This is a genomic window from Streptomyces griseocarneus, assembly GCF_014655595.1.
GTDB lineage: Bacteria > Actinomycetota > Actinomycetes > Streptomycetales > Streptomycetaceae > Streptomyces > Streptomyces griseocarneus.
Window position 1 is genome coordinate 111111 of sequence record NZ_BNBL01000009.1, and the last position, 57278, is coordinate 168388.

The window sequence follows — 57278 nt, forward strand, 5'->3', positions numbered from 1 at the left end:
GAGGAACTCCTTGGCGCCGGGCTGGTTGAAGACGTAGCCCGAGACCTCCTCGTTCAGGCCGGTGAAGGGACGCAGCTCCGGCACCCAGTGCGGGTTGGGCAGGAAGCGGCAGTCCACGACGAGGTCGGCGTCGACGGGCAGGCCGTACTTGTAGCCGAAGGACATGACGGTCGCCCGCAGCTCGGGCTCCTCCTCGCCGGCGAACTGGGCGTCCATCTTGGCGCGCAGCTCGTGGACGTTGAGGCTGGAGGTGTCGATGACCAGGTCCGCGTCGCCCCGCAGCTCGCGCAGCAGGTCGCGCTCGGCGGCGATGCCGTCGACGATGCGCCCCGAGCCCTGGAGCGGGTGCGGGCGGCGCACCGACTCGAAGCGGCGCACCAGGGCGTCGTCGGAGGCCTCGAGGAAGATCACCCGCCGCTTGACCTTCTTGGCCTCCAGGTCGGCCAGGGACTCGCGCAGGTTGTCGAAGAAGCGCCGGCCGCGCACGTCCACGACCACCGCGATGCGGGCGACGTTGCCCTGGGAGCGGGCGCCGAGGTCCACCATGGTGGGGATCAGCGCGGGCGGCAGGTTGTCCACGACGAACCAGCCGAGGTCCTCCAGACACTTGGCGGCGGTGCTGCGCCCCGCCCCCGACATGCCCGAGATGATCACCAGCTCGGGGATTCCCGCCGCCTCAGCGGCCGCATCCGCCGTCGTGCCCGTACTCACCTGTGCTCCGTCCCGATCGGTCACGTTCATGTGCGTTCCCCCGTTCTGCCGACGGCGCCACGGGCGCCGTCCCGTCTTCCATACTGCGGCTTCCGCGGGCCCGGGTCCTGTCCGGCCAGGTCCATCATTCCTCCGCGTCGTCCATGATCTCGCCCGTGGCCATGTTGACAGCCGGCGCGGCCGGAGCCGCCCCGGCCAGCGCCGCGGCGATCGTCTCGGCCGTCTTGCGGCCGATGCCGGGCGTCTCGCAGATCTGCTCGACCGTGGCGGCCCGCAGCCGCTTGAGCGAGCCGAAGTGCTTGAGCAGCGCCTGCTTGCGGGTCTCGCCCAGGCCCGGGACCGCGTCCAGCGGCCCGGCGCGCAGGGCCTTGGTCCGCTTGCCGCGCTGGTAGGAGATGGCGAAGCGGTGCGCCTCGTCGCGGACGCGCTGCAGGAGGTAGAGGCCCTCGCTGGTGCGCGGCAGGACGACGGGGTCGTCCTCGTCGGGCAGCCAGACCTCCTCCAGCCGCTTGGCGAGGCCGCAGACGGCCACGTCGGTGACCCCGAGCTCGTCCAGGGCCCGCTTGGCGGCGGCGACCTGCGGCTTGCCGCCGTCAACGACCACGAGCTGCGGGGGGTAGGCGAAGCGCTTGGGCCTGCCGTCGTCCTCCGGGAGCGGCTCCTCGATCTCGCCGCCGGGGGCCTCCTCGGCCCACTCCCCCGTCTTCATCTTCTCCCGCAGGTAGCGGCGGAAGCGCCGGCCCACCACCTCGTGCATGGAGCGGACGTCGTCCTGGCCCTCGAAGCCCTTGATCTGGAAGCGGCGGTACTCGCTCTTGCGGGCCAGGCCGTCCTCGAAGACGACCATGGACGCCACGACGTCCTGCCCCTGCAGGTGGGAGATGTCGAAGCACTCGACGCGCAGCGGCGCGGAGTCCAGGCCGAGCGCCTCGGCGATCTCCTCCAGGGCGCGGGAGCGGGTGGTCAGGTCGGAGGCCCGCTTGGTCTTGTGCAGGACGAGGGCCTGCTGGGCGTTGCGCTGGACCGTCGCCATGAGGTCCTTCTTGTCGCCGCGCTGCGGGATCCGCAGGTCGACGCGGGCGCCGCGGCGCTCGCCCAGCCACTGCGCGACGGGCTCCACGGGCTCCGGCAGGGCCGGGACCAGGACCTCCTTGGGGACCGCGTCGCCGCTCTCCTCGCCGTAGAGCTGCTGCAGGGCGTGCTCGACGAGGCCGGCGGTGTCGACCGCCTCGACCTTGTCGGTGACCCAGCCGCGCTGGCCGCGCACCCGGCCGCCGCGGACGTGGAAGATCTGCACGGCGGCTTCGAGTTCGTCCTCGGCGACCGCGATCAGATCGGCGTCGGTGGCGTCGGCCAGCACGACGGCGTTCTTCTCCATGGCGCGCCGGAGCGCCTCTATGTCGTCGCGCAGCCGGGCGGCCTTCTCGTATTCCATCTCCTCGGCGGCATCGTGCATCCCCTGTTCCAAACGGCGGATGTACGCGCCGGTACGGCCGGCCATGAAGTCGCAGAACTCTTCGGCCAGTTCGCGGTGCTCCTCGGCGCTGACGCGGCCGACGCAGGGCGCGGAGCACTTGCCGATGTAGCCCAGCAGGCAGGGCCGGCCGATCTGGGCGGAGCGCTTGAACACCCCGGCCGAGCAGGTCCGCACGGGAAAGACGCGCAGCATCAGGTCGACGGTCTCGCGGATGGCCCAGGCGTGGGCGTACGGGCCGAAGTAGCGCACGCCCTTCTTCTTGGGGCCGCGCATGACCTGGACGCGGGGGAATTCCTCGTTCAGCGTGACGGCGAGCGAGGGGTAGCTCTTGTCGTCGCGGTACTTCACGTTGAAGCGCGGGTCGTACTCCTTGATCCAGGAGTACTCCAGCTGCAGGGCCTCGACCTCGGTGGAGACCACGGTCCACTCCACGGAGGCGGCCGTGGTGACCATGGTGCGGGTGCGCGGGTGCAGGCCGGCGAGATCCTGGAAGTACGAGGAGAGCCGCTGGCGCAGGCTCTTCGCCTTCCCGACGTAGATCACGCGGCCGTGCTCGTCCCGGAATCTGTAGACCCCCGGCGAGTCGGGGATCTGTCCCGGCTTGGGTCGGTAGCTGCTGGGGTCGGCCATGTCACACACCCTACTTGCGGGCAGTGACATCACCATCGTCCAGCCGGGCGTCGAGCCGGGCGGGACGCCGTCGCCGGGAGGGCTCCGGGGCACGGCCGCCGCCCCGGCGGGTGACCTGCCGGGGCCGCGGCGGCGGGCGCTCTCCGGGGCCGGGGCCCCGGCCCCGGAGAGCGCCGCCGGACGTCAGCGCCGCCGGAGCCTGCGCGCGGCCACGACCGCGAGGCCCAGGCCCAGGGCTGCGGCCCCTCCGGCCGTCGCCGCGGCGGCCGTGACCGGCGGGCCGCCGTCGCCCTCCGAAGCGGCGCTCGCCGGCCGGTCCGCGCCGGGTCCGGCCGCACCGGATCCCGCCGCGGCCGTGTTCTCGCCGAAGCCGCCGGCCATGCCCTTCTTCGCGTAGGCCGAGCCCGGCAGCTTGTCGCCGTAGGCCTTCCGCACCCGGTCGCGGTAGGCGTCGACGGTGGTGCCCTTGTCGCCGATCGCGCGGACCGCGTCCTCGTCGAGCGGCAGCACCCTCTCGCCGCGCTGCACGTACCAGGCGTTGATCTGGGGCTCGCGGAAGACGGTGCCGCCGCTGAGCCGGTGCGCGCCCTCGGCGGCGTAGCGCGTCTCGTCGTCGCCGGTGGCGATGTTGACGACCTTCCAGGCGTCGCCGGTGCGCACGGTCCACACCGAGGCCTTCTGGCCGTCGGCCGAGACCGCCGCGCTGGCGAGGAAGTCGAGCTCCGCGATCGCGGCGCCCTCGCCGCCCGCCACGAAGTGCGGCGAGAGGGTGTAGACGGGCACCGTGGCGCCCTGGATCCGCGGGTGCGCCTCGCTCCTGGCGACGGCGCCGTCGCGGGCGAAGAAGCGGGAGAGCGTCTCGAGCGTCGAGGGGGCGGCGGCCGCCTCGTGCGCGGCGGCGACGCCCGCGGCCGGCGGGGGCGTGGGGGCCGCCGGGACCGGGGCGGAGTGCGCGAGGGGCGCGAGGCCGAGGAGGGCGACGGTGAGGGCGCCCGCGGCGGCCGCGCGGGAGGCGTTGCGGCGGGAATGCAGGGGCATGTGGCCGGTCATCGCCCTCACGCTCCGATCCGGTAGAGCGAGTGGGTCCAGGAGAACTGGTTGTTGTTGACGTACCAGCTGTGCGACGCCCAGTTGTAGCGGTTGCTCGAGGGCCACGGATCGCCCCAGTAGACCGTGCTGTTCGCGTCGTCGTACCCGTAGAGGACGTGCATGTGGCCGCCACCGGAGGACCACTGGATGCGGGTCTCGACCGGGCGGCCCGCGTTGATTTCACTCTGCACGGTGGGGTAGCGCAGCCAGCCGCTCACATACGAACCGGCGTTGATGCCGGCCCAGTCGAGGGCGTTCTGCACATTGCCGAGCGTGGCCTGGTTGTTGGGGCACGTGGTGCCCTGCTGGCGGTTGAAGGCGGCATTGCAGAACTGGTTCTGGCTGTAATTCCGGCCGAACCAGGTCGCGATGGTGTTTCCGGACGCGGCCCAGCACCAATTGTTCTTCTGCTGGGCCTGCATGGTGATGTCGAGCTTCTTGGCCGCACGCAGGGACGCCTGTTCGCCGGTGGCCGCGCTCGCCGTGGTGGGGACGGCGAGCAGGACGGAGGCGACAAGTGCCGCGAGGGACAGCCGTCTGCCGCGTATGCGGGACTTTCCAGTATGTGCCGATGCCGGAGCACGGGTCATTTTCGCGTTCCTCGCCGTTGGGGGGTTGTGGTGGAGGAGCGCGTCCGGACGCGTGTGAGGAGCATCGGGTGTTGTCGGGGACTGGTCAACCAGCTTCAATACGGCGTGAGAGCACGCTGTGAACGGATCGAATCGGATGTGAACAAGCGGTGCCCGTCCATGAGGAATGCGGCACGCCTGGTCACCGGGGCCCCGACCACCGTTCGTGAATATTCACATTCACGCAAGGAGCGAGCGGATGGCACGCAGCAGCACCGGCGCTGCCGAGGCCGAACTGGCCCAGGCCCTGCGCACGGGCCCCTTTCACCTGGCCCTGCGCACGGCCCTTTCGGCCCGCGGGCTGGCCCTGCACCGGGTCCAGCACCGGCTGGCGCAACGCGGGGTCAAGGTCGGGGTGACGAGCCTGAGTTACTGGCAGCAGGGCGTCCGGCGGCCCCGGCGGGCGGAGTCGCTGCGGGCGGTGCGGATGCTGGAGGAGGTGCTGGACCTGCCCGCCCAGGCCCTGACCCGGTTACTTTCGGACCCGCCGGCCGGTACGCGCCCGGAGCGCCCGGCCGCGCGCTCGTACCGCACCCTGGTCGAGGAGGCGGGTGCCGTGGAACGGCTGCTGGCCGAGCTGGAGTCACCCGTCGACGGCGGACTGCACACGGTCTGCCAGCTCGAGCGGGTCTTCATCGGCCCGCACCGGGAGATGCGCGAGCGCTCCTCCCACCACGTGGTGCGGGCGCACCGCGACGGGGTGGACCGCTACGTGGCCATCCACCACGGCGACGCCGGCTGCGATCCGGGGCGGGTGGCCGTGCGGGCGGGCGAGAACTGCCGGGTGGGGCGCGTGCGGTGGCACGCGGCGTCCGGGGTGCTGGTGGCCGAGCTGCTCTTCGACACCCGGCTGCGCGCCGGCGAGACGCACGTCTTCGGCTACGGCTTCAACGACGGCACGGGCGGCGTCAGCGGCGAGTACGTCCGGGGCTTCAGCTTCGCGGGCGGGCAGTACGTGCTGCAGGTGCGCTTCGACGACGACGCCCTGCCCGTCCGCTGCCGCCGCTTCGCCCAGAGCGCGGCGGGCGCGCCCCGGTACGGGCAGCAGGAGCTGACCCTGTCGGGGCGGCACCGGGGTGTGCATCTGGTGGAGCAGGGGGTACGGCCGGGAATCCTGGGGATCGCGTGGGACTGGTGCTGAGCGTGCGGCCGCCCCTGTGCCCGCGCGGGTCAGGCGTCGGGGCCGGCGATCAGCTTGCCGCCGTCGGCCTTGACGGGCACGGACGGCAGCGGGGCGCCGGCCGGGCCCTGGAGGACCTTGCCGGTGGCGGCCTCGAACACGCTGCCGTGGCAGGGGCACCGCACCTTGCCGTCCTCGACCTTGTCGACCACGCAGCCGGCGTGGGTGCACACGGCGCTGAACGCCTTGTACTCCCCCTTGGCGGGCTGGGCGACCACCAGCTTCTCCTCGCGGTAGAGGCGGGCGCCGCCGACCGGGACCTCGCCCTCCGCCCCGAGGTCCACCGGCGCCGTGGGCGCGGCCGGGCCCCTGGCCCCCGCGCCGCCGGTGCAGGCGGCCGCGCCGAGCCCGGCGGCCCCGGCCAGGGCGGCACCGCGCAGCACGGTGCGGCGGGACGCCGACGGAACAGCAGGGGAGGACATGGCGGACTCCAACGGTGATACGGGCGCCCGGCCGGCCCCGGCCGACGGGACGGGGCGCCGGGACGCGGTGGCACGACGTAGCGACAATACCGGGAGCAATTGCTCCGCCGACCCGAGAGGACTCCCCCTGTGATCGTCGTCGCCGGTGAAGCACTGATCGACCTCGTGCCGGGCGGGCCCGGAGGCGACGACGGCCTGCCGGCGCTGCTGCCCCGGCGCGGCGGGGGCCCGTACAACACCGCCGTGGCGCTGGGGCGGCTGGGCACGCCGGCCGCCTTCTGCTCCCGCGTGTCCACGGACGGCTTCGGCGAGGCCCTCCTGGACGGGCTGCGGGCCGCGGGCGTGGACCTCTCGCTCGTCCAGCGCGGCCCGGAGCCGACGACGCTCGCCGTGGCGGCCGTGGGAGCGGACGGCTCGGCGGGCTACGGCTTCTACGCGGGCGGCACGGCCGACCGCCTCTTCGAGCTGCCGGGCCCGCTGCCGGCCGACACCGCGGCCCTGTGCCTGGGGACGTGTTCGCTGGCCCTGGAGCCCGGGGCGAGCGCCTACGAGGCGCTGCTGCGGCGGGAGGCCCGGCGCGGGGTCTTCACCCTGCTCGACCCCAACGTCCGGCCCGGCGTCATCCCGGACGCCGCCGCCTACCGCGAGCGCTTCCGCTCCTGGCTGCCGGACGTCCGCCTGCTGAAGCTGTCCGCCGAGGACGCCGCCTGGCTGGGCGGCTCCCCCGCCGACTGGGCGGCCCAGGGTCCGGAGGCGGTCGTGGTCACCCGGGGCGGCGAGGGGATGTCCGTCCACACCCGCGACGGCCGCACGCATGCCGTCCCGGCCGAGCGCATCGAGGTGACCGACACGATCGGCGCGGGCGACACCGTGAACGCGGCGCTGCTGCACCGCCTGGCGGCGGCCGGCGCGCTCTCGCCCGCCGGGCTCGCCTCCCTGGACGCGCCCGCCTGGACCGCCATCCTGTCCTTCGCGGCCCGCGCGGCGGCCCTGACCTGCGCCCGGGCCGGCGCGGAACCGCCGTACGCGGCGGAGCTGACCGGATAGCCGGGAGCCGGGGAAGGGGCGGGGCTGTCGAAGCCCCGCCCCCGCCGTGACGGCGAGCACCCCGCGCGGCTACGCCTTGCGCGCCCGGGCGGTCTTCTTCGCCGCGCCGGCGGTCTTGGCGGCCGTCTTCTTGGCCGCGCCGGTCCTGGCCGAGACGGTCTTCTTGGCGGCCGTCTTCGCCGCCACCGTCTTCTTCGCGGGCGCCTTCTTCGCCGTCTTCCGGGCCGGCGGCGCGTCGCTGACGCGGTCCGCCAGGATGTCCCGCAGGAACTTTCCGGTGTGGCTGGCCGGGACCGACGCGACCTCCTCCGGCGTGCCCTCGGCGACCACCAGGCCACCGCCCGCGCCGCCCTCGGGGCCCATGTCGACGACCCAGTCGGCGGTCTTGATCACATCGAGGTTGTGCTCGATGACGATCACGGTGTTGCCCTTGTCGACCAGGCCCGACAGCACGGTGATCAGCTTGCTGATGTCCTCGAAGTGCAGACCGGTCGTCGGCTCGTCGAGGACGTAGACCGTGCGCCCGGTGGAGCGCTTCTGCAGCTCGCTCGCGAGCTTCACCCGCTGCGCCTCGCCGCCGGAGAGCGTCGGCGCGGACTGCCCGAGCCGGACGTAGCCCAGGCCCACCTCGTGCAGCGTGCGCAGGTGGCGCGCGATCGTCGGCACGGCCTCGAAGAACTCGAGCGCCTCCTCGATCGGCATGTCCAGCACCTCGGCGATGGACTTGCCCTTGTAGTGGACCTCCAGGGTCTCCCGGTTGTAGCGCGCGCCGTGGCAGACCTCGCACGGCACGTACACGTCCGGCAGGAAGTTCATCTCGATCTTGATGGTGCCGTCGCCGGAGCAGTTCTCGCAGCGGCCGCCCTTGACGTTGAAGGAGAATCGGCCGGGCAGGTAACCCCGGACCTTCGCCTCCATCGTCTCGGCGAAGAGCTTGCGGACGTGGTCGAAGACGCCGGTGTACGTGGCCGGGTTGGAGCGCGGCGTACGGCCGATGGGCGACTGGTCGACGTGCACGACCTTGTCGACCAGCTCGTCGCCGTCCACGCGCGTGTGCCGGCCGGGCACTGCCCGCGCGGCGTTGAGCTCACGCGCCAGGTGGGTGTAGAGGATGTCGTTGACCAGCGTCGACTTGCCCGAGCCCGAGACGCCCGTGACGGCCGTGAGCACCCCGAGCGGGAAGGACACGTCGATGTCGCGCAGGTTGTTCTCCCGGGCGCCGCGCACGGTCAGCCGGCGCGCGGGGTCCACGGGACGGCGCACGTCCGGCGTGGCGATGGACCTCTTGCCGGACAGGTACTGCCCGGTCATCGAGGCCTCGCTGCTCAGCAGCTCCTTGAGGGGACCGCTGTGGACGACCTTGCCGCCGTGCTCACCGGCGCCGGGGCCGATGTCGACGACCCAGTCGGCGACCTTGATGGTGTCCTCGTCGTGCTCGACGACGATGAGGGTGTTGCCCATGTCGCGCAGGCGGACGAGGGTCTCGATGAGGCGGTGGTTGTCGCGCTGGTGCAGGCCGATGGAGGGCTCGTCGAGGACGTAGAGCACACCCACCAGGCCGGAGCCGATCTGCGTGGCCAGGCGGATGCGCTGGGCCTCGCCGCCGGAGAGCGTGCCGGCCGCGCGGTTGAGCGAGAGGTAGTCCAGGCCGACGTCGACCAGGAACCTCAGCCGTTCGTTGACCTCCTTGAGCACCCGCTCGGCGATCTTCTTCTCACGGCCGGTGAGCTTCATGTCGCGCAGGAAGTCGGCGCAGTCGCTGATCGACATCGCGGAGACCTCCGCGATCGAGCGGCCCTGCACGGTGACCGCGAGGACGATCGGCTTCAGGCGCGTGCCCTCACAGGTCGGGCAGTTCACCTCGCGCATGTAGCCCTCGAAGCGCTCGCGGCTGGAGTCGCTCTCGGCCTCGGAGTGGCGCCGCTTGACGAACGGCACCGCTCCCTCGAAGGCGGTGGTGTACGCGCGCTCGCGGCCGTAGCGGTTGCGGTAGCGCACCTCGATCTGCGTCTTGTGGCCGTTGAGCAGGGCCTTCTTGGCCCGCTGGGGCAGCCCCGCCCAGGGGATGTCCGTACGGAAGCCCAGGGCGTCGGCGAGCGCCCCGACCAGGCGGCTGAAGTAGTCCTTGGTGTGGCCGTGCGACCAGGGGCTGATCGCGCCCTCGTCGAGGGACTTGTCCTCGTCCGGGACGATCAGCTCGGGGTCGACCTCCATGCGCGTGCCGATGCCGGTGCAGTCGGGGCAGGCGCCGAAGGGGGAGTTGAAGGAGAACGAGCGCGGCTCGAGCTCCTCGAAGGACAGGTCGTCGTACGGGCAGTAGAGGTGCTCGGAGAACATCCGCTCACGCTCGGGGTCGTCCTCGGCGAGGTCGACGAAGTCGAGGATCACCATGCCGCCGGACAGGCCCAGCGCCGTCTCGACGGAGTCGGTCAGCCGGCGCTTGGCGCTCTCCTTGACGGTGAGGCGGTCGACGACCACCTCGATGGTGTGCTTCTCCTGCTTCTTCAGCTTCGGCGGGTCGGTGAGCTGGATCGTCTCGCCGTCGACCCGGGCCCGGCTGTAGCCCTTGGTCTGGAGGTCGGCGAAGAGATCGACGAACTCACCCTTGCGCTCGCGCACCAGCGGGGAGAGCACCTGGAAGCGGCTGCCCTCGGGAAGCTCCAGCACCCTGTCCACGATGGCCTGCGGCGACTGGCGGGAGATGGGCCGCGCGCACTCGGGGCAGTGCGGCTTGCCGATCCGGGCGAAGAGCAGGCGGAGGTAGTCGTAGACCTCGGTGATGGTGCCGACCGTGGAGCGCGGGTTGCGCGAGGTCGACTTCTGGTCGATGGAGACGGCCGGGGACAGGCCCTCGATGAAGTCCACATCGGGCTTGTCCATCTGGCCGAGGAACTGCCGTGCGTAGGAGGAGAGCGACTCAACGTAGCGGCGCTGCCCCTCGGCGAAGATCGTGTCGAACGCGAGCGACGACTTGCCCGACCCCGAGAGCCCGGTGAAGACGATGAGGGAGTCACGCGGGAGGTCGAGCGAGACGTTCTTGAGATTGTGCTCGCGAGCGCCACGGACGATGAGACGGTCAGCCACGCGGGTCGGCACCTTTCGTGAGGATCGGCTCTGGAGAGCGGTGCGGGGGTGGGCCGCGGCCCCTCGATCCAGAGTACGGGGGGCGTCTGACAACCACGGGCCACCCGGATGTCGTAAGCGATGCCACCCACGAGCCTATAGCACGCATATTCGATTTACGGCGGAGAGGCGACTCCTTCACTCGAAGGAGTGGCGGAGCTATCGTCGGCCGCATGAGTGATCATGTGCACGACCTGAACGCCGTACGTGAGGCGACCGACCGGCTGCTCTCCGCACTCGCCGGCCTGGACAACGCCGCTCTGGCCGGGCCGTCACGGCTCCCCGGCTGGACCCGCGGCCACCTCCTGGCCCACCTCGCCCGCAACGCCGACGCCCTGGTGAACGTGCTGGAGGGGCGCCCCATGTACACCAGCGGCGAGGCCCGCGACGCCGACATCGAGCGGGACGCCCCGCGCCCCCTCGACGTCCAGATCGCCGACCTGCGCGAGAGCACCGAGGGCTTCGTCCGGGCGGCCACCGCGCCCGCCGACTGGAGCCGCACCGTCTTCATGCGCAACGGCGTCACCGAGAAGGCCTCCCGCATCCCCTTCCGCCGGCTCATGGAGGTCGAGCTGCACCACGTCGACCTCGGCATCGGCTACGAGCTGGAGGACCTGCCGGACGCGTTCACCGCCGGCGAGATCGAGTTCCTCACCGACCGCTTCTCGGGCAACCCCGCCGTGCCGGCGATCCGGGTGGCCGCCACCGACGGCCGGCAGTGGCGCACCGGCCGCGCGGACGGCGAGGTGCTGACCGTCACCGGGCCGGCGGCCGGGCTGCTGGGCTGGCTGGCCGGGCGACGCGACGGCACGGGGCTCGAAACGGGTGGCGCTCCGCTGCCCGTTCTGCCCGCGCTATAGGGTGAACGCCATGACGTACAGCGGAGTGGTAGAGGTCGGCGGACCTGCGGACGTACACGAGTTGGCCGATCTGATGATCTCCAAGGTCGCGGTCGGACCGATGAACAACAACGCCTATCTGCTGCGCTGCCGCGCAACCGACGAGCAGTTGCTGATCGACGCCGCCGCGGAGCCGCACACCCTGCTCTCGCTGATCGGCGACAGCGGCATCGCCTCGGTGGTCACGACCCATCAGCACGCCGACCACTGGGGCGCGCTGCGCGAGGTGGTCGACGCCACCGGCGCCCGCACCTACGCCGGCCGGCACGACGCCGAGGGCATTCCGGTGCCCACCGACGTGCTCGTCGAGGACGGCGACGTCGTCCGCGTCGGCCGCGTGGAGCTGACGGCCCGCCACCTCGTGGGCCACACCCCGGGCAGCATCGCCCTGGTGTACGACGACCCGCACGGCCACGCGCACGTCTTCACCGGCGACTGCCTCTTCCCCGGCGGCGTGGGCAACACCCACGACGACCCCAAGGCCTTCGCCAGCCTCCTCGACGACGTCGAGACCAAGATCTTCGGTGAACTCACCGACGAGACCTGGGTCTACCCCGGCCACGGCAACGACACCACGCTCGGCGCCGAGCGCCCCCACCTCGCGGAGTGGCGCGAGCGCGGCTGGTGACACCGGGCACGGGCCCGCGGTAGCGCGCCGTCCGCACGACAGGCGGACGGCGCGATTCCGTCGCGCCCCGCCAACGCTTCCTTCACGCTCCCGCTTCCGGCCGAACGCACCCGTTTCCCGGGGTCCCGGGCGGAAGTTGGGCCGTACATGAATCGTGACCGTTCCCCGGCCATGTTCCGCCTGGCGGCCGCCTCCATGGCCGGCACCGCCATCGAGTTCTACGACTTCTTCGCCTACGGCACCGCGGCCGCGCTCGTCCTGGGCCGGCTGTTCTTCCCCGGCGCCTCCCCCCTCGTCGGCACCCTCGCCGCCTTCGGCACCTTCGGCGTCGGATTCATCGCCCGCCCGTTGGGCTCGATGCTCTTCGGCCACATCGGCGACCGCCTGGGCCGCCGCCCGGTGCTCATCTCCTCACTGCTGCTGACCGGCCTCGCCACCGTCGCGGTCGGCTTCGTGCCCACCTACGGCGACATCGGCATCGCCGCGCCCGTGCTGCTCCTCCTCCTGCGCTTCCTGCAGGGGCTGGGCCTCGGCGGCGAATGGGGCGGCGCCGTGCTGCTGACCGCCGAACACGCCCCCGCCCACCGCCGCGCGCTGTGGGCGAGCTTCCCCCAGGTCGGCCCCGCCCTCGGCTTCCTGCTCGCCAACGGCATCACCCTGACCCTTTCGGCCACCCTGACGGACGCGCAGTTCCTGTCCTGGGGCTGGCGCGTACCGTTCTGGGCCGCCGGCGTCCTGGCCGCACTGGGCCTGCTGCTGCGCGGCCGGCTCACCGAGACCCCCGACTTCCGCAAGCTGGCCGACGGCGACACCCTCGCCACGCTCCCCCTGGCCGAGGTCGTCCGCGACCACTGGCGGCTGCTCCTGCTCACCGCCGGGGCGCTGTCGTTCGGCTACGCCGTCTTCTACGCGGTCACCACCTGGTCCCTGACCTACGGCACCGAACGGCTAGGCATCGACCGGACGGTCATGCTCGGCTGCGCCATGGCGGCGGTCACCGCCCAGGGCGCGACCACCCCGCTGGTCGCCCTCCTCTCCGACCGCTACGGACGCCGCCCGCTGTGCCTGGCCGGCTGCGCCGCCGTCACGCTGTGGATGTTTCCGCTGGTCGGCCTCCTGCAGTCCGGCCGCCCCGCCCTGATGCTGCTGGGCTTCGTCGTCGCCATGCTGGCTTTCGGCACTGCCTTCGGCTGCGTCGGCGCCTACCTCCCCGAGCTGTTCGAGGCCAGGGTGCGCTGCACGGGCGCGGCCGTCGGCTACAACCTGGCGGGCATCCTGGGCGGCGCCGTGACCCCACTGGTCGCCACGGCCGCGGCCCGGGGCAGCGGGACGCCCTGGGGCGTCGCGGCCTATCTGTCCGGCGTCGCCCTGCTCAGCATGGCCTGCTTCCTGCTGCTGCCCGAGACCCGCCCCGCGCCCGCCGTGCCCCCCGCCGCCGCCACCGGGACCGCCCCTGCCTGAGCGGGCACCGGCCGGGCACCGGCCCGGCACCGGCCCGGCACCTCCCCCGGAGGGAGGGGTCAGGCGCGGGCGCTCTCGCGGTCCTTGCCCTCCCCGGCCGCCGGCGCCGCCACGGCGGCCTCGGCGGCCTCCTCCCGCGCCTGCCGGGCCGAGGCCCGCAGGCTGGTGACGGTCGTGACGGCCAGCACCGCGCAGATGACGCCGAGCGAGACCGGGATGCTGATCTCGGGGACGGCGACGCCGTTCTCGTGCAGGGCGTGCAGGACGAGCTTGACGCCGATGAAGCCGAGGATGACCGACAGGCCGTAGGAGAGGTGGACCAGCTTCTTCAGCAAGCCGCCTATCAGGAAGTACAGCTGGCGCAGGCCCATGAGGGCGAAGGCGTTGGCGGTGAAGACGATGTACGGGTCCTGGGTGAGGCCGAAGATCGCGGGTATGGAGTCCAGCGCGAACAGCACGTCGGTGGTGCCGATCGCCAGCATGACGATCAGCATCGGCGTCATCAGCCGCTTGCCGTTCTCGGTGATGAACAGCTTCGTGCCGTGGTAGCGGTCGGTGGACGGGATGCGCCGCTCGACCAGCTTCAGGAAGCGGTTCTCCTCGAACTCCTCCTCGTCCTCGTCCGCCCGCGCCTCCTGGATGAGCTTCCACGCGGTCCAGATCAGGAAGGCGCCGAAGATGTAGAAGACCCACGCGAAGTTGGCGATGATCGCGGCGCCGGCGCCGATGAACACGGCGCGCAGGACCAGGGCGATCAGGACGCCCACCATGAGCACCCGCTGCTGGTAGACCCGCGGGACGGCGAACTTCGCCATGATCAGGACGAAGACGAAGAGGTTGTCGACGCTCAGCGACTTCTCCGTGATGAAGCCGGCGAAGAACTCACCGGCCGGAGCGCTGCCGCCGAAGACCCAGAGCCCCAGCCCGAAGAGCCCGGCCAGGGCCACCCAGACCGCCGTCCACACGCCCGCCTCTCTGACGGAGACCTCGTGCGGCTTGCGGCCTCCGATGAAGAAGTCGGCGGCGATGAGGGCACACAGACCGAGGATGGTCAGCGTCCACAGGGTCAGGGAAACGTCCACTGTTCCTCCGGTACGTCGTACGGGCGTACGGCAGTTCCCAGAACAGTACAGGAAAGCCCAAGGAATAGTAAAGAGAAACCCAAAACCCCAGCTCAGCGCCGCTTTACTCGCTAAATGCCATACGCCTTCCGGGCCTGCCCGACCTGCCACAGCACCTGCCGCAGCACCTCGCTCCCGGACGGCGCCAGCGACGGCTCGTACGTCCAGGAGTGCCCCACCCACGGGTCGGCGAGGTGGTCGTCGGGCACCGGCGTGACCCGCAGCAGCGAGCGCCACAGCGGGTCCAGCACGGGCCCGTACGCCCGGGCGTCCTCGCGGTCGGCGACCATCATCAGGTGCACGCCCACGGACGGCCCCTCGTCCGCGAGGTAGCGCAGCTGGGTCACGGAGCGGTCGTCGAAGCCGTGCGGGAAGTCGTTGACGATCAGCAGCTGCTCGGAGGTGTCGAGGTCGGGCGGCAGGGAGTCCACGGCTCCGCTGCGGACCGCCATCTGCACCAGGTCGACGCGCTGCGTCAGCCGCCCCAGCACCTCCGACACTCCCCGCGCCCCCGCCACGGGCGGCTCCTTCAGCGCCCCGTTCTCCAGCAGCGGGGCCAGCGCCGCGCCGGCCGCGCCCGCCGGGTCGATGACGTGGACCGAGTAGTCGCCGACGGGGTGGACGGCCAGCAGCCGCACGGCGTGGGCGACCGCGCAGTCCATGGCGAGCCGGCGCCGTCCGGCGGAGTCCACCAGGCTCGCGTCCGCCCCGCCCGCGAAGCGGCCGCTGTCGATCCACAGCCCGCGCTCCAACGGCAGCCGGACCAGCATGGGGATGCGCAGGTCCCTGCGCTCGGGCAGGTGCAGGTCCCCCAGCCGCAGCGCCATCGGCGTCTCCAGCGGGACCTGGTAGCCGTGCCACACCGGGCTGTCCCAGCGCGCGAAGGCGGGCGGCAGCGCGTGCTCGACGACCTCGGCCTCGGCGACGAGCCGGTCGAGGTCCCGGTCGAGGACGCCGCGCGCCTGCTCGACCAGCTGTGCCTGCCGGGAGCGCGCCTCCTCCCGGGCGGCGTCGGCGGCCGGGCCGACCCGGGTGCGCGGGTCGGACAGCACCCGGTCCAGCTCCTGCTCCAGGCGCGACTCCGCGAAGTCGACCGCGCTGCGGTAGGCGGCGGCCGCGCGGGCCAGGTCCTCGAACATGCCCCAGACCTGGTTGTAGAGCCGCTCGTTCATGGTCCAGCCCGTGGCGTCGCCCGCCACCGGCTGGTACGGCTGTCCCGGCCCGGCGGCCGGGGCGGCGGGCGCCGGCTCCGGCGGCGCCGAGGTCCGGCGGCCGGGGTGGCGGTAGCTGATGGGGCCCGGGGCGGGTGCCGCCGGCTCGGGGACGGGACCGCCGCCGCCCGACGGAGCGCCGCCTCCGGCCGTAGCGCCGCTCCCCGTCGTGGCGGACGGCACCGCAGGGTCGTGGCCGGCCACGGCAGCCCGGTCGTCCGCGGGGCCGCCGCCCGCCGGCGCCACCCGCCGCGCGGCGTCGCCGCCGACCTGCGCGGGCGGAGCGGAGACCGCGCGGGACGCGCCCTGGGCGACCGCGTCCTCGATGCGGGCCGCCGTCTCGGCCGCCCGGGGCAGCCCCTGGTCGTGCAGCATGGCGGTCAGGCCGCCCGCGTACCCCTGGCCGACCGCCCGTACCTTCCAGGCGTCCTGCCTGCGGTAGAGCTCCAGGGCGACGACCGCCGACTCGGCGTCCAGGCCGGTGACGGTGTAGCTGGCCAGCTCCGTGCCGTCGGTGCCGGTGACGGCGACGAAGGGGGCGGCCAGCGCCCCGAAGCGGCCGGGGCCCGACGGTCCGGAGGGCAGGGCGAGCAGCACATTGACCCGGTGCGCGGCCTCCGGGAGGGCGTCCAGGTCGATCGCCAGCCGGTGCTCGGCGGCGGCCTGCCGGGACACCTCCAGGCCCGGCAGCCTCGGCGATGCGGGGTGAGCGACCCATTCATCGCCCGGAACCCTGCCGTCCGCGTCGCCGAGCGTCGCTCCCGCCATCACCGGTTGGCCCGCCGAGACCCGGATCTCCAGTCGGGTCCCGGACAGCGGGTGGTTCTGCCCCCGCACCAGCTCGGCCGTCATCGCCGCTTCCCCCTCGTTGTGTCGTGCTCGCTGTGCCGAGGGCCCGGCGGATGCACCGCCGGGCCCGGTTGCCGCTTGTCGGGACGCTCGTGGCGGCCCGAACGGTTACAGGACGGTCTGGATCTCCGCCAGCAGGTCCTGGAAGGTCCGGCCGTTGGCCGGGGTGCCGATGGCCGTCATCTGCCAGCCGTTGCCCACCCGGTGCACCTTCGCCATGATCTGGGCGGTGTACGGGCCGCCGCCGTCCAGGGTGTAGCGCGCGAGCTCCTGGCCGGTGGTCTCGTCGACCAGGCGGCAGAAGGCGTTCTGCACCTCGGCGAAGGTCTGCCCGGTGAAGGAGTTCACCGTGAAGACGATGTTGTTGACGTGCACGGGGACGCGCTGCAGGTCGACGAGGACGGCCTCGTCGTCGCCGCCCTGGCCCGCGCCGCCGACCAGGTTGTCGCCCGTGTGGCGCACCGAGCCGTCCTTGCTGACCAGCTGCTGGAAGAAGGCCACGTCGACCGGCTGCTTGTCGGCGAAGAGCACCGCCGACGCGTCGAGGTCGATCTCCCGCGTACGCGACCCGAACAGTCCGCGGCGAGGGGCCGCCTGCCAGCCCAGCCCCATCCGCACCGCGGTCAGGGTGCCCCCGTCGGCCTTCTGCAGGCTGATGCCCTGGCCCTTGGACAAGTTGACCGTCACGCGCGTCCCTCTCGTTCGTTCATCCCCGTGACCGCGCCGTCCGCGCGGTCTTCTTGAACGACCCTATGCACAGGCGGGCGCGGGGTACGCACCCGAGGGGGGCATTGTGGCGGTCTTGCAACATGCCCCGCCACACATCTCGTATGCTGCCCCGCTTCGCGTACGCCACCCCACCCGCTGCGCCCGGCGCGTCACGGACCGTCAGGCCAGACCGGCCTCGCGCATCTGCCGCAGCTCCTTCTTCAACTCGCCCACCTCGTCGCGCAGCCGTGCCGCGACCTCGAACTGCAGCTCCGCCGCCGCCGCCCGCATCCGGTCGGTCATGTCCTCGATGAGCTGGGCCAGCTCCGCAGCGGGGCGGTCCGTGGGCACGGCCGCCGCCTTGGCCTTGCCGCGCGCCTTGCCCTTGGCCGCCGGCACCGGGGCCTTGCCCTTGTCCTTGTCGCCCTTGCGGTAGCCCGTGCCCAGGAGCTGCTCGGTGTCGAGCTCCTCGCGGGCGAGCGTGGCGACGATGTCGCCGATCTTCTTGCGCAGCGGCTGGGGGTCGATGCCCCGTTCCTTGTTGTAGGCGATCTGCTTCTCGCGGCGGCGGTTGGTCTCCTCGATGGCCTTCTCCATCGCCGGGGTGATCTTGTCGGCGTACATGTGCACCTGGCCGGAGACGTTGCGCGCCGCGCGCCCGATGGTCTGGATCAGGGACGTGCCGGAGCGCAGGAAGCCCTCCTTGTCGGCGTCGAGGATGGCCACCAGCGACACCTCGGGCAGGTCGAGGCCCTCGCGCAGCAGGTTGATGCCCACCAGCACGTCGAACTCGCCGGCCCGCAGCTCGCGCAGCAGCTCCACGCGGCGCAGGGTGTCGACGTCGCTGTGCAGGTAGCGCACCTGGATGCCCAGCTCGAGGAAGTAGTCGGTGAGGTCCTCGGCCATCTTCTTGGTCAGCGTCGTCACCAGGACGCGCTCGTCCCGCTCGGTGCGCGTGCGGATCTCGTGCACCAGGTCGTCGATCTGGCCCTCGGTCGGCTTGACGACGACCTCCGGGTCGACCAGGCCGGTGGGGCGGATGATCTGCTCGACGAAGCCCTTGCCGCGCGAGAGCTCGTACTTCCCGGGCGTCGCGGAGAGGTAGACGGTCTGCCCGATGCGCTCGGTGAACTCCTCCCATTTCAGCGGGCGGTTGTCCATGGCCGACGGCAGCCGGAAGCCGTGCTCGACCAGCGTGCGCTTGCGGGAGGCGTCGCCCTCGTACATCGCCCCGATCTGCGGGACCGTCACGTGCGACTCGTCGATGACGAGGAGGAAGTCCTCGGGGAAGTAGTCGAGCAGGGTGTTCGGCGGGGAGCCGGGCTCGCGGCCGTCCATGTGCAGCGAGTAGTTCTCGATGCCCGAGCAGGAGCCGACCTGGCGCATCATCTCGATGTCGTAGGTGGTGCGCATGCGCAGCCGCTGGGCCTCGAGGAGCTTGCCCTGCTTCTCCATGCGGGCGAGCGTCTCCTCCAGCTCGGCCTCGATGCCCGCGACGGCCTTCTCCATCCGCTCCGCGCCGGCGATGTAGTGGCTGGCGGGGAAGACGTACAGCTCCTGGTCGTCGGAGATGACCTCGCCGGTGAGCGGGTGGAGCGTGGAGAGCGCCTCGATCTCGTCGCCGAACATCTCGATCCGGACGGCCAGTTCCTCGTAGACCGGGAAGATCTCGATGGTGTCGCCGCGCACCCGGAACGTGCCGCGGGTGAAGGCGACGTCGTTGCGCGTGTACTGGATCTCCACGAAGCGGCGCAGCAGCTGGTCCCGGTCGATCTCCTGGCCGACCTTCAGCGGCACCATGCGGTCGACGTACTCCTGGGGCGTGCCCAGGCCGTAGATGCAGGAGACGGACGCCACCACGACTACGTCACGCCGGGTGAGCAGCGAGTTCGTGGCGGAGTGGCGCAGCCGCTCGACCTCCTCGTTGATGGAGGAGTCCTTCTCGATGTACGTGTCCGACTGGGGGACGTACGCCTCGGGCTGGTAGTAGTCGTAGTACGAGACGAAGTACTCGACGGCGTTGTTGGGCAGCAGCTCGCGGAATTCGTTGGCGAGCTGTGCCGCGAGGGTCTTGTTCGGCGCCATGACGAGCGTCGGCCGCTGCAGCTTCTCGATCATCCACGCCGTGGTCGCCGATTTGCCGGTGCCGGTCGCACCCAGCAGGACGACGTCCTTCTCGCCTGCCCGGATGCGCCGCTCCAGGTCAGCGATGGCCGTCGGCTGGTCACCGCTGGGCTGGTAGGAGCTGACGACCTCGAAAGGCGCCACCTTGCGTTCGATCTTCGATACGGGCCGCATGAGACCACCGTACGGCTCACCACTGACAACGGCCTCGCCCCGGCCGTTCGGCCCCCGTTTTCCGGGCCCGTCGCGGGCGAACGCGCGGCGAAGAGTGGGCAAAGGGTCCTTCGTCTGGGTGCCCTGCCCGTCGCGATCGCGTAGGTGTTTCGTGTACGACTTTCCGTGCACCAGGTACGACTTTCCGTACACGCTGGCCGGGCGCGAGCGCCGCGCCCGGTCCGGACGCCACGAGGAGCCGCCATGCGCATCCGTCCCGTCTCCACCGTGACCAGCGCACTTCTCGCCCTGTCCCTGACGACGCTCGCCTCCCTGTCCTCGGTCGGCCTCGCCGCCGCCCCGGCGGGCGCCACCACGCGCCCCGCCGAGCCGGTGGTCATCGGCCACCGCGGGGTGCCGGTCCAGGCGCCGGAGAACACCCTGGCGTCCATCGACAGGGCCGCCCGGCTGGGCACCGTCTGGGTGGAGAACGACGTCCAGCGCACCAAGGACGGCGCGCTGGTCGTCATGCACGACACCACCCTGGAGCGGACCACCGACGTGAAGCGGCTCTACCCCCGGCGCGCGCCGTGGAAGGTCTCCGACTTCACCCTCGCCGAGATCCGCACGCTGGACGCCGGAAGCTGGTACGACCGCCGCTTCAAGGGCGAGCGGGTGCCGACCCTCGACCGCTACCTGCGCCGGGTCGACCACAACCGGCAGAAGCTGCTGCTGGAGGTGAAGGCGCCGGAGCTCTACCCCGGCATCGAGCGGCAGATAGTCGCGGAACTGCGCCGCGCCGGCTGGCTCGACGCGGCGCACGTCAGAGGCAGGCTGGTCGTCCAGAGCTTCAACGCCTCCTCCCTGAGGACCCTGCACACGCTCCGCCCCGACCTCAAGAAGGGCTTCCTGGGCGCCCCCAAGGCGTCCGAGCTGCGCTCCTACGCCGCCTTCGCCGACCAGATCAACCCGAGCTACAAGAACGTCACCCCCGCCTGGCTGCGCTCGGTCCACGCCCTCAAGGGCCCGCACGGCCGGCCGTTGGAGGTCTCGGCGTGGACCGTCGACGACGCCGACGAGGCGGTCTCCCTGGCCCGGATGGGCGTCGACGGCATCATCACCAACGCCCCGCACGTCATCGCGGACGCCCTGTCCGACGACGCGGACGACCCCTCGTTCCTCGACGGGCTGCCGGACGTGTCCGACGCGGAGAAGGCCCTGGACAGCGCGCTGTGAACCGCCGCTGATTCCCCGGAGGGGGGCGCTCCGGCCCGGCCGCCGGGCCGGAGCGCCCCCCTCCGTCCGCCGCTGCGGCGGCTCGTGACCGATTGTCAGTGGCAGCCCCTAGCGTTCCCCCCAAGTCGAGACCGGCCGCCGTGGCCGGTGGGAGAGGGGCATTGCCATGGCGGGGAACACGACGTACCTGGAGCTGTCCCAGGACGGCGGCGGGGCGCACAAGTTCTACGAGGTGACGGTCGACGGCACGGCGGTGGCCGTGCGCTACGGGCGGATCGGCGCACCGGGACAGCTGCAGAGCTCGGTCTTCCCCACCGCCGAGAAGGCGCGGGCCGCGGCGGCGAAGAAGATCGGCGAGAAGGTGCGCAAGGGCTACGCGCCCGCCGTTCCCGGCAGCCGGCCGGCCCGGCCGGTGACGCGCCGCCAGGTCGCCTCCGCCCCCTCCACGGCCCGCGCGGTCGCCCCGGTCCTGTGGCGCTTCCGCACCGGCTCCGCCGCGTTCGGCATCCACATCGGCGAGGACCGCTGCTGGGTGGGCAACCAGGCCGGTGACGTCTACACCCTGGGTCACGACGGCGAGGTGCTCGCCCGCTACCGCCTGCCGGACGGCGTCAAGTGCCTGGTGGCGGACGACTTCTGGATCTACGCGGGCTGTGACGACGGCACGGTGTACGACCTGTCCGCCAAGGTGCCCTTCGCGGCCTACGAGATCGCCTCCGACGTCGACATCTTCTGGCTCGACATCCATGAGGGCGTCCTCAACGTCGCCGACCGCGACGGCGGCCTCACCGTCATCGACCACGAGGACGAGTACCAGTGGTCGCGCAGGAGCTCCGGCCAGGCGGCCTGGATGGTGCGCCGGGACGAGCGCGCGGTCTACCACGGCCACAGCGCCGGCGTGACCGCGTACGCCCAGGACGGCGGCGGCGAGCTGTGGCACACGCGGACCACCGGCTCCGTGCTCTTCGGCTGGCAGGAGGCGCACGCGGTGTACGCGGGGACCAACCGCAGCGTCGTCCAGCGCCTGTCCAAGGCCGACGGCGCCGTGGAGGCCACGTACCGCTGCGACGCGGCGGTCTACTCCTGCGCCACCGCCCCGGACGGCCGCTACGTCTTCGCCGGCGACTCCTCCTCGTCCGTGTACTGCTTCGCGGCGGACGGCACGCGGCTGTGGAAGCTCGGTACGGGCGGCGGCTCGGCGCTGTCCATGCAGTACCTCGACGAGAAGCTCTACATGGTCACCACCGACGGCTCCCTGGTCTGCGCCGACGCCTCGGAGAGCGCCATCGCGGCCGCGCGGGCCGGCACGGTCCCCGTGCCGGTGGACATCAAGTCGGCGGCCGCGCTGCCCACGTACGCCCCCGCCACCACGGTCGCCACGGTCTGTGCCCCGCCCGCCTCCGGCATCGTGGTCGAGTGCGTCCAGGAAGGCGGCCGGCTCCGTGTCCACGTCGTCTCCGACGGCTACGAACCCACCTGGAACGTCCAGTTCCCCCGCCACATACGCCAGGCCGGCGCCCGCTACGTCGTCGAGGCCCTCTCCCCCACGGCGTCCGGCTTCTACCGCGTGCGCGGCGAGATCCAGCGCCTGCTCTGACGCCCGGCACCGCCCGCCCGGGTGGATCCTGGGAGTGGGAGATGGTGCGCCATGCGTACGGGCAACGAACCGAGCACCGCCCGCAGCCCCCTGCGGCTGCGCTGCGGGCTCGCCGTATTCGGACTGGTGTGCGCCGCGGCCGGCACGGCGGCCTTCGCCGCCGCGGGCCGGATGGGGTGGGCGCTCGCCTGCGGGCTGCTACTGCTGGTGACCGTCGTCGACCTGATGGCGATCATCCGCCACATCCGGCAGGGCCCGCACTACCAGCCGGGCCGCGACGTCCCGCCCTACGAACCGGTCGACGAGGGACGACCGCGCCGCTAGCCCGCTCGAGCCGCCGCGGCCCCGGCAGCGCCCGCTACCGGCCGCCCGGTGGCGTCGCCTCCGGGCCTTGCGGGCCGCGCGCGGGCCCGCGCTCCCATGCCTCCTGAAGCGGCCGGGTCCGCTCGCCCAGTGCCTCGGCGTACGCGCCGACCCGTACGGCCTCGTTGAGGCCGAGGCGGCCGGAGAGGACCTCGCGGGCCATCTCCCGCAGGACCTCGCCGGCGCTTCCGTCGGCCAGGTGCCGCAGGGCCCGGTGGACGACGCGGGCCTGCGTCTCGTCGCGGCCGGGGGCGAGGAACTCCTCGTGGCCGACTTCTCGTTCACCCATGGGGTCGCTCCTGGCTCAGACTGCCGGGTGGTCGTAGCTCGCGCGGGGCAGGGGAAAGGCGTTGAGCCTGGCCGTGATGTCACCGCCGACGCGCTCGATCGCGGCGTAGCCGGCGCTCACGCTCACCTGGGCGGCGTTGACGAGGTGGGTCATCCGCCCCCACTCCTTGAGGATGATCCTGGCCTCCGCCGCTCCCAGCGCGTATCCCATCGCGGCGGCCCAGCCGGTCCATCCGGCGGCCGTGGAGGCGGCGGCCGCGATGGCCGCGGTGACCACGGCGTCGACGATCGCGCCGATGCACTGGCTGACGGCCTCGGCGGCGACGGCGACCGACTGCGCGATGGCCACGTATTCACCGCTCATCGTGTACAGGGAATCGCGGAATTCCTCGAGGTTCCTCCGCAGGGCGTCGAAATAGAGGAATGCCGAGTCGGCGGCGTTGCCGTGCCAGCTCGCGTCGATCGTGGCGTTGCCCGACTCGAGGTTGCGGGCCAGGGCCTCGCAGGACCGGCCGAGGTTCCGCCAGGCCTGGGAGCATTCGGCGTAGGCCTTCCAGTTCCCGGCGAAGATGTGCTGCGCCCATTCCACCGGGTCCTTGGGCAGCATCAGCTCGGCCAGTTTCAGCAGCCACGATCCGGGGCTGAGCACGTCGCCCACCGCGTTGATCGCCTTCATGGGATCGGTGAACTCGTCGGGTTCCGCCGGGGCCACGAGATACGTCGTGGGTTCCGCGACATCGGTGAAGGTCATGGCCGGCCCGGCCGCCTCACCGGCGGGCGGGCCGCGTCGAAGTCGGCGGCCACGTCCCTGTCGGTGTGCCGGTAATAGGACGCCGAGGCGCGTAACTCGTCCGAGGAATGCCGCAGAATGCCGGTGAGCCGTTGGAGGGCGCTCAGCACCTCGCCGCGTACGACGCCGTGGTATCCGGTCACGTCGGCCATCAGCCCTTTCTCCTCGGCGGGAACGTGCGTGAACATGCGGGCGTAGAGCAGCAGTTCCCCGGCGTCCTCCGCCCCTCTGCCGACCTGCCGGGAGAACTGCTCCAGCCGGCCGGTGTCCACCTGAAGTCCCACCGGTTCCTCCCCTTTTCGCGATGGACGCACCCCGCGTCCGACGGCAATGCGACGTCCCATGGCGACGTCACGCACTACGGCGTCACCAGCGCCAGCACGAGGCACAGCAGCGCGCCGACGCCTCCCACCCGTCGCAGCCACTTCACGGGCTCCGCCATGAGGGAGCGTCCGACCAACGCGCGGGCGGCGGCGAACTGGGCGATGGTCGTACGGCGGAACCCGACGACGATGGTCACCATGCCGTGGGCGGAGATGAGCATGCCGAAGAAGAAGAGGATCAGCCAGCCCCAGAAGGCCCGCATGCCGAGGAGGAAGTACTCGGAGGACTCGCGGTAGACGGTCACTCGTTCCCCGGGCACGTACCACCCGTCCACTTCGGCGTCCCTGCGCACGGTGCCGCCGCCGGCGGGGCGGTAGACGCCCCCGCAGACGCTCGACTCGTGAGTGTGGCCGTGCGCCGGGCGGATGCGGCAGTGGGCGACCGTCACGGTGCCCTTGTCGGCCGCGTAGCCGACGGCCTTCACGGCGTGCGTGACCGAGAGTTCCATGAGGGCGAGCCCGGCCAGGACGACGCAGAACCCGCCGAGGCGGGTCCGGTACCTCCGGCCGGGCGGGGGCGCGATCGGGCTCACGCCGAGCATTTCGGGCATGGCCATGAGTGCTCCCCTCACACCAGGTCCACTGACGCTGTCGAGGGCGCAACGCTACTCATCCGCGCCGGGCCTCCGGGGCGGCACGACGCCTTTCCGGCCCGCGGTCACGCGCGTCGCCGGGGCCCGGAAGGCCGGTACGAAGCCGCTTCCGGGCCGTCCGGCCCGTCCCGCGCGGCGCTGCGGGTCTCACCCGATATGACGAACGGGCCGGCCGCTGTCAGTCCTGGGCCGCCCGCCGCCGCAGGTCCTCCCACACCGCCCTGACCCGGGGTTCCAGCGTCTCGAGCGGGCCGTCGTTGTCGATGACGATGTCGGCGACGGCGAGCCGCTGCTCGCGCGTGGCCTGTGCGGCCATGCGGGCGCGGGCCTCGTCGGGAGCCATGCCGCGCTGCCGTACGAGGCGGTCGAGGCGGGTCCCGGTGCCGGCGTCGACGACCACGACGAGGTCGTAGAGGGGGGCGAGCCCGTTCTCGGCGAGGAGGGGGACGTCGTGGACGACGACGGCCGCCGCGTCCGCCGCCGCCTCGAGCTCGGCGGACCGGGCGCGGACGAGCGGGTGGACGATGGCGTTGAGGGCGGCGAGCCGGTCCGGGTCGGCGAAGACGATCGCGCCGAGCTTCGGGCGGTCGAGCGTGCCCTCGGGGGTGAGGACGCCGGGCCCGAACTCGGCGACGACCGCCGCGAGCCCGGGGGTGCCCGGCTCGACCACTTCCCGCGCGATCCTGTCGGAGTCGACGATCACCGCTCCGTACGAGGCCAGGAGCCGTGACACCTCGCTCTTGCCCGCGCCGATTCCGCCCGTGAGGCCCACCTTCAGCATGGGCCCACGCTATAGGGCACCCGGTCAGCGTCCGCCGTCGCCCTCCCTGTCGGCGAGGAAGCGCTCGAACTCCGCGCCCAGTTCGTCGGCGGAGGGCAGGTCCACGGGCTCGGCGACCAGGTTGCCGCGGGTCTCGGCGCCGGCCACGGCGTCGTACTGGTGCTCGAGGCCCCGGACGAGCGAGACGAGCTCCTCATCGCCTTCGGCGATCTGGCGCTCGATCTCCTCCTGCGTGCGCAGCGCGGCGTTGCGCAGGGAGTGGGCGGCGGTGGGCAGCACGAGGCCGGTGGCCGCGGTGATCGCCTCGAGGGCGGTGAGGGCGGCGTCGGGGTAGGGCGAGCGGGCGACGTAGTGCGGGACGTGGGCGGCGACGCCGAGGACGTCGTGGCCGGCCTCGGCCAGGCGGTACTCGATGAGGGACTCGGCGCTGCCGGGCACCTGGGCCTCGTCGAAGTAGCCGCGGTGACCGGGCATGAGGTCGGTGCGGTTGCCGTGCGGGGTGAGGCCGACCGGGCGGGTGTGGGGGACGCCCATGGGGATGCCGTGGAAGTTCACGGACAGGCGCACGCCGAGCCGCTCGATCAGCTGGCGCACGGCGGCGGCGAACCGCTCCCACTCCACGTCCGGCTCGGGGCCGCTGAGCAGGAGGAAGGGGGCGCCCGTGGCGTCCTGCACCAGGCGCAGCTCGATGGCCGGGGTCTCGTAGTCGGCCCACCGGTCGCGCTGGAACGTCAGCAGGGGGCGACGTGCCCGGTAGTCGATGAGCCTGTCGTGGTCGAAGCGGGCGACGACCTGGTGCGGCAGGCCGTCGAGCAGCCGCTTGACGATCAGGTCGCCCGTCTCACCGGCGTCGATGTAGCCGTCGAAGTGGTAGAGCATGACCAGACCAGCGGTGTCCTGAGCCAGGGCCAGGTCGGCCACGGCGAGCCCCTTGGGCTCCCATTCGTACAAACCCTGCGGATCCAACACAGTGACCGTTCCTCCTCATGTTCCGTACGGGGGAACGTCCTTGGAGGCCCCGGCCATTCCCGGGGAGGCCGGACTGCGGGCATGAGTAAGGCCCGCTCTCCAAGGAGAGCGGGCCTTACATCAGTCAGCTGTCAGCTGCTGCCGGTCAGAGCCTCAGCTCTGGCCGCCGGCGAGCTTCTCGCGCAGGGCGGCGAGGGCCTCGTCCGACGCCAGGGCGCCGGAGGTGTCGGCCGACTCCGAGGAGTACGAACCGCCGGAAGCCTGGCCACCGGCCTGCGGGGCGGCCTGGGCGCCCTCGGCCGCAGCCTCGGCGTCCGCCTCGCGGGACTTGATGACCTGCGCCTGGTGCTGCTCGAAGCGCTGCTGCGCCTCGGCGTACTGGCGCTCCCACTCCTCGCGCTGCTTCTCGTAACCCGGCAGCCAGTCGTTGGCCTCGGGGTCGAAGCCCTCGGGGTAGATGTAGTTGCCCTGGTCGTCGTAGGACGCGGCCATGCCGTACAGGGTCGGGTCGAACTCGACCACGGACGGGTCGGCACCGAAGGACTCGTTGGCCTGCTTCAGCGAGAGGCTGATGCGACGACGCTCGAGGTCGATGTCGATGACCTTGACGAAGATCTCGTCGTTGACCTGGACGACCTGCTCCGGGATCTCCACGTGGCGCTCGGCCAGCTCGGAGATGTGGACCAGGCCCTCGATGCCCTCGTCGACGCGCACGAACGCACCGAAGGGAACGAGCTTGGTGACCTTACCCGGGACGACCTGACCGATCTGGTGGGTCCGGGCGAACTGCTGCCACGGGTCTTCCTGGGTGGCCTTGAGCGACAGGGAGACGCGCTCGCGGTCCATGTCCACGTCGAGAACCTCGACGGTGACCTCCTGGCCGACCTCGACAACCTCGGACGGGTGGTCGATGTGCTTCCAGGACAGCTCGGAGACGTGGACGAGACCGTCGACGCCGCCCAGGTCCACGAAGGCACCGAAGTTGACGATGGAGGAGACGACGCCGGAGCGCACCTGACCCTTCTGGAGGGTGGTGAGGAAGGTCTGGCGGACCTCGCTCTGGGTCTGCTCCAGCCAGGCGCGGCGGGACAGGACCACGTTGTTGCGGTTCTTGTCCAGCTCGATGATCTTGGCCTCGAGCTCCTTGCCCACGTAGGGCTGGAGGTCGCGGACGCGACGCATCTCGACCAGGGAGGCCGGCAGGAAGCCACGGAGGCCGATGTCGAGGATGAGACCACCCTTGACGACCTCGATGACGGTACCGGTGACGATGCCGTCCTCTTCCTTGATCTTCTCGATGGTGCCCCAGGCGCGCTCGTACTGGGCGCGCTTCTTCGAGAGGATCAGGCGGCCTTCCTTGTCCTCCTTCTGGAGAACCAGGGCCTCGATCTCGTCGCCGACCTTGACGACCTCGTTCGGGTCGACGTCGTGCTTGATCGAGAGCTCGCGCGAGGGGATGACACCCTCGGTCTTGTAACCGATGTCGAGCAGGACCTCGTCCCGGTCGACCTTCACGATGACGCCGTCGACGATGTCGCCGTCGTTGAAGTACTTGATCGTCTCGTCGATCGCGGCGAGGAAGGCTTCCTCGTTACCGATGTCGTTGACCGCAACCTGCGGGGTGGTGGCGGTGGTCTCGGTGCTGCTCGTCATGTGGGAAAGGGCTCCGGTACGGACATTGAAGTCGTAGGCACTGCTACGCCGAGAGCCCGTATCGCACTGCCGAAGCCGGACAGCCTTGGAGACGCACTCTTCGAAAAGAGCCCTAAGACCCGTAAGAAACCGGGAGCGCCTCGACAACCGAGGGGACATACAACAAGTGCGAGCGCGGCCTGCTCCGTCTGAGGCGCGCAGGCCCGCAGCGCAACTTGTAGCATACGGGGGGAGCCGGACAGGGTCAATGCGCGAAGGCGCACACCCGGGACGAATCGCTCCAATTCCGGCACAACTTAGGTTTTGCGAGGCCACGAGGGCCCCGGCAGAGCCTCGGCAGCGCCCCAGCGTCATGCTCAGGCGAGAACCTGCGGCGAGAACCTGCGAAGATCGAGCACCAAAGATCGATCACCGAGGTGCGACCGCCGAGATGACCCAAGAATACGAGCCCGAGGCCACCCGCCGTGAGACCGGCGAGACGGAGAGCAGCCGGGCCAGCCGCGGCTGGTGGGACCGCAACGCGGACGAGTACCAGCGCGAACACGGCGGCTTCCTCGGCGACGACCGCTTCGTCTGGGGACCCGAGGGCCTGGACGAGGCGGAGGCCGCCCTGCTCGGCCCCGCGAGCGGCCTGAAGGGCCTGCGCGTCCTGGAGATCGGCGCCGGCGCCGCCCAGTGCTCCCGCTGGCTGGCCGCCCGGGGCGCCCGCCCGGTGGCCCTGGACCTCTCCCACCGCCAGCTGCAGCACGCGCTGCGCATCGGCGTCGGCTTCCCGCTGGTGGAGGCCGACGCCGGGGCACTGCCCTTCGCGGACGGCTCCTTCGACATGGCGTGCTCGGCCTACGGAGCGGTGCCGTTCGTCGCCGATCCGGTCCGCGTGATGCGCGAGGTGCACCGGGTGCTGCGGCCCGGCGGCCGCTGGGTCTTCTCCGTCACCCACCCCATCCGCTGGGCCTTCCCGGACGAGCCCGGCCCGGAGGGCCTGTCGGTGGCCGCCTCCTACTTCGACCGCACCCCTTATGTGGAGCAGGACGACGAGGGCCGGGCCGTCTACGTCGAGCACCACCGCACGCTCGGCGACCGGGTGCGCGACGTGGTGGCGGGCGGATTCCGCCTGGTCGACCTGGTCGAGCCCGAGTGGCCGGCCTGGAACCACCAGGAGTGGGGCGGCTGGTCCCCCCTGCGCGGCAACCTCATCCCGGGCACGGCGATCTTCGTCTGCGAGCGGGACTGACGCACCGGGCCGGGCCCGGCCCCGCCGGGGCGGGCCCCGCGCCCTCGGCGAGACTGGGTGCGTGACCCGCACCGACGCCCCCGCGACCCGCACCGACGCCCTGCACCGGCTGCCCGTACGAGCGGCCCTGCCCGACCTCGCCCGGGCCCTCGACGACCACGGCGCGGCCGTCCTGTGCGCCCCGCCCGGCACCGGCAAGACCACCCTGGTGCCGCTGGTCCTGGCCGGACTGGCGGCCGCCGGGCAGGACACCGCTCCTTCCGCCCCGGTGCGCCGCGTCGTGGTCGCGGAGCCGCGCCGGATCGCCGCGCGCGCCGCCGCCCGCCGCATGGCCTGGCTGCTGGGCGAGGAGGTCGGCGGCCGGGTGGGCTTCACCGTCCGCGGCGAGCGGCGTGCCGGACCCGCCACCGTGGTCGAGGTCGTCACCACCGGCGTGCTGCTGCAGCGCCTGCAGCGCGATCCCGAGCTCGCCGGGATCGACACGGTCGTCCTCGACGAGTGCCACGAGCGCCATCTGGACGCCGACACCGCCGCCGCCTTCCTGCTGGACGTGCGCGCGGCCCTGCGCCCGGAGCTGCGGCTGGTCGCGGCGTCCGCCACGACGGACGCCGAGGGCTGGGCCCGCCTGCTGGGCGACGCGCCCGTCGTCGAGGCCCGGGGCGTCTCGCACCCGGTGGAGGTGGTCTGGGCCCCGCCGCGCCGCCCGGTGCGGCCGCCGCACGGGATGCGCGTGGACCCCGCCCTGCTCGAGCACGTCGCCGCCGTCGTCCGCCGGGCGCTGGACGAGCGCGAGGGCGACGTCCTGTGCTTCCTGCCCGGCGTGGGCGAGATCGGGCGTGTCGCGGGTCTGCTGGGCGGGGCGGGGGCGCCGGGCGGCGCGGAGGTGCTGCAGGTGCACGGCAGGGCGCCGGCCGCCGTGCAGGACGCGGTGCTGGCGGGCGGCTCGGGGACGCGGCGGGTGGTGCTGGCGACGTCGGTGGCGGAGTCGAGCCTGACCGTGCCGGGGGTGCGGGTCGTGGTGGACGCGGGTCTGGCGCGGGAGCCGCGGACGGACCACGCCCGGGGCCTGAGCGCGCTGACGACCGTACGGGCGTCCCGCGCCTCGGCCCGGCAGCGGGCCGGCCGCGCCGGGCGCGAGGCGCCGGGGACGGTGTACCGGTGCTGGGCGGAGGCGGACGAGACGCGGCTGCCGGCGTTCCCGGCCGCGGAGATCACGGTCGCGGACCTGACGGCGTTCGCCCTGCAGGCCGCCTGCTGGGGCGACCCGCTCGCGTCCACCCTCGTGCTCCTCGACGCGCCGCCGGCCGGCGCGCTCGGCGCCGCGCGCGCCGTTCTGACGGCCACGGGTGCCGTCGACGCCGAGGGGCGCCCCACCGACCGGGGCCGCCGGATGGCGCGGCTGGGGGTGCACCCGCGTCTGGCGCGCGCCCTTCTGGACGGCGCGCGGGAGGTGGGCGCGCGCCGCGCGGCGGAGATCGTGGCGCTGCTGAGCGAGGAACCGCCCCGCGAGTACGGCGACGACCTGGCGGCCGCCTGGCGCTCCGCCCGCCGCGGCGGTGACGCCTACGGCGCCCGGTGGCGGGCGGAGGCGCGCCGGCTCGAGGGCTCGCTGCGGGCCGTCACCGACGAGGCCGCGGCCCCCCGGACGCGTACGGACGACACGCCGGCGGCCGGAGGGCTCACCGACGACGCGGCGGCGGGCCTGGTCGCGGCCCTGGCCTTCCCCGAGCGGGTGGCGCGGGCGCGCGGCGAGAGTGCGTATCTGATGGTGTCGGGAACGGGCGCCGAGCTGGGCGACGGCTCGCGGCTGCGCAGCGCGCCCTGGCTCGCGGTGGCCGTGGCCGACCGGCCGGTCTCGGCCGCCTCCGCCCGGGTGCGCCTGGGCGCCGTGATCGACGAGGACACGGCGAGGGCGGCAGCCGGGGCGCTGTTCGCCGAGGGCGAGGAGGTGGCGTGGTCGGCCGGGCGGCGCGACGTGGTGGCCCGGCGCGTGGCGCGGCTGGGCGCCGTGGAACTGGCCTCGAGCCCGCTGCCCGCGCCGGATCCCCGGCTCGTACGGGCCGCGCTGCTCGAGGGCCTGCGGGCCGAGGGGGTGGGGCTGCTGCGCTGGGGCGCGGAGGCGGCCGCCCTGCGGCAGCGGCTGGCGTTCCTCCACCGTGAGCTGGGCGAACCCTGGCCGGACGTCTCGGAGGCCGCGCTGCTGGAGCGGGCCGACGAGTGGCTGGGGACGGAGCTGGACCGGGCGCGACGGCGCGCGGACCTCGAGCGGGTGGACGCGGGCGCGGCACTGCGGAGCCTGCTGCCGTGGGCGACCGGGGAGGCGGCGCGCCTGGACGAGCTGGCGCCGGAGCGCCTCGAGGTGCCCAGCGGCTCGCGGATCCGGGTGGACTACGGGGGTGATCAGCCCGTGCTGGCGGTCAAGCTGCAGGAGCTCTTCGGGCTGGAGAACACGCCGCGGGTGGCGGGCGGGCGCGTGCCCGTCCTGGTCCACCTGCTGTCGCCGACCGGGCGGCCCGCCGCCGTCACGGCCGACCTGGCGTCGTTCTGGAAGGACGGATACCGGGCGGTACGGGCCGAGCTGCGCGGCCGATACCCCCGGCATCCGTGGCCCGAGGACCCTTCCACGGCCACGGCGACGCGCCGCACCACCGCGCGCCGCCCTTGAGCAACCGCCGCCCGGCCGTCGCCGGGGCGGTCAGGGGAGGTACCGCTCGACTGCCGCCGCCCCCTCTTCCTCGATGAGGCGCTTGGCCTGCTCCACGCGTTCGGGTGTCACGTCCCGGCCGGAGGCCATGACCAGGTCCTCGGGGTCGAAGGGCCGCTCGCCGCCGGTGTAGAGCCGGCGCGGGCGGGACGTGGTGGACGTGTCCTCGGGACTCTCCTTCACGGCGAGCCTCCTCTGCTCAGCGCCCCCTCGCCGGGGGTCGGCCGTTCGGGTTTCCCTCCATCGTGTGCCACTTCTGTTGCGGGCGCACGCCGATCTCGGGCCTCGAGGACGAGCGCCGCGGCGAGCAGCGCGAGGCCGAGGGCGAGCAGGCCCAGGGGGAGGTGGCGGGTGAGAAGGAGGACGAGCTGCCGCTGGCCCTTGACCGTGGCGACGGTGTGGGCGACGTAGTCGGGGCGGATCTTCACGTGCCCGGCGAAGGCGGTGATGGGCTTCTTCTCCGGGTGGCCGGTCCAGCGCATCTCCTCGCGGTGGATCTCCTCGCCGTTGACGGGGGCGCCGGTGACGGGGTCGACCCAGAACATGCGCCGGGTGGTGTACCAGCGCTCGAGCCCGAGCTGCCGGACGGTGTCGGGGGTGATACCGAGCGGCAGCTGCCTGGGGAGCGGCACCTCGGTCCACGGGATCGTCTGTTCGAAGTAGTAGACGTCCAGGCCGCGGAAGGTGCGGGTGCCCTTGTAGTGGATGGGGGCGGAGGTGCGGGTCATCATGCCGAAGTAGCGGTAGTCGCGCTTCTCGACGAGGAAGGGCCACTTGAACTCGATGCCGTCGCGGCGCACGGGGGTGTCGTCGACGTGTTCGCCGCCCGCGTGGACGGGCTGCTGGCTGTGGGCGTCGAAGACGTAGCGCTCGGGGATGCGGGAGACCATCGCGCCGTCGGGTCCGGCGGCGTGGGTGAGGGTGTCCCAGACGACGACGTCCCGGCCGGTGGCGGCCTTGACGCGGCGGGCCTGTTCGACGTTGCCCTTGACGGTCTGGACCATGGTGACCTTGGGGACCCGACGGGGCTCGAGCGTGGCGTAGTCGATGAGGGTGGCGTCCTTCGCCTCCAGGACGACCGCCTGGTAGTGGCCGGCCGGGACCTTGGCCAGGCGGGGGAAGGCGTACCAGCGCAGCAGGGGTGACAGGGCCGTGCAGAACACGGCGAGGGCCAGCAGGACCAGGCTCGCTCGGCGGCGCACGGCGGTCCCCCCTTTTAAGGGTGCGCGGGCGGGGAGGACAGCAGGGGCTCGGGGGAGGTCTCGCCGCCGGGCGGCCCGAGGGCGGTGACGGCGAGGACGAGGGCGAGGGCGGCGGCCAGTCCGGCGGCCGCGGCGGCCAGTGCGCGCATGCGAAGCCTCCCGGCGGGATTCCCCGGACCTGACGAGGCGTCAGGAATGGGCACGGTAGCAACGCGCGCCGCGGATGAGAACCACGCGCGCGAGAACCCCCACGGCCCCCACGCCCACGGCCGCCCCGGGAACGCGCACGGCCCCTCCTCCCGCGGGGAAAGAGGGGCCGTACATCACAGGGGCGCGATCAGTGCGCCGCGGACTCCCAGTCCGCGCCGACACCCACCGACACGTCCAGCGGCGCCCGCAGCTCGACGGCACCGGCCATCTCCCGGCGGACCAGCTCCTCCACCCGCTCCCGCTCCCCCGGCGCGATCTCGAGCACGATTTCGTCGTGCACCTGCAGCAGCATCCGGGAGCTGAGCCGCTCGCTCTCCAGCGCCACGGCCACCCGCAGCATCGCGATCTTGACGATGTCGGCGGCCGTGCCCTGGATCGGGGCGTTGAGCGCCATCCGCTCGGCCATCTCACGACGCTGGCGGTTGTCGCTGTTGAGGTCCGGCAGATAGCGGCGGCGGCCCAGCATCGTCTCGGTGTAGCCCGTGGCCCGGGCTTCCTCCACGACGCGCTGCAGATAGTCGCGCACCCCGCCGAACCGCTCGAAGAACGTGTCCATCAGACGACGGGCCTCGTCGGGCGCGATGTTCAGCTGCTGCGAGAGGCCGAACGCCGACAGGCCGTAGGCCAGGCCGTACGACATCGCCTTGATCTTGCGGCGCATCTCGGGGTCGACGTCGCTCTTGGCGACGCCGAACACCTGGGAGGCGACGGTGGTGTGCAGGTCCTCCCCCGAGAGGAACGCCTCGATCAGGCCCTCGTCCTCGGACAGGTGGGCCATCACGCGCAGCTCGATCTGGCTGTAGTCGGCCGTCATCAGCGACTCGAAGCCCTCGCCGACCACGAAGCCGCGGCGGATCGCCCGGCCCTCGTCCGTGCGCACCGGGATGTTCTGCAGGTTGGGGTCCGTGGAGGACAGCCGGCCCGTCGCCGCCACCGTCTGGTTGAAGGTGGTGTGAATACGGCCGTCGGGCGCGATCGCCTTGATCAGCCCCTCGACCGTGGAGCGCAGCTTGGACTGCTCACGGTGACGCAGCATGATCACCGGGAGCTCGTTCTCCGTCTGGGCCGCGAGCCAGGCCAGGGCGTCGGCGTCCGTGGTGTACCCGGTCTTGGTCTTCTTCGTCTTCGGCAGGCCCAGCTCCCCGAAGAGCACCTCCTGCAGCTGCTTGGGCGAGCCCAGGTTGAACTCCCGGCCCGCCGCCGCGTGCGCCTCCGCCACCGCCTGCTGCACCGCGGCCGCGAACTGCTGCTCCATCCGCTCCAGCCAGCCCCGGTCCGCGGCGATGCCCGACCGCTCCAGGTCCGACAGCACCGCGCTGGTCGGCAGCTCCACGTCCGTGAGCAGATCCGCCGCGCCCACCTCCTTGACCCGGCCCGCGAACGCGTCCCCCAGGTCCAGGACCGTACGGGCCCGGCCCATCAGGGCGTCCGCCTCGGCCTGCTCGTCGGCGCCGAAGGCCAGCTGCCCGTCACCGGCCGCGGCCGTGGCCAGCTCACGGCCCAGGTACTCCACCGACAACGCGTCCAGGGCGAAGGACCGGCGGCCCGGCTTGACCAGATAGGCGGCCAGCGCGGTGTCCATCACCACGCCCTCGACCACCCAGCCGTGATCGGCGAAGACCCGCATCACGGCCTTCGCGTCATGCATCACCTTCGGCCGCGCCCCGTCCGCGATCCACGCGGCGAACGCCCGCTCGTCGGCCTCGTCCAGCTCCGCCGGGTCGAACCAGGCCGCCGGGCCCTCGCCCGTGGCCAGAGCCACCTCCTCGACCCGGCCCGCACCGCGCGACCAGGTGTCGGTGACGGCCACGCCCAGCGGGCCCGCGCCGTGCTCGGCCAGCCACGGCGCCAGCTCTCCCGTGCCCAGCACGGTCCCGTCCACCTCGGCGCCCGCCTCCACGGCCGGCTCCTCGGCGGACTCCCCGCCCGGGTCGGCGGCCAGCAGACGGTCCCGCAGGCCCTGGTTGCGGATCTCCAGCCGCTCCAGGAACGACACCAGCGCCAGCCGGTCGTACGCCTGGCGCTCCAGGTCGTCCGGGTGCGTGGACAGCTTCACGTCCCGCACCATCTCCGTCAGCCGGCGGTTGAGCTTGACCGCCTCCAGGTGATCCCGCAGATTCTGCCCCGCCTTGCCCTTGACCTCCTCGACGCGCTCCACCAGCTCCGCGAACGAACCGAACTGGTTGATCCACTTCGCGGCCGTCTTCTCGCCCACGCCCGGGATGCCCGGCAGGTTGTCCGACGGGTCGCCGCGCAGCGCCGCGAAGTCCGGATACTGCTGCGGCGACAGGCCGTACTTCTCCACGACCTTCTCCGGCGTGAAACGCGTCAGCTCCGAGACGCCCTTCGTCGGATACAGCACCGTCACCGCATCGGTGATCAGCTGGAACGCGTCCCGGTCGCCGGTGACGATCGAGACCTCGAAGCCCTCCGCCTCCGCCTCCGTGGCCAGCGTGGCGATCACGTCGTCGGCCTCGAAGCCGTCCACGGCGAAGCGCCGCACGCTCATCGCGTCCAGCAGCTCGCCGATCAGCGTCACCTGCCCCTTGAACTCGTCCGGGGTCGCCGAACGCGTCGCCTTGTAGTCCGGGAACTCCTCCGAGCGCCACGTCTTGCGCGAGACGTCGAACGCCACCGCGAAGTGCGTGGGCCGCTCGTCACGCAGCGTATTGGCCAGCATCGACGCGAAGCCGTACACCGCGTTCGTCGTCGTGCCGGACGAGGTCGTGAAGTTCTCCGCGGGCAGCGCGAAGAACGCCCGGTACGCCATGGAGTGCCCGTCCATCAACAGCAGACGGGGGCGGCCTCCCTCCACTGCCTCGGTGCCGGTCGTCTCGTTCGTCTTCGATGCCTTTGCTGCCACGCCCCCGATCCTGCCACGGACCACTGACAATCCCGGCCACACCGCCCTCGCCCCCACGCCCTCCGCACCCCGTGCAAGGATCGGCACCGTACGCGCGCCCGCGCGCACCACCGACCCGCTCAAGGGGGAGCGAGATGGCAGGCACACCGCCCACCGGCGATCCCGTACAGGACGCACCCGACGTCACCGCCCCGCAGCACGCCGCCGCCGGCCTGCCCGCCATCGCCCACACACTGCGCATCGCCCACGAACAGATGGGCGTACGCCGCACCGCGCTCACCCTCCTCAAGGTCAACCAGAAGGACGGCTTCGACTGCCCCGGCTGCGCCTGGCCCGAACCCGACAAGCGCCACGCCGCCGAATTCTGCGAGAACGGCGCCAAGGCCGTCGCCGAGGAAGCCACCCTGCGCCGCGTCACCCCCGCCTTCTTCGCCGACCACCCCGTCGCGAGCCTCGCCGGACGCAGCGGCTACTGGCTCGGCCAGCAGGGCCGCCTCACCCACCCCATGTACCTCGCCGAAGGCGCCGACCACTACGAACCCGTCAGCTGGGAACGCGCCTTCGACATCATCGCCGAAGAGCTCCACGCCCTGACCGGCCCCGACGAAGCCGTCTTCTACACCTCCGGCCGCACCAGCAACGAAGCCGCCTTCCTCTACCAGCTCTTCGCCCGCGAATTCGGCACCAACAACCTGCCCGACTGCTCCAACATGTGCCACGAGTCGTCCGGCTCCGCACTCACCGAGACCATCGGCATCGGCAAGGGCAGCGTCCTCCTCGAGGACCTCTACAAGGCCGACCTGATCATCGTCGCCGGACAGAACCCCGGCACCAACCACCCGCGCATGCTCAGCGCCCTGGAACAGGCCAAGCGCGGCGGCACGAAGATCATCACGGTCAACCCGCTCCCCGAGGCCGGCCTCGAACGGTTCAAGAACCCGCAGAACGCCCGCGGCCTCGCCGGCGGCGGCACCGCCCTCACCGACCTCTTCCTGCAGATCCGCCTCGGCGGCGACCAGGCCCTCTTCCGCCTCCTGAACAAGCTCCTCCTCGAGACCGAAGGCGCCGTCGACACCGCCTTCATCGAGGAGCACACCCACGGCTTCGAGGACTTCGCGGCCGCCGCCCGCACCGCCGACTGGGACGAGACCCTGCGCGCCACCGGCCTGCGCCGCCAGGACATCGAGGCCGCCCTGAGCATGGTCCTCGCCTCGAAGCGCACCGTCGTCTGCTGGGCCATGGGCCTCACCCAGCACAAACACGCCGTCCCCACCATCAAGGAAGTCGTCAACTTCCTGCTCCTGCGCGGCGACATCGGCCGCCCCGGCGCCGGCGTCTGCCCCGTCCGCGGCCACAGCAACGTCCAGGGCGACCGCACCATGGGCATCTTCGAACGCCCCTCCACGGCATTCCTCGACGCCCTCGAGAAGGAATTCGGCTTCACCCCGCCACAGGCCCACGGCCTCGACGTCGTACGCGCCATCCGCGCCCTGCGCGACGGACAGGCCAAGGTCTTCTTCGCCATGGGCGGCAACTTCGTCTCCGCCACCCCCGACACCGACGTCACCGAAGCCGCCGTACGCCGCGCCCGGCTCACCGTCCACGTCTCCACCAAGCTCAACCGCTCCCACGTCATCACCGGAGCACGCGCCCTGATCCTGCCCACCCTCGGCCGCACCGAACGCGACCGGCAGAGCGCCGGCGACCAGTTCGTCACCGTCGAGGACTCCATGGGCATGGTCCACGCCTCCCGCGGCCGCCTCGCCCCCGCGAGCCCCCAGCTGCTGTCCGAGCCCGCCATCGTCTGCCGCCTCGCCCGCCGCGTCCTCGGCACCGCCAGCCGCACGCCCTGGGAGGAGTTCGAGAAGGACTACGCGACGATCCGCGACCGCATCGCCCGCGTCATCCCCGGCTTCGAGGACTTCAACGCCCGCGTCGCCCGCCCCGGCGGCTTCACCCTCCCCCACGGCCCCCGCGACAGCCGCACCTTCCCCACCGCCACCGGCAAGGCCAACTTCACCGCCGCCGACGTCGAGTACCCGCGCGCACCCGAAGGCCGCCTGCTCCTGCAGACCCTCCGCTCCCACGACCAGTACAACACCACCATCTACGGCCTCGACGACCGTTACCGCGGCATCAAGAACGGCCGCCGCGTCGTCCTCCTCCACCCCGACGACGCCGCCGCCCACCACCTCGCCGACGGCGACTACGCCGACCTCGTCAGCGAATGGACCGACGGCAGCGAACGCCGCGCCCCCGGCTTCCGCGTCGTCCACTACCCCACCGCACGCGGCTGCGCCGCCGCCTACTACCCCGAGACCAACGTCCTGATTCCCCTGGACCACACCGCGGACACCAGCAACACCCCGGCCAGCAAGTCCGTCGTCATCCGCCTGGAGCCGGCCGGGCGCGCCGAGGAGGACCCGTCGGGCCGGTAGGGCAAAAAGGAGCGCCGGACAAGCAGTTGTCGGTGGTTGACGAAAGTATCGTTCAGCTGAAAAGACGTTCACACGACAACCACCGACGACGATCGGAGCGACGACGCATGGGCGAGCACAGCAGGACCACCTTCCCGCCGGAGATCCTCGAGCAGTGGGCCGGCAGCGGCCTCGACCTGAACGCCCTGTTCTCCGCCGGACACCTCGGCGAGCGCATGGGCGTCCGCGTCGTCGAGGCCTCCCCCGACCGCGTCGTCGGCACCATGCCGGTCGAGGGCAACACCCAGCCCTACGGACTCCTGCACGGCGGCGCCTCCGCCGTCCTCGCCGAGACCCTCGGCTCGGTCGGCGCCATGCTCCACGGCGGGCCCGGCCGCTTCGCCGTCGGCGTGGACCTCAACTGCACCCACCACCGCGGCGTCCGCTCCGGCCTGGTCACCGGCGTGGCCACCCCCGTCCACCGCGGACGCACCACCGCCACCTACGAGATCGTCGTCACCGACGAGCAGGACAAGCGCGTCTGCTCCGCCCGCCTGACCTGCCTCCTGCGTGACAACGACGCGAGCTGACCCGCACCACCGCCCGCCCCTCCCAGGACCGGCCCCGCCGGCGCCGGCCGCGGCCCACCGCGACCGGCGCCCGAAGCGGAACGTGATCTGCGTCATAACAAGACAGTCACATCATGGTCAGCACCTCTGCCCCACCCCGGCGCCCACCCCTTAGAGTCACGGCCCATCACGACCCCGCCGGGCGAATCACCCAGCCAGCACAGCACCTTTCCTCGCGCCCGGCGAGCGAACCGGCACCTCGGCAGAGGCCGCCGCGCCAGGGAAAGGACTCACCGTGCGCCACCGTTCCCTCCTCGTCCTCACCACCGCACTCACCACCACCGCCCTCGCCCTGTCCGCCTGCGGATCACGCGACGACAAGGGAGGCGGCGACAGCGGTGGCAAGCAGACCACCGTGGCGATCGGCATCGACGCCCCGCTGACCGGCTCGCTCTCCCCCTTCGGCCAGGGCATCAAGAACTCCGTCGACCTCGCCGTCAAGACCGCCAACAAGAACAACGAGGTCAAAGGCGTCACCTTCAAGACCGTCGCCCTCGACGACCAGGCCGTCCCCGGCACCGGACAGCAGAACGCCGCCAAGCTCGTCGCCGACAAGAGCGTCGTCGGCATGGTCGGCCCCATGAACTCCGGCGTCGCCCAGTCCATGCAGGGCGTCTTCGCCAAGGCCGACCTCACCCAGATATCCCCCGCCAACACCAACCCCGCCCTCACCCAGGGCGACAACTGGGCCAAGGGCGAGAAGAAACGCCCCTTCGCCACCTACTTCCGCACCGCCACCACCGACATCATCCAAGGCCGCTTCGCCGCCCAGTACTTCTACAAGGACGCCAAGAAGAAAAAGGTCTTCGTCGTCGACGACAAACAGACCTACGGCGCCGGACTCGCCGCCATCTTCATCCAGGAATTCAAACGCCTCGGCGGCGAGATAGCCGGCACCGACCACCTCACCGTCAAAGAGACCGACTTCACCGCCATCGCCAACAAAATCAAGAACTCCGGAGCCGACTCCGTCTACTTCGGCGGCCAGTTCCCCGAAGGCGGACTCCTCTCCGACCAGGTCAAGAAAGCCGGCGCCCGCATCCCCCTCATGGGCGGCGACGGCATCTACAACCCCGGCTTCGTCACCGCCTCCGGCGAGAACAACGACGGCGACCTCGGCACCTCCGTCGGCTACCCCGTCGAAGAACTCGACTCCGCCAAGGCCTTCGTCACCAACTACAACGCCGGCGGCTACAAAGACCCCTACGCCACCTACGGCGGATACTCCTACGACGCCGCCTGGGCCATCATCCAGGCCGTCAAGAAGACCGTCGCGGACAACAACGGCAAGCTCCCGGCCGACCCCCGCGCCAAAATCCTCGACGCCGTGGGCAAGGTCTCCTTCGACGGCGTCACCGGAAAGGTCTCCTTCGACCAGTACGGCGACACCACCAACAAACAGCTCACCGTCTACCAGGTGACCAACGGCGCATGGAAGTCCGTCAAGAGCGCCACCTTCCAGGACTGACCGCAGCCACCCCGAGCACCCACCCGCACCCGCGCGAGCCGGCACGCCACACCCGCTCGCGCGGGCACCCCACCACACCCCAACGGGGAGGAACGCGGTGCACGAACTGCCGCAAACACTGCTCAGCGGCCTCGCCCTCGGTGCCCTCTACGGCCTCATCGCCATCGGGTACACCATGGTCTACGGCATCGTCCAGCTCATCAACTTCGCCCACGGCGAGATCGTCATGATCGGAGGCTTCGGAGCCCTCACCGTCCGCCTCTGGCTCCCCGACTCCGTCCCCCTCGCCGCCGCCCTCCCCCTCATGCTCCTCGGCGGCGCCATCGCCTCCGTCGCCGTCGCCACCGCCGCCGAACGCTTCGCCTACCGCCCGCTGCGCGACGCCCCCCGCCTCGCCCCCCTCATCACCGCCATCGGCCTGTCCATCGCCCTCCAGCAGATCATCTGGGCCTTCTACCCCGACGCCAAGAAATCCCGCGGCTTCCCCCAGTTCCAGGGCGACGCCTTCGAACTCACCGGCAGCATCCACCTCCAGCGCGACGACCTCTTCGTCCTGGCCGCCGCACCCCTGTGCATGCTCGCCCTCGGCCTGTTCGTCGCCAAGAGCCGCACCGGCCGCGCCATGCAGGCCACCGCCCAGGACCCCGACACCGCACGCCTCATGGGCATCAACACCGACCGCATCATCGTCATCGCCTTCGCCATCGGCGGCGCCTTCGCCGCCGTCGCCGCCGTCGCCCAGGGCCTGCGCGCCGGACAGATCAACTTCGAGATGGGCTTCATCCTCGGACTGAAGGCCTTCACCGCCGCCGTCCTCGGCGGCATCGGCAACATCTACGGCGCCATGCTCGGCGGAGTCGTCCTCGGCATCGCCGAAGCCGCCTCCACCACCTACATCCAGCACATCCCCGGAATGCAGCAACTCGGCGGCGGAGGCTGGAAGGACGTCTGGGCCTTCGTCCTCCTCATCGTCGTCCTCCTCGTCAGGCCACAGGGCCTGCTCGGCGAACGCGTAGCGGATCGGGCGTGAGACCCATGAACCCGAAGAACCCACCCACCGGGAAGACCGCCGGCATCACCGCGATCCCCCGCATCCCCCTGCCCCCCGCCGCCGCCCGCATCACCGTCATCGCGGGCGCCGCCCTCACCCTCGCCTCCACCTTCCTCGCCTGGACCTGGACACAGGCCTTCCCCGGCAACCTCACCGTCACCGGCTACCCCGGCGGGCTCCAGCTCCTCACCCTCACCGGCGCCATCCTCACCATCGCCCACACCCTTGCCACCACGGGCACCCCCGGCCTGCGCTGGCTCAGCCCCACCCGCAGCAACACCGCCACCCGTCACCTGGCCCTCGGCACCCTCGCCACCACCTGGTACACCCTCATCGCCATCGCCGTACAACTCGGCGGCATCGTCAACCTCGAACCCGGCGGCTACCTCGCGGGAGCAACCTCCCTCATCACCACCCTCGGCGCCCTCGCCCTGCCCAGCGGACGCCCCACACCACCGCCGCCACCCAAGCCCCTGCCCTCATGGGCCGAAATCCTCATCATCGCCGCGGCCTTCGGACTCGGCCTCTCCGTCCTGACCTACGGCATCGGCACCGCCTACGGAGAACTCTTCACCGGCTTCCTGCTCCTGACCGGCTTCACCACCGCCGCACTCGCCAAAGCCGGACTCATCACCCGGCTCTCCCGGCTCACAGCCACCCACCGGCGCGTCACCGTCACCGCCGCCTTCGCCGCCGCGGCCCTCTTCCCCCTCACCCAGGACACCGACGAATACACCCTCATCGTCGTCAACATCCTGATCTTCTCCACCGTCGCCCTCGGCCTCAACGTCGTCGTCGGACTCGCCGGCCTCCTCGACCTCGGCTACGTGGCCTTCCTCGGCGTCGGCGCCTACACCGCCGCCCTCGTCTCCGGCTCCACCGCCTCCACGCTCCACATCCACTTCCCCTTCTGGGCCGCCGCCCTCACCGGCGCCGCCGCCTCCCTCGTCTTCGGCGTCCTCATCGGGGCCCCCACCCTCCGCCTGCGCGGCGACTACCTCGCCATCGTCACCCTCGGCTTCGGAGAGATCTTCCGCATCGCCGTCGGCAACCTCAACGGCGAATCCGGCCCCTCAGTCACCAACGGCCCCAACGGGATCCCCAACATCCCCAACCTCAGCATCCTCGGCTACAACTTCGGCGACACCCACACCCTCGGCGGCCTCACCCTCAACCCCTTCGCCAACTACTACCTCCTCATGCTCCTCGTCACCCTCCTCGTCGTCCTCGTCTTCAGCCGCGCCGGAAACTCCCGCATCGGCCGCGCCTGGATCGCCATCCGAGAGGACGAAACCGCCGCCACCGCCATGGGCATCAACGGATTCCGCGTCAAACTCATCGCCTTCGCCCTCGGCGCCACCCTCGCCGGACTCGCCGGCACCGTCCAGGCCCACGTCTCCACCACCGTCGTACCCGAGCAGTACGTCTTCGCCGGCCCCGTACCCCCCAACTCAGCGTTCCTCCTCGCCGCCGTCATCCTCGGCGGCATGGGCACCATCACCGGCCCCCTCCTCGGCGCCGCCCTCCTCTACCTCATCCCCGCCAAACTGCAATTCCTCCAGGACTACCAACTCCTCGCCTTCGGCGCCGCCCTCATCCTCCTCATGCGCTTCCGCCCCGAAGGAATCATTCCCAACCGACGACAACAGCTCGAATTCCACGAACCACCCGCCACGGGCGGCCCCATACCCCTCACCAAGGCGGAGGCGTAACCACCATGACCACCACCGCCCCCGCCCCGAACGCCCCCGACGACACCCCCGTCCTCACCGCCACCGGCGTCACCATGCGCTTCGGCGGACTCACCGCCGTACGAGCCGTCGACCTCACCGTCAACCCAGGCCAGATCGTCGGCCTCATCGGCCCCAACGGCGCCGGCAAAACCACCTTCTTCAACTGCCTCACCGGCCTCTACGTCCCCACCGAAGGCACCGTCACCTACCGCGGCACCGACCTGCCCCCCAAACCCCACCTCGTCACCCAGGCAGGCATCGCCCGCACCTTCCAGAACATCCGCCTCTTCGCCAACATGACCGTCCTCGAAAACGTCCTCGTCGGCCGCCACACCCGCACCAAAGAAGGCCTCTTCTCCGCCCTCCTACGAGGCCCCGCCTTCCGTCGCGCCGAAAAAGCCTCCGAGGAACGCGCCATGGAACTCCTCCACTTCACCGGCCTCGCCCCCAAACGCGACCACCTCGCCCGCAACCTCCCCTACGGCGAACAACGCAAGCTCGAAATCGCCCGCGCCCTCGCCAGCGACCCCGGACTCCTCCTCCTCGACGAGCCCACCGCCGGAATGAACCCCCACGAGACCCGCACCACCGAACAGCTCGTCTTCGCCATCCGCGACCAGGGCACCGCCGTCCTCGTCATCGAGCACGACATGCGCTTCATCTTCAACCTCTGCGACCACGTCGCCGTCCTCGTCCAGGGCGAAAAACTCCTCGAAGGCACACCCCGCACCGTCCAGAGCGACGAACGCGTCATCGCCGCCTACCTCGGCACGCCCTTCGAAGGAGCACCCGGCACCGAAGAAGCCGCCGAAGTCGAAGCGGCCGAAGCCCACGCAGCGGAGGACACCGACCGATGACCGCCCTCCTCGAAGTCGACAACCTCCGCGTCGCCTACGGAAAGATCGAAGCCGTCAAAGGAATCTCCTTCACCGTCGAAGCCGGCGAAGTCGTCACCCTCATCGGCACCAACGGCGCCGGCAAGACCACCACACTCCGCACCCTCTCCGGCCTCCTCACCCCCACCACCGGCACCATCCGCTTCAACGGCCACCCCATCACCGGCACCCCCGCCCACCACATCGTCGCCCTCGGCCTCGCCCACTCCCCCGAAGGCCGCCACATCTTCCCCCGCCTCACCATCACCGAAAACCTCCAGCTCGGCGCCTTCCTTCGCAAGGACACCACCGGCATCACCCACGACATCCACCGCGCCTACGAGCTCTTCCCCATCCTCGGCGAACGAGCCAAACAACCCGCCGGCACCCTCTCCGGCGGCGAACAACAAATGCTCGCCATGGGCCGCGCCCTGATGTCCCGCCCCAAACTCCTCATGCTCGACGAACCCTCCATGGGCCTCTCACCGATCATGATGCGCAAAATCATGGACACCATCGCCGAACTCAAGGCCTCCGGCACCACCATCCTGCTCGTCGAACAGAACGCCCAGGCCGCCCTCTCCCTCGCCGACCGCGGCCATGTCATGGAAATAGGCAAAATCGTCCTCTCCGGCACCGGAACCGACCTCCTCCACGACGAATCCGTACGCAAGGCCTACCTCGGCGAGGACTGAGGGCACGCAAAAAGGACCCGCGTCCATCGGACACGGGCCCCTCAAACAATCACGACCGCTACGGCTACTGCTCCTTCGCGGCCTTCTTCTCCTTGGCGTCCTCGATGACCGCCTCCGCCACCTGCTGCATCGACAGCCGGCGATCCATCGACGTCTTCTGAATCCACCGGAACGCGGCCGGCTCCGTCAGCCCGTACTGCGTCTGCAGAATGCTCTTCGCCCGGTCCACCAGCTTCCGCGTCTCCAGCCGCTGCGAAAGATCCGCGACCTCCCGCTCCAGCGCCTTCAGCTGCGTGAAACGGGACACCGCCATCTCGATGGCCGGCACCACATCGCTCTTGCTGAACGGCTTCACCAGATACGCCATGGCCCCCGCGTCCCGCGCCCGCTCCACGAGATCACGCTGCGAGAACGCCGTCAGCATCAGCACCGGCGCGATCGACTCCGCACCGATCCGCTCGGCCGCGGAGATCCCGTCCAGCACCGGCATCTTCACATCCAGGATCACCAGGTCGGGACGGTGCTCCCGCGCCAGCGCGACCGCGGTCTCGCCGTCGCCCGCTTCGCCCACGACGGAGTAGCCCTCTTCCTCGAGCATCTCCTTGAGGTCGAGCCGGATGAGGGCCTCGTCCTCGGCGATCACGACGCGCGTGACGTTCGGAGGGGTGTGCTGCGGCTCGTCGTCGACAGGCGGCTGGGGCTCGGCGGCGCTCACGGGTCTCCTCGGTAGAGCAGGGGTACTGCCCCATGAGCCTACCTAGCTGCGATATGTTTGACGCACGGCGGTATTCCGCTAACCTTGGTTTCGTAGGCTAGCCCCGGTAGCCCAGCGGTAGAGGCCATGGATTCAAAACCCATTCAGCGTCGGTTCGAATCCGACCCGGGGCACTTGACCTTCAATCTCAAGGTCACCAATCACGTTCCGTTCCGGTGATGATCTTCGCTCGCCAGAGTGAGCGTGCCTTCGAATCCTGTCTTCCGCTGTAGAACCTCAGCGACGCTCGCAGGTATGTACGACATGGAAGCGCGGCAGCGCACCCTTGCCCTCGGCCGGCGGACCCAGAACATCTCCGTGGCCCGCCGCGCCTCCGTCGCCCTCATGGACACCCACATAGGCCCGAAGTACTGATCATCCCTACTTCGGCGAGTCGTCCTCGCCGATGTGGTGCACCCGCACCAGGTTCGTCGTGCCCGGAGTCCCCGGCGGGGAGCCCGCCGTGATGATGACCATGTCGCCCTTGCGGCAGCGGCCGATCCGCAGCAGGTATTCGTCGACCTGATCGACCATCTCGTCGGTCGTCTGGACCATCGGGCCGAGGAAGGTCTCCACGCCCCACGTCAGGTTGAGCTGTGACCGGGTCGCCGGCTCAGGGGTGAAGGCCAGCAGCGGGATGGGCGAGCGGTAGCGGGAGAGCCTCCGTACCGTGTCACCGGATTGAGTGAAGGCCACAAGGAACTTGGCGCCGAGGAAGTCGCCCATTTCGGCTGCCGCGCGGGCGACGGAGCCGCCTTGGGTGCGGGGCTTGCTGCGTTCGGTGAGTGGGGGGAGGCCCTTGGCGAGGACGTCCTCTTCGGCCGCCGCGACGATGCGGCCCATGGTTTTGACGGTCTCGACGGGGTATTTGCCCACGCTGGTCTCGCCGCTGAGCATGACGGCGTCGGTGCCGTCGATGACGGCGTTGGCGACGTCGGAGGCTTCGGCCCTGGTGGGGCGGGAGGCGTCGATCATGGAGTCGAGCATCTGGGTGGCGACGATCACCGGTTTGGCGTTGCGCTTGGCGAGCTTGATTGCTCGCTTCTGAACGATCGGGACCGTTTCAAGGGGCATTTCGACGCCGAGGTCGCCGCGGGCGACCATGATGCCGTCGAAGGCGGCGATGATGTCGTCGAGGTTCTCGACGGCCTGGGGCTTTTCGATCTTGGCGATGACGGGGAGGCGGCGGCCTTCTTCGTCCATGACGCGGTGGACGTCGTGGATGTCGCGTCCGGTGCGGACGAAGGAGAGGGCGATGATGTCGGCGCCGGTGTTGATGGCCCAGCGGAGGTCTTCGACGTCCTTTGCGGAGAGGGCGGGGACGGAGACGGCGACGCCGGGGAGGTTGAGGCCCTTGTGGTCGGAGATCATGCCGCCTTCGATGACGATGGTCTTGACCCGGGGTCCGCGGACCTCGATGACCTCGAGGGTGACGCGGCCGTCGTCGACGAGGATGCGTTCGCCCTTGGTGACGTCGCCGGCGAGGCCTTCGTAGGTGGTGCCGCAGTGGTGGCGGTCGCCTTCGGTGCCCTCTTCGACGGTGATGGTGAATTCGTCGCCGCGTTCAAGGAGTACAGGGCCTTCGCGGAAGCGGCCGAGGCGGATCTTCGGGCCCTGAAGATCGGCGAGGACGCCGATGCTGCGGCCCGTCTCGTCGCCCGCTTTACGGACGCGCTGGTACCGCGCTTCGTGCTCGGCGTAGGTGCCATGGCTGAGATTGAAGCGGGCGACATCCATTCCGGCTTCGACGAGGGCCTTGATCTGCTCGTACGAGTCGGTGGCCGGCCCCAGGGTGCAGACGATTTTCGCTCGGCGCATGGCACGACCTTATGACCTACTCATGGGTAGAGAATTGTCCTGCCGCAACTGGCCAACGACCTTTGCGTGAAAGCTTGTTGACACCTTGTGAAACGTGCAAGGGGGCGCTCTGATGAGCGCCCCCGGGGGCGCCTCACAGGGCCGGGCGCGTCATCGTAAACCTGGCGTTGACGTGGGCGTAGAGGGTCTGCCGCTGGGGTTCGAGGTCGAGGGCCGGCGCGGGGTCGGGCGCGGCTCCGGCGTAGCCGGAGCGTGCCCGGCCGGCGGGCCTGGCGGGCATGCCCATGGGGGCGGGGTTTTCGGCTCCGGTGTCGGCGAGTTCGACGACGGCGGTGAGCTGGGCGCCGAGTGCGGCGGCGTATTCGCGGGCGCGTTGGACGGCTTCGCGGACGGCTTGGCGGCGGGCTTCGCCGTGGGCGGGTGAGTCGGGGCGGAGGCTCCACCAGGGGCCGTCGACGCGGGTGAGTTCGAGTTCGGCGAGGCGGGTGGCGAGTTCGCCGAGGGCGGTGAAGTCGATGAGGGTGGCGGTGACGCGGACGCGGCCGTGGTAGGCGCGTATGCGTTCGTGGCGGCCTTTTTCGGCGAGTTGGGGGGTGATGGTGAAGGTGCCGGTTTCGATTTTTTCGACGGCTTCGCCGTAGGACTTGAGGAGGTCGAGGACCTGGTTGTTGCGGCGGGTGAGGTCGCCGAGGGCGGTTCGGCGGTCGGTGCCGCGGGCGCTGACGGTGATGCCGAGGTGGGCGATTTCGGGGTCGACTTCGAGGCGGGCTTCGCCGCGGACGGCGATGCGGGGGGTGTCGGGGGTTCCGTAGGGCAGGTGGGTTTCCTCGGCGGGGGTGGGGTCCTGGGGTGTGGTCATGGGGTTCAGCGTCCCAGGTGGTGACGGGATCGCAACCTTGTGAGGGTGTCGGCGGGGGTGGGGGCTGGGCCAGAATCTACGCGCGTTGGTTCTGGATATGAATGGGGAGAACAGAACATATGCCGCTCAATCGTAGGAATTTCCTGGGGCGTACGGCCGTGACGGGTGCGGGTGTGGCCCTTGCCGGTGCGGTGGGGACGGTGCCGGCCGAGGCGGAGTCCCCGGGGCGCCGCAAGAAGCGGTACTCGTTCACCGTGATGGGGACGACCGACCTGCACGGGAACGTCTTCAACTGGGACTACTTCACGGATGCCGAGTTCGACGACAAGGCGCACAACGATGTGGGCCTGGCGAAGATCTCGACGCTGGTGGATCAGGTGCGGTCGGAGAAGGGTCGTCGCAACACCCTGCTGATCGACGCGGGTGACACGATTCAGGGCACTCAGCTGTCGTACTACTACGCGAAGGTCGACCCGATCACGGGTGCGAACGGTCCGGTGCATCCGATGGCGCAGGCCATGAACGCGATCGGCTATGACGCGGCGGCGCTGGGCAATCATGAGTTCAATTACGGCATTCCGACGCTGCGGAAGTTCGAGGAGCAGTGCGACTTCCCGCTGCTGGGGGCGAACGCCCTGGATGCGAAGACGTTGCGGCCGGCGTTCCGGCCTTATGTGATCAAGAAGGTGTGCACGCCGTTCGGCCGTGATGTGCGGGTGGCGATCCTGGGTCTGACCAATCCGGGTATCGCGATCTGGGACAAGGCGAATGTGCAGGGGAAGATGGTCTTCCCGGGTCTGGAGGAGCAGGCGGCGAAGTGGGTGCCGAAGCTGCGTTCGCTGGGTGCGGATGTGGTGATCGTGTCGGCGCATTCGGGTTCGAGCGGTACGTCGTCGTACGGTGATCAGCTTCCGTATGTGGAGAACGCGGCGGCGCTGGTGGCCGAGCAGGTGCCGGGGATCGACGCGATTCTGGTGGGTCACGCGCACACGGAGATTCCCGAGTACCGGGTGACGAACAAGAAGACGGGCAAGCAGGTGGTGTTGTCCGAGCCGCTCAAGTGGGGTCAGCGGCTGACGCTGTTCGACTTCGGTCTGGTGTGGGAGCGCGGTGCCTGGCAGGTGGAGTCGGTCGGGGCGAAGGTGCTGAACTCCAATGCGGTGGCCGAGGACAAGAGGATCACTCGTCTGCTGGGTGACGAGCACCGCAAGGTGGTGGCGTACGTCAACCAGGTGATCGGTTCGTCGTCGGCGGCGATGAGTGCGGCGGAGGCTCCGTACAAGGACACCGCGGTCATCGATTTCATCAACCATGTGCAGGCGGAGACGGTGAAGGCGGCGCTGGCGGGTACGGCGTACGCGAAGCTGCCGGTGTTGTCGCAGGCGTCGTGTTTCTCGCGTACGGCCGCGGTTCCTGCGGGCAAGGTGACGATCCGCGAGGTGGCGGGGCTGTATCCGTTCGAGAACACGCTGGAGGCGCGGCTGCTGACGGGTGCGCAGTTGCGGGCGTACCTGGAGTTCTCGGCGCGGTATTACGTGCAGACGCCGGCGGGGGCTCCGGTGGATCCGGCGAAGCTGACGAATGCCGAGTCGATCCCGGATTACAACTATGACGCGGTGAGCGGCCTCTCGTACGAGATCGACATCGCGAAGGCGCCGGGGTCGCGGATCGTGAAGCTGTCGTTCGACGGGAAGCCGCTCGAGGACTCCGCCGAATTCGTCCTGGCGGTGAACAACTACCGGGCGAGCGGTGGCGGCAACTTCCCGCATGTGGCGCGTGCCAAGCAGTTGTGGGCGAATTCGGAGGAGATCCGTAACACCATCATCGGCTGGGTGAAGGCCAAGGGTTCGATCGATGTGGCGGCCTTCGCGTCAGTGGACTGGAAGCTGACGCGGGATGGTGTGCCGGTTTTCTGAGGTGTGGTGCTGGAGTCGTGGCTGTGGCCGCGGCTCCAGGCCGAAGGTGGTGAAGGCGGTGCGCTGGGGCTGGGGGTAGGTGGTTTTGCCGGTGATGGCGTTGAGGATGACGGTGCTGCGCCAGGCGGCGAGGCCGAGGTCGGGGGTGCCGACGCCGTGGGTGTGGGTTTCGGCGTTCTGGACGTGGATGGCGCCCTTGACGGAGGGGTCGAGGACGAGCCGGTGGTGTTCGTCGATGCGGGGGCGGCCGTTGGAGTCGCGGCGGACGTAGGGGTCGAGGGCGGCGAGGAGGGTGTCGACGCGGCGTTCGCGGTAGCCGGTGGCGAGGATGACGGCGTCGGTGGTGAGGCGGGAGCGGGTGCCCTGCTGGGTGTGTTCGAGGTGGAGTTCGACGCGGGTGGCGCCGACGCGTCCGGCGGTGCGGACGAAGACTCCTGGGGTGAGGACGGTGTCGGGCCAGCCGCCGTGGAGGCTTCGGCGGTAGAGCTCGTCGTGGATGTCGGCGATGGTCTTGGCGTCGATGCCCTGGTGGAGCTGCCATTGCTGGGGCAGGACCTGGTCGCGCACGGCTTCGGGGAGGGTGCGGAAGTAGTGGGTGTAGTCGGGGGTGAAGTGTTCGAGGCCGAGCTTGCTGTATTCCATGGGGGCGAAGGCGGGGCTGCGGGCGAGCCAGTGGAGTTTTTCGCGGCCCGGGGGGCGGTTGCGCAGGAGGTCGAGGAAGACTTCGGCGCCTGATTGTCCGGAGCCGATGACGGTGATGTGTTCGGCGTCGAGGAGTTTGGCGCGGTTGTCGAGGTAGTCGGCGGAGTGGACGACGGGGACGCCGGGGGCTTCGGCGAGGGGGCGCAGGGGTTCGGGGATGTAGGGGGCGGTGCCGACGCCGAGGACGAGGTTGCGGGTGTAGGCGCGGCCGAGGGCGTCGGCTTCGCCTTCGGGGTCGAGCTGGGTGTAGTCGATTTCGAAGAGGACGCGTTCGGGGTTCCAGCGGACGGCGTCGATGTGGTGGTTGAAGTGGAGTCCGCCCAGGTTTTCGCTGACCCAGCGGCAGTAGGCGTCGTATTCGGCGCGGTGGATGTGCTGGCGCTCGGAGAAGTAGAAGGGGTAGAGGCGTTCGCGGGCCTTGAGGTAGTTGAGGAAGGTCCAGGGGCTGGTGGGGTCGGCGAGGGTGACGAGGTCGGCGAGGTAGGGGACTTGGAGGGTGGTGCCGTCGATGAGGAGGCCGGGGTGCCACTGGAAGGTGGGGTTCTGGTCGTAGAAGGCGGTGCGGAGGTCGTCGAGGGGGTGGGCGAGGGCGGCGAGGGAGAGGTTGAAGGGGCCGATGCCGATGCCGACGAGGTCGAGGGGTTGGTCGGGGGCGGAGGCTGGGGGCTGGGGGGTGGTCATCGGGTGGTGTGGCCTTCCACGAGTTTCAGCAGGTGTCGGAGGTCGTCGGGGGTGGTGTGGGGGTTGAGGAGGGTGGCTTTGAGCCAGAGGCCTTCGGGGGTGGTGGCGCGGCCGAGGACGGCGTGGCCGGTGTGAAGGAGGCGGCGTCTGGTGCGGGCGGTGGTGTGGGGGTCGGCGCCGGTGGGGCGGAAGAGCACGGTGCTGATGGTGGGGCGGGAGTGGAGTTCGAACGCGGGGTGGGCGTCGATGAGGTCGGCGAGGTGGTGGGCGGTGGCGCAGACGCGTTCGACGAGGTCGGCGATGCCGCGTCGGCCGAGGGCGCGGAGGGTGACGGCGATCTTGAGGATGTCGGGCCGGCGGGTGGTGCGCAGTGAGCGGTGCAGGAGGTCGGGGAGGCCGGCGTCGGTGTCGTCGGGGGCGTTGAGGTAGTCGGCCTGGTGGGCCAGGGGGCGCAGGGCGGTGGGGTCGGGGACGGCGAGGAGGCCGGCGGCGATGGGCTGCCAGCCGAGTTTGTGCAGGTCGAGGGTGATGGTGTGGGCGCGTTCGAGGCCGGTGAGGGCGGTCTTCAGGGTGTGGCTGAACAGCAGGGGGCCGCCGTAGGCGGCGTCGATGTGGAGGCGGGCGCCGTGGGTGTCGCAGAGGTCGGCGATGTGGGGGATGGGGTCGATGCGGCCGGTGTCGGTGGTGCCGGCGGTGGCGACGACGAGGTGAGGGGTGCCGGGGGCGGCGGTGAGGGCGGTGTGGAGGTCGTGGGGGTCGAGGGTGCCGGTGGGGGTGGGGAGGGTGTGGGGGGTGGGGAGGCCGAGGAGCCAGGCGGAGCGGTGGATGCTGTGGTGGGCGTTGGCGCCGCAGATGACGCGCAGGGGCCGGTCGGGGGTGTGGGTGCGGGCGGCTTCGCGGGCGAGGAGGAGGGCGAGCTGGTTGGACTCGGTGCCGCCGGTGGTGACGAGGGCGTCGGGGTGGGGGCGGGCGGGGTAGGCGAGGGCGGCCAGGGCGCGGGTGGTGAGGGCTTCGAGGGCGGTGGCGGAGGGGGCCTGGTCCCAGGAGTCGAGGGAGGGGTTCAGGGCGCAGGCGGCGAGGTCGGCGGCGGTGGCCAGGGCGAGGGGCGGGCCGTGGAGGTGGGCGGCGCAGTGGGGGTCGGCGGGGTCGGCGGCGCCTTCGGCGAGGGCTTGGACGAGGGTGTGGAGGGCTTCGTCGGGGCCGGTGCCGTGTTCGGGGAGGGCGGGGGTGGCGGCGGCTCGTATGCGGGCGGCGACGGCTTCGGGGCCGCCGGCGGGGAGGGGGCCGCCGCGGGCGGTGGCGCCGCGGGCGAGGGCGCGCAGGGTGGTGTCGAGGAGGGGGCGCAGGGCGCGGGTGCCTTGGGTGCCGCCGGCGAGTGCTGTCGCGGGGGTGTGCCGGGCGGTGGGCGGCGCGGGCATGAGGAGGGCCTCTTTGGTCGGATACGGGGTGTTTCTTCCTGGTCCGTGACGGGTCCGTGACGGACCCGTGGCAGGTCCCGTGTACGGGTCCGTGGGGGGCCGGGCCGGTTGCGGACGGCTCAAGCTACCGGCTGTATACGCTGCGTGACCCCGAGTGGGGGAGGTTTCGCCCGATGGTGGTACGGGCCCGGCATGCGTTGGCTGTAGGGGGCCGGCACGGCCTTGTGGCGGGGGTGAGTTGGGTCGCCGGGCGGGGTGCGGGTCTCCGGCGGGGCGGCGCTTCAAGGTAATGTGCACACCATGGCCATGACTTTTGCTATCGACGTGGGGCCGCTGAAGCCCGAGCCCGCGCCGCTCGTTCTCGGGCTGGTGCTCTTCTTCCTCGTTTTCGCCGTGATGGCGAAGGTGATCCTGCCCCGGATCAACAAGGTGCTCGTCGAGCGTGAGAAGGCCACCGACGGTGCCTTCGAGGACGCCGAGGAGACGCGCGTCGAGGCGGAGCGGGTGCACGCCGAGTACCAGGCGCTGCTGGCCGAGGCCCGGCACGAGGCCGCGCGCCTGCGCCAGGAGTCGCTCGAGCAGGGCACGGCGATCATCGCCGAGCTGCGTGCCGAGGGCCAGCGTCAGCGCGAGGAGATCATCTCCGCGGGTCACGCGGTGATCGACGCCGAGCGTGCGGTCGCCGAGGCCGAGCTGCGCGAGCAGGTCGGTGCGCTGGCGACGGAGCTGGCGGGCAAGATCGTCGGCGAGTCGATGGCCGACTACGCGCGGGAGAGCGGCGTCGTCGACCGCTTCCTGGAGGAGCTGCGGGCGGCCCAGCCGTCCGACGCGGCCACTCCGCGCGACTGACACACCGGCTGACAACCGGCGAAGCCATAGGCCCAGGCGCCCGCACCCCCGGCAGGGGGTGCGGGCGCCTTGTCGTTGCCTGAAGGCTCGTGGTTCCCGGGCCGGGCCGGCTACCGCTGTGCGGTCGTCACGGCCAGGGCGCGGCGCAGGTCGTCGAGCTGGTCGGCGATCCTGCGGCGCAGTGCGGGGGTGGGGCCGGCCTCGCGCAGGCAGGCCTCGCCCTGGCGCAGGGTCTCCCGGTCGACCAGGGTGCGCGGGAAGCCGGGGCCGCCGGCGGCGGAGGCCAGGGCGGGGCCGCGGCGGGCGGCGAGGGCGACGGCGGCGGGGTAGTAGCGGTCGCGGTAGGGGCGCAGGAGTGCGGCCTGCTCGGGCTGCCAGAAGCCCTGGGCGGTGGCGGTGAAGAGGTAGTTGGACAGTTCGTCGCCGCCGTACATCGCCTCCCAGGCGGCGGCCTTGGCGGCCGGGTCGGGCAGGGCCGCGCGGCAGCGGGCCGCGCCCTCCTGGCCGGTGGCGCTGGGGTCGCGGGCCAGTTCGGCGTCGATCTCAGCCGGGGTGAGGGCGCCGAGGACGGCGAGGCGGGCGAGGACGCGCCAGCGCAGTTCGGGGTCGAGGGCCGGGCCGCCGGGGGCGGTGCCGGCGCGCAGCCAGTCCTGGAGGTCGCCGGGGGCGGTGGCGCTGTCGACGAGGGTGCGTACGGCGGTCAGGCGCAGGCCCGCGCCGTCCTCGCCGTGGTGGCGGCCGAGCACGTCGTGGCAGAGGGCGGTGAGGGTGGCCAGGGCCCGGGGGCGGTCGTCGGGGGTGGCGTAGCGGTCGGCGATCTCGCCGCGGGCGAAGGACAGGACGCCTTCGGCGATGGCGACGTCGGTTTCGTGGGGCAGGTGGGCGCGGGCGGCGTCGAGGTAGGCGGTGGGGGGCAGCTCGCCGTCGCGGACCATGTCGCGGGCGGCGTTCCACAGCACGGCCCGGCTGAGCGGGTCGGGCAGGGCGGACAGGGAGGCGAGGGCGGTGTTCCAGGAGCCGGCGTCGAGGCGGACCTTGGTGTAGGCGGTGTCGCCGTCGTTGAGGAGGATCAGTGCGGGGCGGGGGCCGGTGAGGGCGAGGGTGTGGGTGCCGCCGCCGGCCGGGAGGTCGGTGGTGAGGCGGTCGCGGGGCACGAGGGTGTGGCGGTCGCCGGGCGCGTGGTCGTAGAGGCCGATGGCCAGGCGGTGGGGGCGGGTGCCGTCGTGGTGGAGGTCCAGTCGCCAGCCGGCGGGGCCTTCGTCGCCGGCGGCGGGGGTGAGGGTGTCGACGCCGGTGGTGCGCAGCCAGCTCTCGGCCCAGGCGGGGACGTCGCGGTCGGAGTGGCGGGCGAGGGAGTCGATGAAGTCGGCGAGGGTGGCGTTGCCGAAGCGGTGGCGGGCGAAGTGGTCGTTGATGCCGGCGAGGAAGTCCTTCTCGCCGAGCCAGGTGACGAGCTGGCGCAGGGCGGAGGCGCCCTTGGCGTAGGAGATGCCGTCGAAGTTGAGCAGGGCGGACGCGGTGTCGGTGACGTCTTCGGGGGTGGGGGCCACGGGGTGGGTGGAGGGCCGCTGGTCGGCGTCGTAACCCCAGCTCTTGCGGGAGACGGCGAATTCGGTCCAGGCGCCGGTGAAGGGGGTGGCGTCGGCGAGGACGTGGTAGCCCATGTACTCGGCGAAGGACTCGTTGAGCCAGATGTCGTCCCACCACTGGAGGGTGACGAGGTCGCCGAACCACATGTGGGCCATCTCGTGGGCGATGGTCACGCCGCGGGTCTGGCGTTCGGTGGCGGTGACGGCGGAGCGGAAGACGTATTCGTCGCGGAAGGTGACCAGGCCGGGGTTCTCCATGGCGCCGGCGTTGAACTCGGGGACGAACGCCTGGTCGTAGGAGTCGAAGGGGTAGGGCTCGTCGAAGAGTTCGTGGTAGCGGTCGAAGCAGCGCCGGGTGATGCCGAGGATCTCGTCGGCGTCGGCGTCCAGGTGGGGGGCGAGGGAGCGGCGGCAGTGGAGGGCGAAGGGGATGCCAGCGTGCTCGGTGCGCACGCTGTGCCAGGGGCCGGCGGCGAAGGCGACGAAGTAGGTGCTGAGCGGCTGGGTGGTGGCCAGGCGCCAGCGGCCCTGTGCGGGCGGTCCTATGCGGGTGGCGACGCCGTTGCCGAGGACGGTCCACTCGGGGGGTGCGGTGACGGTGGCGTCGTAGGCGGCCTTGAGGTCGGGCTGGTCGAAGGCGGCGAAGACGCGCTGGGCGTCGTCGATGAAGGTCTGGGTGTAGAGGTAGGTCTCGCCGTCGGCGGGGTCGGTGAAGCGGTGCATGCCCTCGCCGGTGCGCGAGTAGCGCATGTCGGCCTCGACGCGCAGTTCGTGTTCGCCGGCGGTGAGGGTGAGCGCGAGGCGGTTGTCGTCGAGGGCCGCGGGGTCGAGCGGGGTGCCGTCGAGGCTGGCGCTGTGCAGGGTGGCGGGTTTGAGCTCGACGAAGGTGGTGCCCTGGGTGCGGGCGGTGAAGCGGATGACGGTGGTGGAGCCGAAGTGCTCGTCGCCGCGGGTGAGGTCGAGGTCGATCTCGTAGCGGTGAACGTCGAGGAGGCGGGCGCGGGTCTGCGCTTCGTCGCGCGTCAGTACGGGCATGGGGGCCATGCTGCCGCAACGGCCCGTACGGGGCCGGTGGATTTCCGCCGGGGCGGGCGGGGGCCGGGGACGGCCGGGGTTCCGCCCGCGGCGGGGCGGCCCCGGTCCGTTCCCGCCCGCGGGTGGGCGCCGGCCGTCAGGCGCGGGCGATCGTCTCGTGGTGGCGGATGACCTCGGCGATGATGAAGTTCAGGAACTTCTCCGCGAACGCCGGGTCCAGCTTGGCGTTCTCCGCCAGCTCGCGCAGCCGGGCGATCTGGCGGGCCTCGCGGGCCGGGTCGGCCGGGGGCAGCTTGTGGGCGGCCTTGAGGTGACCGACCTGCTGGGTGCATTTGAAGCGCTCGGCGAGCATGTGGATCACCGCGGCGTCGATGTTGTCGATGCTGTCGCGCAGGCGGCGCAGCTCGGCGCTCGCGGACTCGTCGCCGGTGCTGCGTACGGGCTCGTCTTTGGCACTGTTG

General features: G+C 71.5%; 47 protein-coding genes, 1 tRNA gene and 1 pseudogene (2 of these 49 cut by a window edge). 21 read left to right on the forward strand and 28 right to left on the reverse strand.

Features of this window, described 5'->3' with window-relative positions; all coding sequences use genetic code 11:
- From rapZ to IE295_RS22570, 4 genes are all read right to left on the reverse strand, one after another.
- Positions 1-741: the 5' portion of an RNase adapter RapZ gene (rapZ, locus tag IE295_RS22555; protein WP_190065540.1), read on the reverse strand. The gene continues 192 nt to the left of window position 1, outside the view; the window shows 741 of its 933 coding nt (coding positions 1-741); its start codon is at positions 739-741; its stop codon lies beyond the left edge, outside the window.
- A gap of 94 nt (positions 742-835) precedes the next feature.
- The gene (gene uvrC / locus IE295_RS22560) at positions 836-2818 is read right to left on the reverse strand and encodes an excinuclease ABC subunit UvrC (RefSeq protein WP_190065541.1); all 1983 of its coding nucleotides are present in this window, start codon (positions 2816-2818) and stop codon (positions 836-838) included.
- Positions 2819-3001: 183 nt separating this feature from the next.
- Entirely contained in the window at positions 3002-3856 is an 855-nt protein-coding gene (locus IE295_RS22565; RefSeq protein WP_190065542.1) for a hypothetical protein, read from the reverse strand.
- Between the two features lie 17 nt (positions 3857-3873).
- The gene (locus IE295_RS22570) at positions 3874-4497 is read right to left on the reverse strand and encodes a papain-like cysteine protease family protein (RefSeq protein WP_190065543.1); all 624 of its coding nucleotides are present in this window, start codon (positions 4495-4497) and stop codon (positions 3874-3876) included.
- A gap of 238 nt (positions 4498-4735) precedes the next feature.
- Between IE295_RS22570 and IE295_RS22575 the strand changes: the two genes are divergently transcribed.
- A complete protein-coding gene (locus tag IE295_RS22575; protein ID WP_190065544.1) occupies positions 4736-5677 on the forward strand; it encodes a hypothetical protein in 942 nt (313 codons plus the stop codon).
- Positions 5678-5706: 29 nt separating this feature from the next.
- Here IE295_RS22575 and IE295_RS22580 read toward each other — a convergent pair whose 3' ends face one another.
- Positions 5707-6138: a Rieske (2Fe-2S) protein gene (locus IE295_RS22580; protein WP_190065545.1), complete on the reverse strand. Its 432-nt coding sequence runs from the start codon at positions 6136-6138 to the stop codon at positions 5707-5709.
- A 129-nt stretch (positions 6139-6267) separates the two neighbouring features.
- Between IE295_RS22580 and IE295_RS22585 the strand changes: the two genes are divergently transcribed.
- Complete coding sequence (locus IE295_RS22585) at positions 6268-7185, forward strand: carbohydrate kinase family protein (RefSeq protein ID WP_190065546.1); 918 nt, start codon at positions 6268-6270, stop codon at positions 7183-7185.
- A gap of 69 nt (positions 7186-7254) precedes the next feature.
- Here the strand turns inward: IE295_RS22585 and uvrA are convergent, their stop codons facing one another.
- Positions 7255-10269 carry an excinuclease ABC subunit UvrA gene (gene uvrA, locus IE295_RS22590; protein WP_190065547.1) on the reverse strand — a complete coding sequence of 1005 codons (3015 nt, stop codon included), beginning with the start codon at positions 10267-10269 and terminating at the stop codon, positions 7255-7257.
- Between the two features lie 212 nt (positions 10270-10481).
- Between uvrA and IE295_RS22595 the strand changes: the two genes are divergently transcribed.
- From IE295_RS22595 to IE295_RS22605, 3 genes are all read left to right on the forward strand, one after another.
- Positions 10482-11168, forward strand: a complete 687-nt coding sequence (locus IE295_RS22595; protein WP_190065548.1) for a maleylpyruvate isomerase family mycothiol-dependent enzyme — start codon at positions 10482-10484, stop codon at positions 11166-11168.
- Between the two features lie 10 nt (positions 11169-11178).
- Complete coding sequence (locus IE295_RS22600; protein ID WP_190065549.1) at positions 11179-11835, forward strand: MBL fold metallo-hydrolase; 657 nt, start codon at positions 11179-11181, stop codon at positions 11833-11835.
- A 171-nt stretch (positions 11836-12006) separates the two neighbouring features.
- Positions 12007-13296 carry an MFS transporter gene (locus IE295_RS22605; RefSeq protein WP_190065720.1) on the forward strand — a complete coding sequence of 430 codons (1290 nt, stop codon included), beginning with the start codon at positions 12007-12009 and terminating at the stop codon, positions 13294-13296.
- A gap of 59 nt (positions 13297-13355) precedes the next feature.
- Here IE295_RS22605 and IE295_RS22610 read toward each other — a convergent pair whose 3' ends face one another.
- The 4 genes from IE295_RS22610 to uvrB all read right to left on the reverse strand — a co-directional run bounded on the left by IE295_RS22610 (position 13356) and on the right by uvrB (position 19483).
- The gene (locus IE295_RS22610) at positions 13356-14378 is read right to left on the reverse strand and encodes a TerC family protein (RefSeq protein WP_190065550.1); all 1023 of its coding nucleotides are present in this window, start codon (positions 14376-14378) and stop codon (positions 13356-13358) included.
- A gap of 110 nt (positions 14379-14488) precedes the next feature.
- Entirely contained in the window at positions 14489-16480 is a 1992-nt protein-coding gene (locus IE295_RS22615; protein WP_190065551.1) for a TerD family protein, read from the reverse strand.
- Positions 16481-16585: 105 nt separating this feature from the next.
- Positions 16586-17164, reverse strand: coding sequence for a TerD family protein (locus tag IE295_RS22620; protein ID WP_190065552.1), 579 nt, complete (start codon positions 17162-17164; stop codon positions 16586-16588).
- Positions 17165-17365: 201 nt separating this feature from the next.
- Positions 17366-19483 (reverse strand): excinuclease ABC subunit UvrB, encoded by a 2118-nt coding sequence (gene uvrB, locus IE295_RS22625; RefSeq protein ID WP_190065553.1) that lies wholly within the window; start codon positions 19481-19483, stop codon positions 17366-17368.
- Between the two features lie 243 nt (positions 19484-19726).
- Between uvrB and IE295_RS22630 the strand changes: the two genes are divergently transcribed.
- The 3 genes from IE295_RS22630 to IE295_RS22640 all read left to right on the forward strand — a co-directional run bounded on the left by IE295_RS22630 (position 19727) and on the right by IE295_RS22640 (position 22619).
- Positions 19727-20698, forward strand: coding sequence for a glycerophosphodiester phosphodiesterase (locus IE295_RS22630; RefSeq protein WP_190065554.1), 972 nt, complete (start codon positions 19727-19729; stop codon positions 20696-20698).
- 166 nt (positions 20699-20864) lie between these two features.
- Complete coding sequence (locus IE295_RS22635; protein ID WP_190065555.1) at positions 20865-22295, forward strand: WGR domain-containing protein; 1431 nt, start codon at positions 20865-20867, stop codon at positions 22293-22295.
- 51 nt (positions 22296-22346) lie between these two features.
- A complete protein-coding gene (locus IE295_RS22640) occupies positions 22347-22619 on the forward strand; it encodes a DUF6343 family protein (protein WP_190065556.1) in 273 nt (90 codons plus the stop codon).
- Positions 22620-22653: 34 nt separating this feature from the next.
- Here IE295_RS22640 and IE295_RS22645 read toward each other — a convergent pair whose 3' ends face one another.
- From IE295_RS22645 to rpsA, 7 genes are all read right to left on the reverse strand, one after another.
- The gene (locus IE295_RS22645) at positions 22654-22947 is read right to left on the reverse strand and encodes a hypothetical protein (protein ID WP_190065557.1); all 294 of its coding nucleotides are present in this window, start codon (positions 22945-22947) and stop codon (positions 22654-22656) included.
- Positions 22948-22962: 15 nt separating this feature from the next.
- Complete coding sequence (locus IE295_RS22650; protein WP_190065558.1) at positions 22963-23697, reverse strand: hypothetical protein; 735 nt, start codon at positions 23695-23697, stop codon at positions 22963-22965.
- On the reverse strand, positions 23694-24020 hold the full coding sequence (locus IE295_RS22655) for a hypothetical protein (protein ID WP_190065559.1): 327 nt from the start codon (positions 24018-24020) through the stop codon (positions 23694-23696). The genes IE295_RS22650 and IE295_RS22655 overlap by 4 nt, the downstream gene beginning before the upstream one ends.
- Positions 24021-24094: 74 nt before the next feature.
- Positions 24095-24676: a hypothetical protein gene (locus IE295_RS22660; RefSeq protein ID WP_190065560.1), complete on the reverse strand. Its 582-nt coding sequence runs from the start codon at positions 24674-24676 to the stop codon at positions 24095-24097.
- Between the two features lie 214 nt (positions 24677-24890).
- Positions 24891-25493 carry a dephospho-CoA kinase gene (gene coaE / locus IE295_RS22665; protein WP_190065561.1) on the reverse strand — a complete coding sequence of 201 codons (603 nt, stop codon included), beginning with the start codon at positions 25491-25493 and terminating at the stop codon, positions 24891-24893.
- A 24-nt stretch (positions 25494-25517) separates the two neighbouring features.
- Positions 25518-26462, reverse strand: a complete 945-nt coding sequence (locus tag IE295_RS22670) for a PAC2 family protein (RefSeq protein WP_190065562.1) — start codon at positions 26460-26462, stop codon at positions 25518-25520.
- 153 nt (positions 26463-26615) lie between these two features.
- The gene (gene rpsA / locus IE295_RS22675) at positions 26616-28115 is read right to left on the reverse strand and encodes a 30S ribosomal protein S1 (protein WP_190065563.1); all 1500 of its coding nucleotides are present in this window, start codon (positions 28113-28115) and stop codon (positions 26616-26618) included.
- Positions 28116-28545: 430 nt separating this feature from the next.
- Here rpsA and IE295_RS22680 point away from each other — a divergent pair, with 430 nt between their 5' ends.
- The gene (locus tag IE295_RS22680) at positions 28546-29349 is read left to right on the forward strand and encodes a class I SAM-dependent methyltransferase (protein WP_190065564.1); all 804 of its coding nucleotides are present in this window, start codon (positions 28546-28548) and stop codon (positions 29347-29349) included.
- Between the two features lie 61 nt (positions 29350-29410).
- The gene (gene hrpB, locus IE295_RS22685; RefSeq protein ID WP_190065565.1) at positions 29411-32014 is read left to right on the forward strand and encodes an ATP-dependent helicase HrpB; all 2604 of its coding nucleotides are present in this window, start codon (positions 29411-29413) and stop codon (positions 32012-32014) included.
- Positions 32015-32044: 30 nt separating this feature from the next.
- Here the strand turns inward: hrpB and IE295_RS22690 are convergent, their stop codons facing one another.
- From IE295_RS22690 to polA, 4 genes are all read right to left on the reverse strand, one after another.
- Positions 32045-32236: a hypothetical protein gene (locus IE295_RS22690; protein ID WP_190065566.1), complete on the reverse strand. Its 192-nt coding sequence runs from the start codon at positions 32234-32236 to the stop codon at positions 32045-32047.
- Positions 32233-33255 (reverse strand): cell envelope lipid trafficking protein PgfA, encoded by a 1023-nt coding sequence (gene pgfA / locus IE295_RS22695; protein WP_190065567.1) that lies wholly within the window; start codon positions 33253-33255, stop codon positions 32233-32235. The genes IE295_RS22690 and pgfA overlap by 4 nt, the downstream gene beginning before the upstream one ends.
- Before the next feature lie 14 nt (positions 33256-33269).
- The gene (locus IE295_RS22700; RefSeq protein ID WP_190065568.1) at positions 33270-33404 is read right to left on the reverse strand and encodes an SPW_0924 family protein; all 135 of its coding nucleotides are present in this window, start codon (positions 33402-33404) and stop codon (positions 33270-33272) included.
- A 188-nt stretch (positions 33405-33592) separates the two neighbouring features.
- Positions 33593-36250 (reverse strand): DNA polymerase I, encoded by a 2658-nt coding sequence (polA, locus tag IE295_RS22705; protein WP_190065721.1) that lies wholly within the window; start codon positions 36248-36250, stop codon positions 33593-33595.
- Positions 36251-36462: 212 nt separating this feature from the next.
- Here polA and IE295_RS22710 point away from each other — a divergent pair, with 212 nt between their 5' ends.
- The 7 genes from IE295_RS22710 (at position 36463) to IE295_RS22740 (ending at position 45196) form a co-directional block, all read left to right on the forward strand.
- Positions 36463-38766 (forward strand): FdhF/YdeP family oxidoreductase, encoded by a 2304-nt coding sequence (locus tag IE295_RS22710; RefSeq protein WP_190065569.1) that lies wholly within the window; start codon positions 36463-36465, stop codon positions 38764-38766.
- 107 nt (positions 38767-38873) lie between these two features.
- Positions 38874-39335, forward strand: coding sequence for a PaaI family thioesterase (locus tag IE295_RS22715; protein ID WP_190065570.1), 462 nt, complete (start codon positions 38874-38876; stop codon positions 39333-39335).
- A gap of 274 nt (positions 39336-39609) precedes the next feature.
- The gene (locus IE295_RS22720; RefSeq protein WP_190065571.1) at positions 39610-40842 is read left to right on the forward strand and encodes a branched-chain amino acid ABC transporter substrate-binding protein; all 1233 of its coding nucleotides are present in this window, start codon (positions 39610-39612) and stop codon (positions 40840-40842) included.
- Between the two features lie 97 nt (positions 40843-40939).
- Positions 40940-41872: a branched-chain amino acid ABC transporter permease gene (locus IE295_RS22725; RefSeq protein WP_190065572.1), complete on the forward strand. Its 933-nt coding sequence runs from the start codon at positions 40940-40942 to the stop codon at positions 41870-41872.
- Positions 41873-41877: 5 nt separating this feature from the next.
- On the forward strand, positions 41878-43605 hold the full coding sequence (locus IE295_RS22730; protein ID WP_190065573.1) for a branched-chain amino acid ABC transporter permease: 1728 nt from the start codon (positions 41878-41880) through the stop codon (positions 43603-43605).
- A gap of 5 nt (positions 43606-43610) precedes the next feature.
- Entirely contained in the window at positions 43611-44483 is an 873-nt protein-coding gene (locus IE295_RS22735; RefSeq protein ID WP_190065574.1) for an ABC transporter ATP-binding protein, read from the forward strand.
- Positions 44480-45196 (forward strand): ABC transporter ATP-binding protein, encoded by a 717-nt coding sequence (locus IE295_RS22740; protein WP_190065575.1) that lies wholly within the window; start codon positions 44480-44482, stop codon positions 45194-45196. The genes IE295_RS22735 and IE295_RS22740 overlap by 4 nt, the downstream gene beginning before the upstream one ends.
- A 64-nt stretch (positions 45197-45260) precedes the next feature.
- Here the strand turns inward: IE295_RS22740 and IE295_RS22745 are convergent, their stop codons facing one another.
- Entirely contained in the window at positions 45261-45911 is a 651-nt protein-coding gene (locus tag IE295_RS22745; protein ID WP_190065576.1) for an ANTAR domain-containing response regulator, read from the reverse strand.
- A gap of 100 nt (positions 45912-46011) precedes the next feature.
- On the opposite strand from IE295_RS22745, the gene IE295_RS22750 reads away from it, so the two are divergent.
- A tRNA-Leu gene (locus tag IE295_RS22750) sits at positions 46012-46084 on the forward strand.
- A 148-nt stretch (positions 46085-46232) separates the two neighbouring features.
- Positions 46233-46325: pseudogene (locus IE295_RS34470) on the forward strand (transcriptional regulator); the annotation flags it as partial.
- Between the two features lie 6 nt (positions 46326-46331).
- Here the strand turns inward: IE295_RS34470 and pyk are convergent.
- Positions 46332-47768, reverse strand: a complete 1437-nt coding sequence (gene pyk, locus IE295_RS22755; RefSeq protein WP_190065577.1) for a pyruvate kinase — start codon at positions 47766-47768, stop codon at positions 46332-46334.
- 133 nt (positions 47769-47901) lie between these two features.
- Positions 47902-48627, reverse strand: coding sequence for an SIMPL domain-containing protein (locus tag IE295_RS22760; protein ID WP_190065578.1), 726 nt, complete (start codon positions 48625-48627; stop codon positions 47902-47904).
- 119 nt (positions 48628-48746) lie between these two features.
- Between IE295_RS22760 and IE295_RS22765 the strand changes: the two genes are divergently transcribed.
- Entirely contained in the window at positions 48747-50543 is a 1797-nt protein-coding gene (locus IE295_RS22765; RefSeq protein WP_190065579.1) for a bifunctional metallophosphatase/5'-nucleotidase, read from the forward strand.
- Here IE295_RS22765 and IE295_RS22770 read toward each other — a convergent pair.
- On the reverse strand, positions 50499-51926 hold the full coding sequence (locus tag IE295_RS22770) for a lysine N(6)-hydroxylase/L-ornithine N(5)-oxygenase family protein (protein ID WP_190065580.1): 1428 nt from the start codon (positions 51924-51926) through the stop codon (positions 50499-50501). The two genes, IE295_RS22765 and IE295_RS22770, sit on opposite strands and share 45 nt — an antisense overlap.
- Positions 51923-53344, reverse strand: a complete 1422-nt coding sequence (locus IE295_RS22775; protein ID WP_190065581.1) for a pyridoxal phosphate-dependent decarboxylase family protein — start codon at positions 53342-53344, stop codon at positions 51923-51925. The genes IE295_RS22770 and IE295_RS22775 overlap by 4 nt, the downstream gene beginning before the upstream one ends.
- 300 nt (positions 53345-53644) lie before the next feature.
- Here IE295_RS22775 and IE295_RS22780 point away from each other — a divergent pair, with 300 nt between their 5' ends.
- Complete coding sequence (locus tag IE295_RS22780) at positions 53645-54193, forward strand: F0F1 ATP synthase subunit B (protein ID WP_190065582.1); 549 nt, start codon at positions 53645-53647, stop codon at positions 54191-54193.
- Positions 54194-54303: 110 nt separating this feature from the next.
- On the opposite strand, the gene pepN is transcribed toward IE295_RS22780, so the two are convergent.
- Positions 54304-56817 (reverse strand): aminopeptidase N, encoded by a 2514-nt coding sequence (gene pepN / locus IE295_RS22785; RefSeq protein ID WP_190065583.1) that lies wholly within the window; start codon positions 56815-56817, stop codon positions 54304-54306.
- A gap of 136 nt (positions 56818-56953) precedes the next feature.
- On the reverse strand, positions 56954-57278 hold the 3' portion of the coding sequence (locus IE295_RS22790; RefSeq protein WP_190065722.1) for a chorismate mutase. It continues 5 nt past the right edge of the window; the window shows 325 of its 330 coding nt (coding positions 6-330); its start codon lies beyond the right edge, outside the window; the stop codon is at positions 56954-56956.

What these genes read in the sequence shown, in the direction of transcription:
- uvrC (WP_190065541.1), bottom strand. Translation starts at nt 2,818, where the DNA reads ATGGCCGACCCCAGCAGCTACCGACCCAAGCCGGGACAGATCCCCGAC.
- IE295_RS22565 (WP_190065542.1), bottom strand. Translation starts at nt 3,856, where the DNA reads ATGCCCCTGCATTCCCGCCGCAACGCCTCCCGCGCGGCCGCCGCGGGC.
- IE295_RS22570 (WP_190065543.1), bottom strand. Translation starts at nt 4,497, where the DNA reads ATGACCCGTGCTCCGGCATCGGCACATACTGGAAAGTCCCGCATACGC.
- IE295_RS22575 (WP_190065544.1), top strand. Translation starts at nt 4,736, where the DNA reads ATGGCACGCAGCAGCACCGGCGCTGCCGAGGCCGAACTGGCCCAGGCC.
- IE295_RS22580 (WP_190065545.1), bottom strand. Translation starts at nt 6,138, where the DNA reads ATGTCCTCCCCTGCTGTTCCGTCGGCGTCCCGCCGCACCGTGCTGCGC.
- IE295_RS22595 (WP_190065548.1), top strand. Translation starts at nt 10,482, where the DNA reads ATGAGTGATCATGTGCACGACCTGAACGCCGTACGTGAGGCGACCGAC.
- IE295_RS22600 (WP_190065549.1), top strand. Translation starts at nt 11,179, where the DNA reads ATGACGTACAGCGGAGTGGTAGAGGTCGGCGGACCTGCGGACGTACAC.
- IE295_RS22605 (WP_190065720.1), top strand. Translation starts at nt 12,007, where the DNA reads ATGTTCCGCCTGGCGGCCGCCTCCATGGCCGGCACCGCCATCGAGTTC.
- IE295_RS22615 (WP_190065551.1), bottom strand. Translation starts at nt 16,480, where the DNA reads ATGACGGCCGAGCTGGTGCGGGGGCAGAACCACCCGCTGTCCGGGACC.
- uvrB (WP_190065553.1), bottom strand. Translation starts at nt 19,483, where the DNA reads ATGCGGCCCGTATCGAAGATCGAACGCAAGGTGGCGCCTTTCGAGGTC.
- IE295_RS22630 (WP_190065554.1), top strand. Translation starts at nt 19,727, where the DNA reads ATGCGCATCCGTCCCGTCTCCACCGTGACCAGCGCACTTCTCGCCCTG.
- IE295_RS22635 (WP_190065555.1), top strand. Translation starts at nt 20,865, where the DNA reads ATGGCGGGGAACACGACGTACCTGGAGCTGTCCCAGGACGGCGGCGGG.
- IE295_RS22640 (WP_190065556.1), top strand. Translation starts at nt 22,347, where the DNA reads ATGCGTACGGGCAACGAACCGAGCACCGCCCGCAGCCCCCTGCGGCTG.
- IE295_RS22645 (WP_190065557.1), bottom strand. Translation starts at nt 22,947, where the DNA reads ATGGGTGAACGAGAAGTCGGCCACGAGGAGTTCCTCGCCCCCGGCCGC.
- IE295_RS22650 (WP_190065558.1), bottom strand. Translation starts at nt 23,697, where the DNA reads ATGACCTTCACCGATGTCGCGGAACCCACGACGTATCTCGTGGCCCCG.
- IE295_RS22660 (WP_190065560.1), bottom strand. Translation starts at nt 24,676, where the DNA reads ATGGCCATGCCCGAAATGCTCGGCGTGAGCCCGATCGCGCCCCCGCCC.
- coaE (WP_190065561.1), bottom strand. Translation starts at nt 25,493, where the DNA reads ATGCTGAAGGTGGGCCTCACGGGCGGAATCGGCGCGGGCAAGAGCGAG.
- rpsA (WP_190065563.1), bottom strand. Translation starts at nt 28,115, where the DNA reads ATGACGAGCAGCACCGAGACCACCGCCACCACCCCGCAGGTTGCGGTC.
- IE295_RS22680 (WP_190065564.1), top strand. Translation starts at nt 28,546, where the DNA reads ATGACCCAAGAATACGAGCCCGAGGCCACCCGCCGTGAGACCGGCGAG.
- IE295_RS22700 (WP_190065568.1), bottom strand. Translation starts at nt 33,404, where the DNA reads ATGCGCGCACTGGCCGCCGCGGCCGCCGGACTGGCCGCCGCCCTCGCC.
- polA (WP_190065721.1), bottom strand. Translation starts at nt 36,250, where the DNA reads ATGGACGGGCACTCCATGGCGTACCGGGCGTTCTTCGCGCTGCCCGCG.
- IE295_RS22710 (WP_190065569.1), top strand. Translation starts at nt 36,463, where the DNA reads ATGGCAGGCACACCGCCCACCGGCGATCCCGTACAGGACGCACCCGAC.
- IE295_RS22715 (WP_190065570.1), top strand. Translation starts at nt 38,874, where the DNA reads ATGGGCGAGCACAGCAGGACCACCTTCCCGCCGGAGATCCTCGAGCAG.
- IE295_RS22730 (WP_190065573.1), top strand. Translation starts at nt 41,878, where the DNA reads ATGAACCCGAAGAACCCACCCACCGGGAAGACCGCCGGCATCACCGCG.
- IE295_RS22735 (WP_190065574.1), top strand. Translation starts at nt 43,611, where the DNA reads ATGACCACCACCGCCCCCGCCCCGAACGCCCCCGACGACACCCCCGTC.
- IE295_RS22740 (WP_190065575.1), top strand. Translation starts at nt 44,480, where the DNA reads ATGACCGCCCTCCTCGAAGTCGACAACCTCCGCGTCGCCTACGGAAAG.
- pyk (WP_190065577.1), bottom strand. Translation starts at nt 47,768, where the DNA reads ATGCGCCGAGCGAAAATCGTCTGCACCCTGGGGCCGGCCACCGACTCG.
- IE295_RS22760 (WP_190065578.1), bottom strand. Translation starts at nt 48,627, where the DNA reads ATGACCACACCCCAGGACCCCACCCCCGCCGAGGAAACCCACCTGCCC.
- IE295_RS22765 (WP_190065579.1), top strand. Translation starts at nt 48,747, where the DNA reads ATGCCGCTCAATCGTAGGAATTTCCTGGGGCGTACGGCCGTGACGGGT.
- IE295_RS22770 (WP_190065580.1), bottom strand. Translation starts at nt 51,926, where the DNA reads ATGACCACCCCCCAGCCCCCAGCCTCCGCCCCCGACCAACCCCTCGAC.
- IE295_RS22775 (WP_190065581.1), bottom strand. Translation starts at nt 53,344, where the DNA reads ATGCCCGCGCCGCCCACCGCCCGGCACACCCCCGCGACAGCACTCGCC.
- IE295_RS22780 (WP_190065582.1), top strand. Translation starts at nt 53,645, where the DNA reads ATGGCCATGACTTTTGCTATCGACGTGGGGCCGCTGAAGCCCGAGCCC.
- pepN (WP_190065583.1), bottom strand. Translation starts at nt 56,817, where the DNA reads ATGCCCGTACTGACGCGCGACGAAGCGCAGACCCGCGCCCGCCTCCTC.